Annotated in this window: 59 protein-coding genes and 1 tRNA gene (1 of these 60 running past the window's edge); 28 read left to right on the top strand and 32 right to left on the bottom strand. The window is 39.9% G+C overall.

The genetic code is table 11. The features are described from left to right. The 5 genes from H6G73_RS17805 to H6G73_RS17785 form a co-directional block, all read right to left on the bottom strand. A protein-coding gene (locus H6G73_RS17805; protein WP_190606910.1) for a CoB--CoM heterodisulfide reductase iron-sulfur subunit B family protein crosses the window boundary here: on the bottom strand, positions 1-252 show its start. It extends 621 nt beyond the left edge of the window; 252 of the gene's 873 nt are visible here — the first part of the coding sequence; the start codon lies at positions 250-252; its stop codon lies beyond the left edge, outside the window. Continuing rightward, positions 249-830: a 4Fe-4S dicluster domain-containing protein gene (locus H6G73_RS17800; protein WP_190606908.1), complete on the bottom strand. Its 582-nt coding sequence runs from the start codon at positions 828-830 to the stop codon at positions 249-251. Before H6G73_RS17800 ends, H6G73_RS17805 begins: the two co-directional genes overlap by 4 nt. 124 nt (positions 831-954) lie before the next feature. Beyond that, complete coding sequence (locus H6G73_RS17795) at positions 955-1,989, bottom strand: FAD-dependent oxidoreductase (protein ID WP_190606906.1); 1,035 nt, start codon at positions 1,987-1,989, stop codon at positions 955-957. 168 nt (positions 1,990-2,157) lie between these two features. Continuing rightward, the gene (locus H6G73_RS17790; protein ID WP_190606904.1) at positions 2,158-3,204 is read right to left on the bottom strand and encodes a heterodisulfide reductase-related iron-sulfur binding cluster; all 1,047 of its coding nucleotides are present in this window, start codon (positions 3,202-3,204) and stop codon (positions 2,158-2,160) included. 154 nt (positions 3,205-3,358) lie between these two features. After that, entirely contained in the window at positions 3,359-4,009 is a 651-nt protein-coding gene (locus H6G73_RS17785) for a 4Fe-4S dicluster domain-containing protein (RefSeq protein WP_242034237.1), read from the bottom strand. Between the two features lie 423 nt (positions 4,010-4,432). Between H6G73_RS17785 and H6G73_RS17780 the strand changes: the two genes are divergently transcribed. The 3 genes from H6G73_RS17780 to H6G73_RS17770 are packed head-to-tail and all read left to right on the top strand — an operon-like array spanning position 4,433 to position 6,573. After that, positions 4,433-5,122 (top strand): MBL fold metallo-hydrolase, encoded by a 690-nt coding sequence (locus H6G73_RS17780; RefSeq protein WP_190606898.1) that lies wholly within the window; start codon positions 4,433-4,435, stop codon positions 5,120-5,122. A 54-nt stretch (positions 5,123-5,176) separates the two neighbouring features. Beyond that, positions 5,177-5,722 (top strand): rhodanese-like domain-containing protein, encoded by a 546-nt coding sequence (locus H6G73_RS17775; RefSeq protein WP_190606896.1) that lies wholly within the window; start codon positions 5,177-5,179, stop codon positions 5,720-5,722. Beyond that, a complete protein-coding gene (locus H6G73_RS17770) occupies positions 5,719-6,573 on the top strand; it encodes a sulfite exporter TauE/SafE family protein (RefSeq protein WP_190606894.1) in 855 nt (284 codons plus the stop codon). The genes H6G73_RS17775 and H6G73_RS17770 overlap by 4 nt, the downstream gene beginning before the upstream one ends. An 85-nt stretch (positions 6,574-6,658) precedes the next feature. Here the strand turns inward: H6G73_RS17770 and H6G73_RS17765 are convergent, their stop codons facing one another. From H6G73_RS17765 to H6G73_RS17750, 4 genes are all read right to left on the bottom strand, one after another. Then, entirely contained in the window at positions 6,659-6,958 is a 300-nt protein-coding gene (locus H6G73_RS17765) for a Txe/YoeB family addiction module toxin (RefSeq protein ID WP_190606892.1), read from the bottom strand. Then, complete coding sequence (locus H6G73_RS17760; RefSeq protein ID WP_190606890.1) at positions 6,939-7,229, bottom strand: type II toxin-antitoxin system Phd/YefM family antitoxin; 291 nt, start codon at positions 7,227-7,229, stop codon at positions 6,939-6,941. The genes H6G73_RS17765 and H6G73_RS17760 overlap by 20 nt, the downstream gene beginning before the upstream one ends. 119 nt (positions 7,230-7,348) lie before the next feature. Beyond that, positions 7,349-8,098: a DUF5677 domain-containing protein gene (locus H6G73_RS17755; protein ID WP_190606888.1), complete on the bottom strand. Its 750-nt coding sequence runs from the start codon at positions 8,096-8,098 to the stop codon at positions 7,349-7,351. Between the two features lie 462 nt (positions 8,099-8,560). Beyond that, the gene (locus H6G73_RS17750; RefSeq protein ID WP_190606887.1) at positions 8,561-8,926 is read right to left on the bottom strand and encodes a colicin E3/pyocin S6 family cytotoxin; all 366 of its coding nucleotides are present in this window, start codon (positions 8,924-8,926) and stop codon (positions 8,561-8,563) included. A gap of 1,021 nt (positions 8,927-9,947) precedes the next feature. Here H6G73_RS17750 and H6G73_RS17745 point away from each other — a divergent pair. The 3 genes from H6G73_RS17745 to H6G73_RS17735 all read left to right on the top strand — a co-directional run bounded on the left by H6G73_RS17745 (position 9,948) and on the right by H6G73_RS17735 (position 13,541). Beyond that, a complete protein-coding gene (locus H6G73_RS17745) occupies positions 9,948-11,252 on the top strand; it encodes an SPFH domain-containing protein (protein WP_190606885.1) in 1,305 nt (434 codons plus the stop codon). A gap of 174 nt (positions 11,253-11,426) precedes the next feature. Continuing rightward, a complete protein-coding gene (locus tag H6G73_RS17740) occupies positions 11,427-12,542 on the top strand; it encodes a hypothetical protein (RefSeq protein ID WP_190606883.1) in 1,116 nt (371 codons plus the stop codon). A gap of 333 nt (positions 12,543-12,875) precedes the next feature. Next, positions 12,876-13,541, top strand: a complete 666-nt coding sequence (locus H6G73_RS17735; protein ID WP_190606881.1) for a Crp/Fnr family transcriptional regulator — start codon at positions 12,876-12,878, stop codon at positions 13,539-13,541. 92 nt (positions 13,542-13,633) lie between these two features. Here H6G73_RS17735 and petJ read toward each other — a convergent pair whose 3' ends face one another. Both petJ and pdxH read right to left on the bottom strand, forming a co-directional pair. After that, positions 13,634-13,966 (bottom strand): cytochrome c6 PetJ, encoded by a 333-nt coding sequence (gene petJ, locus H6G73_RS17730; protein WP_190606879.1) that lies wholly within the window; start codon positions 13,964-13,966, stop codon positions 13,634-13,636. 252 nt (positions 13,967-14,218) lie between these two features. Next, entirely contained in the window at positions 14,219-14,863 is a 645-nt protein-coding gene (gene pdxH, locus H6G73_RS17725; protein WP_190606877.1) for a pyridoxamine 5'-phosphate oxidase, read from the bottom strand. A 223-nt stretch (positions 14,864-15,086) separates the two neighbouring features. On the opposite strand from pdxH, the gene H6G73_RS17720 reads away from it, so the two are divergent. The 5 genes from H6G73_RS17720 to H6G73_RS17700 all read left to right on the top strand — a co-directional run bounded on the left by H6G73_RS17720 (position 15,087) and on the right by H6G73_RS17700 (position 20,716). Continuing rightward, positions 15,087-16,196: an AI-2E family transporter gene (locus H6G73_RS17720; RefSeq protein ID WP_190606875.1), complete on the top strand. Its 1,110-nt coding sequence runs from the start codon at positions 15,087-15,089 to the stop codon at positions 16,194-16,196. Positions 16,197-16,208: 12 nt separating this feature from the next. Further along, entirely contained in the window at positions 16,209-17,030 is an 822-nt protein-coding gene (locus H6G73_RS17715) for a segregation/condensation protein A (protein ID WP_190606873.1), read from the top strand. A gap of 290 nt (positions 17,031-17,320) precedes the next feature. Further along, positions 17,321-18,487 carry a sugar phosphate nucleotidyltransferase gene (locus H6G73_RS17710; protein ID WP_190606870.1) on the top strand — a complete coding sequence of 389 codons (1,167 nt, stop codon included), beginning with the start codon at positions 17,321-17,323 and terminating at the stop codon, positions 18,485-18,487. Positions 18,488-18,592: 105 nt separating this feature from the next. Next, positions 18,593-19,948 carry a UDP-N-acetylmuramoyl-tripeptide--D-alanyl-D-alanine ligase gene (locus H6G73_RS17705; RefSeq protein WP_190606868.1) on the top strand — a complete coding sequence of 452 codons (1,356 nt, stop codon included), beginning with the start codon at positions 18,593-18,595 and terminating at the stop codon, positions 19,946-19,948. Positions 19,949-20,491: 543 nt separating this feature from the next. Continuing rightward, on the top strand, positions 20,492-20,716 hold the full coding sequence (locus H6G73_RS17700) for a hypothetical protein (protein ID WP_190606866.1): 225 nt from the start codon (positions 20,492-20,494) through the stop codon (positions 20,714-20,716). 111 nt (positions 20,717-20,827) lie between these two features. Here the strand turns inward: H6G73_RS17700 and H6G73_RS17695 are convergent, their stop codons facing one another. Continuing rightward, entirely contained in the window at positions 20,828-21,169 is a 342-nt protein-coding gene (locus H6G73_RS17695; protein ID WP_190606864.1) for a hypothetical protein, read from the bottom strand. A gap of 162 nt (positions 21,170-21,331) precedes the next feature. Beyond that, the gene (locus H6G73_RS17690) at positions 21,332-21,733 is read right to left on the bottom strand and encodes a fasciclin domain-containing protein (RefSeq protein ID WP_190606861.1); all 402 of its coding nucleotides are present in this window, start codon (positions 21,731-21,733) and stop codon (positions 21,332-21,334) included. Positions 21,734-21,853: 120 nt separating this feature from the next. On the opposite strand from H6G73_RS17690, the gene H6G73_RS17685 reads away from it, so the two are divergent. Further along, a complete protein-coding gene (locus tag H6G73_RS17685) occupies positions 21,854-22,801 on the top strand; it encodes a putative 2-dehydropantoate 2-reductase (protein ID WP_190606860.1) in 948 nt (315 codons plus the stop codon). Here H6G73_RS17685 and H6G73_RS17680 read toward each other — a convergent pair. Beyond that, positions 22,792-24,330 carry an FAD-dependent oxidoreductase gene (locus tag H6G73_RS17680; protein ID WP_190606858.1) on the bottom strand — a complete coding sequence of 513 codons (1,539 nt, stop codon included), beginning with the start codon at positions 24,328-24,330 and terminating at the stop codon, positions 22,792-22,794. The two genes, H6G73_RS17685 and H6G73_RS17680, sit on opposite strands and share 10 nt — an antisense overlap. Before the next feature lie 113 nt (positions 24,331-24,443). Here H6G73_RS17680 and H6G73_RS17675 point away from each other — a divergent pair, with 113 nt between their 5' ends. After that, on the top strand, positions 24,444-24,638 hold the full coding sequence (locus tag H6G73_RS17675) for a hypothetical protein (protein WP_190606856.1): 195 nt from the start codon (positions 24,444-24,446) through the stop codon (positions 24,636-24,638). A 133-nt stretch (positions 24,639-24,771) separates the two neighbouring features. Here H6G73_RS17675 and H6G73_RS25160 read toward each other — a convergent pair whose 3' ends face one another. The 6 genes from H6G73_RS25160 to pdhA all read right to left on the bottom strand — a co-directional run bounded on the left by H6G73_RS25160 (position 24,772) and on the right by pdhA (position 29,442). Further along, entirely contained in the window at positions 24,772-24,936 is a 165-nt protein-coding gene (locus tag H6G73_RS25160) for a transposase family protein (RefSeq protein ID WP_390840380.1), read from the bottom strand. A gap of 226 nt (positions 24,937-25,162) precedes the next feature. Beyond that, positions 25,163-25,963, bottom strand: coding sequence for an alpha/beta fold hydrolase (locus H6G73_RS17665; RefSeq protein WP_190606852.1), 801 nt, complete (start codon positions 25,961-25,963; stop codon positions 25,163-25,165). Between the two features lie 19 nt (positions 25,964-25,982). Beyond that, positions 25,983-27,158, bottom strand: a complete 1,176-nt coding sequence (locus H6G73_RS17660) for an MFS transporter (RefSeq protein ID WP_190606850.1) — start codon at positions 27,156-27,158, stop codon at positions 25,983-25,985. A 148-nt stretch (positions 27,159-27,306) separates the two neighbouring features. Then, positions 27,307-27,378: transfer RNA gene (locus H6G73_RS17655), tRNA-Lys, on the bottom strand. 60 nt (positions 27,379-27,438) lie between these two features. Then, on the bottom strand, positions 27,439-28,308 hold the full coding sequence (locus H6G73_RS17650) for an aldose epimerase family protein (protein ID WP_190606848.1): 870 nt from the start codon (positions 28,306-28,308) through the stop codon (positions 27,439-27,441). Between the two features lie 96 nt (positions 28,309-28,404). After that, positions 28,405-29,442, bottom strand: a complete 1,038-nt coding sequence (gene pdhA / locus H6G73_RS17645; RefSeq protein ID WP_190606846.1) for a pyruvate dehydrogenase (acetyl-transferring) E1 component subunit alpha — start codon at positions 29,440-29,442, stop codon at positions 28,405-28,407. A gap of 665 nt (positions 29,443-30,107) precedes the next feature. Here pdhA and H6G73_RS17640 point away from each other — a divergent pair. Both H6G73_RS17640 and H6G73_RS17635 read left to right on the top strand, forming a co-directional pair. Next, positions 30,108-30,653: a DUF4126 domain-containing protein gene (locus tag H6G73_RS17640; RefSeq protein WP_190606844.1), complete on the top strand. Its 546-nt coding sequence runs from the start codon at positions 30,108-30,110 to the stop codon at positions 30,651-30,653. Between the two features lie 140 nt (positions 30,654-30,793). Then, positions 30,794-31,369 carry a TIGR04376 family protein gene (locus H6G73_RS17635; RefSeq protein ID WP_190606842.1) on the top strand — a complete coding sequence of 192 codons (576 nt, stop codon included), beginning with the start codon at positions 30,794-30,796 and terminating at the stop codon, positions 31,367-31,369. 448 nt (positions 31,370-31,817) lie between these two features. On the opposite strand, the gene ylqF is transcribed toward H6G73_RS17635, so the two are convergent. Then, positions 31,818-32,705, bottom strand: a complete 888-nt coding sequence (ylqF, locus tag H6G73_RS17630; protein ID WP_190606840.1) for a ribosome biogenesis GTPase YlqF — start codon at positions 32,703-32,705, stop codon at positions 31,818-31,820. A 3-nt stretch (positions 32,706-32,708) separates the two neighbouring features. After that, positions 32,709-33,074: a VOC family protein gene (locus H6G73_RS17625; protein ID WP_190606838.1), complete on the bottom strand. Its 366-nt coding sequence runs from the start codon at positions 33,072-33,074 to the stop codon at positions 32,709-32,711. Between the two features lie 353 nt (positions 33,075-33,427). On the opposite strand from H6G73_RS17625, the gene H6G73_RS17620 reads away from it, so the two are divergent. From H6G73_RS17620 to H6G73_RS17610, 3 genes are all read left to right on the top strand, one after another. Beyond that, entirely contained in the window at positions 33,428-33,748 is a 321-nt protein-coding gene (locus tag H6G73_RS17620) for a hypothetical protein (protein WP_190606836.1), read from the top strand. Positions 33,749-33,984: 236 nt separating this feature from the next. Then, on the top strand, positions 33,985-34,206 hold the full coding sequence (locus tag H6G73_RS17615) for a hypothetical protein (protein ID WP_190606834.1): 222 nt from the start codon (positions 33,985-33,987) through the stop codon (positions 34,204-34,206). Between the two features lie 202 nt (positions 34,207-34,408). After that, the gene (locus H6G73_RS17610) at positions 34,409-35,260 is read left to right on the top strand and encodes a lysophospholipid acyltransferase family protein (RefSeq protein WP_190606832.1); all 852 of its coding nucleotides are present in this window, start codon (positions 34,409-34,411) and stop codon (positions 35,258-35,260) included. A gap of 173 nt (positions 35,261-35,433) precedes the next feature. Here the strand turns inward: H6G73_RS17610 and H6G73_RS17605 are convergent, their stop codons facing one another. The 4 genes from H6G73_RS17605 to H6G73_RS17590 form a co-directional block, all read right to left on the bottom strand. Next, complete coding sequence (locus tag H6G73_RS17605; protein WP_190606830.1) at positions 35,434-36,522, bottom strand: aromatic ring-hydroxylating dioxygenase subunit alpha; 1,089 nt, start codon at positions 36,520-36,522, stop codon at positions 35,434-35,436. A gap of 317 nt (positions 36,523-36,839) precedes the next feature. Continuing rightward, complete coding sequence (locus tag H6G73_RS17600) at positions 36,840-37,034, bottom strand: heavy-metal-associated domain-containing protein (RefSeq protein WP_190606828.1); 195 nt, start codon at positions 37,032-37,034, stop codon at positions 36,840-36,842. A gap of 342 nt (positions 37,035-37,376) precedes the next feature. Then, a complete protein-coding gene (locus tag H6G73_RS17595) occupies positions 37,377-38,186 on the bottom strand; it encodes a pentapeptide repeat-containing protein (protein ID WP_190606826.1) in 810 nt (269 codons plus the stop codon). A gap of 10 nt (positions 38,187-38,196) precedes the next feature. Beyond that, positions 38,197-38,838, bottom strand: coding sequence for a hypothetical protein (locus tag H6G73_RS17590; RefSeq protein ID WP_190606824.1), 642 nt, complete (start codon positions 38,836-38,838; stop codon positions 38,197-38,199). Between the two features lie 440 nt (positions 38,839-39,278). Between H6G73_RS17590 and H6G73_RS17585 the strand changes: the two genes are divergently transcribed. The 3 genes from H6G73_RS17585 (at position 39,279) to H6G73_RS17575 (ending at position 42,280) form a co-directional block, all read left to right on the top strand. Next, a complete protein-coding gene (locus H6G73_RS17585; protein ID WP_190606822.1) occupies positions 39,279-40,568 on the top strand; it encodes a glucose-1-phosphate adenylyltransferase in 1,290 nt (429 codons plus the stop codon). Positions 40,569-40,654: 86 nt separating this feature from the next. Beyond that, positions 40,655-41,164, top strand: a complete 510-nt coding sequence (locus tag H6G73_RS17580; RefSeq protein WP_190606820.1) for an AAA family ATPase — start codon at positions 40,655-40,657, stop codon at positions 41,162-41,164. A 120-nt stretch (positions 41,165-41,284) separates the two neighbouring features. Beyond that, complete coding sequence (locus H6G73_RS17575) at positions 41,285-42,280, top strand: DnaJ C-terminal domain-containing protein (RefSeq protein ID WP_190606819.1); 996 nt, start codon at positions 41,285-41,287, stop codon at positions 42,278-42,280. Positions 42,281-42,374: 94 nt separating this feature from the next. Here H6G73_RS17575 and H6G73_RS17570 read toward each other — a convergent pair whose 3' ends face one another. Both H6G73_RS17570 and H6G73_RS17565 read right to left on the bottom strand, forming a co-directional pair. Then, positions 42,375-42,911, bottom strand: a complete 537-nt coding sequence (locus H6G73_RS17570; RefSeq protein ID WP_190606817.1) for a peroxiredoxin family protein — start codon at positions 42,909-42,911, stop codon at positions 42,375-42,377. 174 nt (positions 42,912-43,085) lie between these two features. Beyond that, entirely contained in the window at positions 43,086-43,697 is a 612-nt protein-coding gene (locus H6G73_RS17565) for a peroxiredoxin (protein ID WP_190606815.1), read from the bottom strand. A gap of 204 nt (positions 43,698-43,901) precedes the next feature. Between H6G73_RS17565 and H6G73_RS17560 the strand changes: the two genes are divergently transcribed. Next, on the top strand, positions 43,902-45,908 hold the full coding sequence (locus tag H6G73_RS17560; protein WP_190606813.1) for an amylo-alpha-1,6-glucosidase: 2,007 nt from the start codon (positions 43,902-43,904) through the stop codon (positions 45,906-45,908). On the opposite strand, the gene H6G73_RS17555 is transcribed toward H6G73_RS17560, so the two are convergent. Further along, positions 45,909-46,841 carry an ion channel gene (locus H6G73_RS17555; protein WP_190606812.1) on the bottom strand — a complete coding sequence of 311 codons (933 nt, stop codon included), beginning with the start codon at positions 46,839-46,841 and terminating at the stop codon, positions 45,909-45,911. A gap of 164 nt (positions 46,842-47,005) precedes the next feature. Between H6G73_RS17555 and H6G73_RS17550 the strand changes: the two genes are divergently transcribed. Continuing rightward, on the top strand, positions 47,006-48,193 hold the full coding sequence (locus tag H6G73_RS17550) for an MFS transporter (protein ID WP_190606810.1): 1,188 nt from the start codon (positions 47,006-47,008) through the stop codon (positions 48,191-48,193). A 192-nt stretch (positions 48,194-48,385) separates the two neighbouring features. Here the strand turns inward: H6G73_RS17550 and H6G73_RS17545 are convergent, their stop codons facing one another. Both H6G73_RS17545 and H6G73_RS17540 read right to left on the bottom strand, forming a co-directional pair. After that, positions 48,386-48,901 (bottom strand): DUF2382 domain-containing protein, encoded by a 516-nt coding sequence (locus tag H6G73_RS17545; RefSeq protein WP_190606808.1) that lies wholly within the window; start codon positions 48,899-48,901, stop codon positions 48,386-48,388. Positions 48,902-49,044: 143 nt separating this feature from the next. Then, positions 49,045-49,932, bottom strand: coding sequence for a DUF2382 domain-containing protein (locus H6G73_RS17540; RefSeq protein WP_190606805.1), 888 nt, complete (start codon positions 49,930-49,932; stop codon positions 49,045-49,047). A 365-nt stretch (positions 49,933-50,297) separates the two neighbouring features. Between H6G73_RS17540 and H6G73_RS17535 the strand changes: the two genes are divergently transcribed. The 5 genes from H6G73_RS17535 to H6G73_RS17520 all read left to right on the top strand — a co-directional run bounded on the left by H6G73_RS17535 (position 50,298) and on the right by H6G73_RS17520 (position 55,989). Beyond that, positions 50,298-51,056, top strand: coding sequence for a HEAT repeat domain-containing protein (locus H6G73_RS17535; protein WP_190606802.1), 759 nt, complete (start codon positions 50,298-50,300; stop codon positions 51,054-51,056). Between the two features lie 520 nt (positions 51,057-51,576). Further along, complete coding sequence (locus tag H6G73_RS24885) at positions 51,577-51,705, top strand: hypothetical protein (protein ID WP_256443821.1); 129 nt, start codon at positions 51,577-51,579, stop codon at positions 51,703-51,705. A 617-nt stretch (positions 51,706-52,322) separates the two neighbouring features. Beyond that, entirely contained in the window at positions 52,323-53,027 is a 705-nt protein-coding gene (locus H6G73_RS17530) for an acyltransferase (protein WP_190606800.1), read from the top strand. 174 nt (positions 53,028-53,201) lie between these two features. After that, positions 53,202-53,318: a photosystem II reaction center protein I gene (locus tag H6G73_RS17525; RefSeq protein WP_015114068.1), complete on the top strand. Its 117-nt coding sequence runs from the start codon at positions 53,202-53,204 to the stop codon at positions 53,316-53,318. A gap of 202 nt (positions 53,319-53,520) precedes the next feature. After that, on the top strand, positions 53,521-55,989 hold the full coding sequence (locus H6G73_RS17520; RefSeq protein WP_190606798.1) for a DUF3769 domain-containing protein: 2,469 nt from the start codon (positions 53,521-53,523) through the stop codon (positions 55,987-55,989). On the opposite strand, the gene H6G73_RS17515 is transcribed toward H6G73_RS17520, so the two are convergent. After that, positions 55,986-57,494: a hybrid sensor histidine kinase/response regulator gene (locus H6G73_RS17515; protein ID WP_190606796.1), complete on the bottom strand. Its 1,509-nt coding sequence runs from the start codon at positions 57,492-57,494 to the stop codon at positions 55,986-55,988. The genes H6G73_RS17520 and H6G73_RS17515 overlap by 4 nt on opposite strands. Between the last annotated feature and the right edge of the window lie 177 nt (positions 57,495-57,671).

Here is a 57,671-nt window from a genome sequence, read left to right as displayed (position 1 = left end):
TGATTTGTTATAACAACCAGAACAAGCTGCTAACAAATCCTGATTTTGTTGTTGTGCTAAAACGACATTTCTGGCAGCTAACGCCATACCTACATCATGAGAAACACCACCTGCGACAGAACCACCACAACAAGACCAGTCCTGAAGTTCTTGCAGTTCAAATCCCAATTCTTGCATTACCACTTTGGTGGATACATCAAACTCTTTTGCAGTGCTATGCAGACTACATCCGGGATAGTAAGAATATTTCATTTTTGCTCTGCCTTTGTTAATGCTTGATTAAACTTTTCTGGTTCTTGGACTTTTGCTGGTAAGGGGGATAATTTACCTTTGAAGGCTAATTTCATACCTAATTTTACCTGTGCTAACATGGCTTCAATACCGCCATATTTCTGCATCAGTTCTGGTTCAAAGAGGATGCCTCTTTTCTTGATTAACTCCACAAATATTTGATTAAACCGGGTAGAATCATTATTGATACCTTGACGAATAGCGATCGCTTTCACAGCCTCAATCACATCCGCAGGTTGCACACCACGGGGACAACGAGAAGTACAAATTTGGCAAGAAGTACATAACCACAGACTATTACTGTTTAACACCTTCTCCCATTCCCCCCGTTGCACCATCAACACCAAACTTCTCGGCAAAAGATCCATCAAATCTGCATTAGTACAACCGCCGCTACAAGTGCCACACTGCATACAAGCAGCAATAGCCGCATTTTCCCCACCCTCCGCCAAAACCTGATCCAAAAACAGACGGTTCATCTTATCCCCATCAACCTGACGGTCTGTTTTAATGCCAAAAAAACATTTTTTTGCTGCCATTTCCTTACCCTCACTGAAATGATGCGAAAACCCCTCATTCCTCTTATTAATCTCAGGACTCACGCAAGAACCCTCTCAAACTCTCTTTTCTGTGCGTTCTCTGCGCCTCTGCGGTTCGTTTTCTTCAATTAATAGCGCAAGCATAAACACAGTTAGCACTACCAACAAAAGCAGCAACTTCCGCCGCAGCAGACCTACCATCAGTGATAGATTCAACAATAGCCTTCGGACCAGTAGCTGTACCCGCCAGAAAAATTCCCGATCTAGGAGAAGCATTATTAGAGTATTGTTGATGAGCAGTAGTGTAAAAGCGATCGCATCCCACTTTTAGCCCCGCAACTTCTGATAAATCCGAATTTCCCTCCATCCCCACCATTAACACCAACATATCCACCGTCAACCGCATCGGTTTACCGATTAAAGTATCTTCCACCCGCAACAATAAACTACTATCCGGCTTCTCATTCGCTTCTGACAACCGACCGCGAATAAACTGCACTCCATACTTTTCTTGAGAGGTGCGGTACAGTTCCTCATAACCGCGACCAAATACCCGAATATCCATATAAAGACAATAAATTTCACAATCGGGAATTTGTTGTTTAATTTCTATGGCTACTTTGATGGCATTAGTACAACAAACTCTGGAACAGTAATTATTATTTACCTTTTGATCCCGTGACCCGACACAGTGGACAATAGCTAACTTTTTAGGAATTTTACCTGCGGCGGTTTTTACAGTTTGATACTTGAGCATGGCATCTAGTTCTACGGAAGTGATAGAGTTATCGTAGATGCCATATCCATATTCTTCTTTAAAGGCAGCATCAAAATGTCTAAATCCTGTGGCGACCAAAATTGCTGCTGCATCCAATTTTTCACCGCTAGATGTTGTTACCTGAAAGTCGGGTGCTGAACCTTCAATTTTAGTCACGGTTGTATTTTTTAAGATTCTAATTCCATGTAGTTCACCTTTCAACTGGGCAATTATTTCTGAAGCATCGGTAAAATCAGGAAATACCTTATACCAGTTTTTGACGTGACCGCCTAGTTCTGATTCTTTTTCAATGAGAACTACATCATGACCTAAGTCTCTGAGTTTACCAGCAGCAGCCATCCCTGCAACACCGCCACCTATTACTACTACACTTTTATTCATAGTTTTTATCCTTACTTACGTTGTTGAGCAAAAATATTCAATTAATTCTTGTGGGGTAGGCATCTTGCCTGCCCTTAAACTCGGACGGGCTAGAGAGCCACTCCCACAAGATTGGATAATTTACTTGTTGGAAGTCTGTTAGAAGGAGTTTCCCTGCCTCCTACTTTCTTAAAATGGCCGTCTCCGTTCTTCCGCAGTTTTGGATTTGTCGTAGGGAATGCCAATCATATCTAGCAACGGTTCTATAGCTACGGCTTTGGCGTTCAAACCACAATCCTTGAAGGGGTCATAACCTAACAGCAACCCTGTCAGTTGGGCGTAGTCAAGGATACTGACGTTAAACTCTTCTTCCAAGACATCCTTGATTGTTCCTTGTTCAGCATCGAGGAATACTGTACATCCGGGACAGTTGGTAAGAATGAGTTTGCAGTCAGGATGGCTTTCTGTTAAACTCTTTAATTTTTTATAGACAGAACCGGCGGTGTAGTCTCGATTTTCTGGGAAAGCACATTGTCTAAAACCCATTCCACAGCAATGTCTTCTTTCGGGATAATCAACAATCTCTGCACCAAAGGCTTCTAGCATCCCCACTAATACCTGGGGAAACTCAGCCCCTCCCATTGCTTCTTCGGGGAAAATTTTGGCATAGTGACAACCAACGTGGTCTGTGGCTTTAATACCTTTGAGGCTATACTTTGCTTTGGCAGCTAGTTTATGACGATTGGCAAAAAAGACATCGGACGCATGAACTACAGAAGGTCTACCACCAGAAACGTGAGGTATCCACAAATCCCTTCCCGTGGTTGCTTTTAAGGTTTTTTCTGTGTATTCTCTTAATTCTGGTTCTTCTTCCCACAGTTTGATCATTTCTGTGTAGTTGGCAAAGGAAGTGACACAAAAGGAGAAGAGATTATCTACACCTAAATCATGATGAGCAACAGAAAAGTTTCTCGCTGCCATCACCATTTGGGTTTCTAAGTTGGAAACATCGCCATGATAACCGATCGCTCCACAGGAAGTATGTCCTGGTGCTTCTCGTAACTCCATCCCCAGGTCGTTTTTGAGGATTTTATAAGCGATACCTTCTGTGTAAGGAGCAGCACTTTGCAGAAAACAACTACGGAAACATCCCCACACTTTTCCGCCTGGTTCATCTACTGTTGGTACGGCTTTTTGATGTCTTTCCCAAGCTTTGGCTTTTCCTGCTAATTTCATTACTGGTTTACTCCTTTCATGTTGTAATATTGCGTCTGGCTTATACAGCAACTTGCGGGTAAATAAACCACATTTTTTTCTCACGCAGAGACGCAGAGGCGCAGAGAGGAGTCAAGAGTGTGGTTTAAATAAATCGTGTAAAAGTTGGGAAATCTCAATTGGGAACGGTATAATTTCTGCTATCTCCGGTTTCTAGCCAGGTTTGCCAGTATTTCTCTACTTCGGCTTTACTTCCCAGTTTCTTTTCCATACCTTTTTCCACTGCATCCATTAAAGAAACGGCACCGGTGGTTTGATAAATTGCTCGCACTTCTTCTAAATCTTTTTCGGGAATCATCCGGTGGGAACCAGGGCTATTTTCCTTATTCATTGGTACGTCCCACCATTGGCGCATTTCGGCCATGTGTTCATAATAGTATTCCCAGTTTTCACCGAGTTCGGGAAAGTGTGAGGGTGTAATATTTTCTCCCAGCAAGGTATAACCACGTTTTAAGACGTTTTCCCCAAATACCCGTTTGGCGATTAATTGCTGTCTGCCTTTTTCTGATTCTGCAAAGTAACCGTGACGAATGGAAAGACGACGCAAAGCAAGTATAACAGCGGCTGTACTATTACCCCGTGGACATCTGGTTTTACAGGAAAAACATTGTCCGCAATACCAAATTTTGTCGGATTTCAATAATTCTTCAATCAGTTCATCATCTTCTGACTGCACCAGATTCATCACTTCTCTAGGGGAATATTCATTAAACTCTGCGGCTGGACAAACGGCAGTGCAAACCCCACAATTTAAGCAGGCATTCATGCCATGCTGGTACAGAATATCTCTTTTAAGCTCGTTAAATAATTGCCCCATAAATAAAACCCTATAGACAAAGTAATTGGTAATTGATAATGCGTAATCATGACCCCTTGTCTAAAGGTAGGGGCAATGAGATAGATGGAAAGAACGCAGATATTCTCCCCAAAATCCAAAATGGTATACGCGGTGACTGATATCTAGCTTGGAACCTGGAAACTGATATTAACCAGCATTTAAATCGACTTGTTTTTAATATAACCATATGGTTATATATTAGTCAATATACTTTGAGTGGTTTTTGTAATTTTTTAGGCAGGTTTATTTTTGGATTTTTTCTGTCTCTCCACTAGACATTACAAGATTATTACCATATAGTTATACTATAAACAAAAAGATAAGAAGATAATCTATCAGGAGGCAGGCATTATGTTATTTCGCCAATTATTTGATGCAGAAACAAGTACATATACTTATTTAATTGCTGACAGGGTGACGAAAGAAGCGATTTTAGTTGACCCAGTATTAGAACAAGTAGAACGGGATATTAAGTTACTTAAAGAACTAGGACTAACGCTGAAATATTGCTTAGAAACCCACATCCACGCTGACCATATCACTGGAACGGGTAAATTACGGGAAATGACAGGTTGTTTGGGAGTTGTACCAGAAAACGCCCATGCTGCTTGTGCAGACAGGTTTATTAAGGATGGGGAAGTATTGGAATTAGGAAGTATGAGAGTAGAGGCTATTCAAACTCACGGTCATACTGACAGCCATAATGCCTATCTGGTGAATGGTACTCATCTATTCACAGGAGATGCGCTGTTGATTCGTGGTTGTGGCAGAACAGACTTCCAAAGCGGGAATGCAGGTGCGATGTACGATGCGATTACCCAAAAACTGTTTACTTTACCTGATGAAACTTTAGTTTATCCTGGTCACGACTATAAAGGTTTGACTGTTTCCACTATTGGGGAAGAAAAGCAGTTTAATCCCCGGTTGGTAGGACGCACCCGTGATGAGTTTATTGCATTAATGGCGAATCTGAATTTGCCGAATCCGAAAAAGATTATGGAAGCAGTACCAGCTAATCAGCGTTGTGGTAATGCTGCTTAATTTTAGCTCACGCAGAGACGCAGAGAGAAACAAGAGAATTGAGGAGAGAATTTCATGGCTACTTCCGGGTTGAAAACTTTGCAAACTATTGATGCTCAAACTCTCAAACAGTTACTTGAGCAAGATATTGTGACGCTAATTGATGTACGAGAACCTGGTGAGTATGCAGGAGAGCATATTCCTGGTGCAAGATTGGTTTCTCTTTCTCAGTTTGACCCGCATAAGGTTCCTCAAGATGAAGATACAACGGTGGTTCTTTACTGTCGTTCTGGGAATCGCTCAAAAATGGCTGCTCAAAAGCTATTTGATGCGGGTTTTAACGCTGTTACTCATTTAGATTCGGGATTGGGTGCATGGAAAGCTGCTGGTTATGCTACGAAAATTAACCGTAATGCACCGATTAGTTTAATGCGTCAGGTGCAAATTGTCGCAGGGTCTTTGGTGTTTACAGGGACGGTACTGGGTGCTTTTGTTTCTCCCTGGTTTTTGATTCTCAGTGGTTTTGTGGGTGCGGGTTTAATGTTTGCAGGTATTACAGATACCTGTATGTTGGCTATGTTGTTAGCGAAGCTACCTTATAATCAACGGAGCAGTGTATGACGTGGGTGATTGGTCATTTACTGGCTGCCTGTATTGGGTTAAGCTTGGGTTTGATCGGTGGTGGTGGGTCGGTGTTAGCGTTGCCGATTTTGGTTTATGTGATGGGTGTACCACCAAAATCTGCGATCGCTATGACTCTGGTAATTGTCGGTACTGTGAGTATACTCGGCTTGATACCCCACTGGCGAGCTAAAAATGTCCGCTTTAAGACTGCTTTGATTTTCGGTTCTACAACGATGGTGGGGGCATTTCTGGGGGCTAAAATTGCTACCCTGCCAATTATTACCGACGCTGTGCAAATGACCTTGTTTGCCGTGACAATGTTTTTGGCAGCAGTGTTTATGATTCGTCGTAGTTCTCAGTCTGTGATGACAGAGGAAGATTTGGCAGGTTATCCCCAACCAGTCTGCAAGTATTGTTGGTTGTGGTTAATGACGGAAGGTTTAGGTGTGGGGGTGTTAACTGGGTTAGTTGGTGTGGGTGGTGGGTTTGCGATCGTTCCGGCTTTGGTATTGTTAGGAAAAGTACCTATGAAAAAGGCAATTGGAACATCGTTACTCATTATTATCTTCAATTCAATTACAGGCTTTTTAGGTTATCTGGGAAATGTTTCCCTTGATTGGAATTTGATGTTTTCCTTTATTATTGCTGCTAGTTTGGGAACAGTTCCCGGTGCGTATTTTGCTCAATATGTGCCAGCGCAAAAACTTCAGAAAACCTTTGGTTATTTTCTGTTAGCAGTTGCGGCTGTAGTGTTGGTACAAAATCGTCATACACCTCAATCTTCTAAGGTGTCAAATCATAATTCTGCCAAGATGGTAGCCCGGAGTTTTCGGACTAAGGTGTATTGAGGTGTTCTAGCCGAGTTAACCATTTCCCCAGTTTTCAGGGAGATATTTAACCCAAAAAATAGGTACAGAAATTACATCTAAAGTTTCAATAATGAAATCTAGCTTGTAAGAAATCAATTCTGTCATCACTAATTAGATAAACAATTCGATGTTCTTGAGTAAGTCTTCGTGACCACGCATCTGAATCTAAATATTTCAGAGGTTCTGGTTTACCAACACCAGTAAAAGGATCTCGCATAATTGCTTCAATTAAATCAAAAGCACGGAGCGCAGTTTTACGGTTTGTCTCCACCCAATAAACAAGGTCTTCCCTAAATTCTGGATGAAAGACAGCATCCCGAACTTTAATTTCTTGGGGTTTGGGTTCATTCTTCTTCTGTGTCAATTCCCAACTCCTGACGTAGTTCGTTGATACTTTGGGGATTTAAAGTTCTAGTTTTTGCTCTTTCTAAAGCTGTTAAAAGACGCGCTGCATTGTTTGGTGAGCGTAGTAAATGAGTGGTTTCTAATAAACTTTCTAATTCGTCAGCAGCAATTAAGGCGACATTTTCACCTTCTGGTCGGGTAATAATCATTATTTCTCTATCTGCAACTACTTGAGCGCAGATGTCAGCTAGGTTATTACGAGCATCGGTTAAGTTTGTTTGGTTGGACATGGTGGAGTTTTTCCTCATGCTGTAGCTGATATTTTTTAATTTTATCAGTTTGCTTTCTAACCCTTCTGGGAATGAATTCCCAGGCTCATAGCGGAAGTCCGTTTTAACGGACTCAAAGATTAGTTTATAATATCACATTTTAACCATTTAATAAATTCTTCTAATCCTTTAAAAATATTAGAGTAATTTTTTGTAACTTGTAACCGTTCTTCCAATTCTGGAAAATCATTTAATATGTCTTCATTTGCAATATTCAAATAAAATATAATAGGAAGAAAAATTTTTTTGAACTCATCTATAGAAATATGATGATGAGGTTGATCTAGAGAGAAGGGACTTACATGAACAAAATTAGATAGATACTTGTACAAAAACTCATATCTTGCCTCAATTTTTTGTTTGTACTGTTCATATCCATTATTTAACTCTATAAATCTTTTTAAAAGTATTTTTTTATGGCTTATAAAACATCCATTTGTATCAATAACAGCTTCTTTAAATCTTTCAGAAAATAACTGTTTATCTTGAATTTTTTTATATCGTTTATTTTTTTCATTCTCAATTTTTATTTGTTGGTAAAATTCATTATTTATAATATCTTCTTTTAATTCATCTAATTCTTCCTCTAGCACTTGGAAATCTCTCATTATATCTATGTTTTCTGCTTTTAATTTTTTAATCATGTCTTGTTTTTCAAAATTTCCATAAGATTTAAATATGAGATATCTAAATTCAAACTCACTGTCACTAATACCAGCTTCAGATGTTAAATAATAAAAGTTCCTATAAGATTCAAATATACCTCTTGTAAGAATTGCTACTGATGGAAAATCAACATTCTGTGGATCTTCACGACTTTGATTTAACATTTTAAAGATAGTTGTACTAGTAGATTTCATGTTGTACAAAATCTTATACCTTAATTTATTTTTATCATCTAATCTTTCGTATTTTGTGTATAAAAAATTAAAAACTTCATTTGTTAGACAGAGAGATGATTGGAAAATATCTAATAGTTCTGAGTATAGTGCCGAGTAATTCATAACTTGTTATTTTTGAAGGGTTACTGTGAAAATTTAGATCCATGATTAACTAAAAAAATGGGAATACTTGCCAAGAGGATGCTTTCTCAATGCCGTTCAAACATCAATAAGTCTAATCCTAACCCTAACTTTTCCTGCTTAATAAGTCTAAGTATAGATATTTATTTTTGCAATTATCCTGTTTGATTTTGTCTCATAAACATAGCTTGGTTAATCACTAATTTGTAATTAAAAATAATCGAGAATTAATAATAAAAATGCTGATTTTGTGTAAATTTTGAAAAATAATTAGTCTTTTAATTTTCTTTTTCGATTTGGAGGCTTAGTTTGCTCACCTGTCATTGGGTCGAATTCTCCTATATGTTTTTTATCGCTTTTTCTATATTTTTCAACATTGCCTGTTTCCGTATCCTCTTCATATATAAAAGATTTACATTCCCATCTTTTTCTTTTCCCACCACCTCCTTGAACAAAAGTTTTTGGTTTAGTAGAAACAGCATTAGGAAATGCTGGCAGTTTTTTTGTACTAATTCTAGTAAAAGTTTTGTCTGAGTCAGGAGGACTGTTTTTTGTAGGTGGACTGTTACTTGCAGGTGTGGTGTTACCTGGGTTGGTATTACAACTTTGCCGATGCCTTTGTCGCTTTTTGCTCATTGTGCCTTCTAGACAAAAAAGTTGCTAGTGGCACTGAAAAAGGCAAGCTCTATCCTTCCCGCACAGTCCTTGGGTTAGAGTGCTGGCAAGTATTCCATATTGAAAGTCTTACCAGATACCCTCTGCCAGATCGGGAATCCCTAGAGGTAAGACTCATTTTCAAGGTTCGGATTAGACCTATGTAGTTCAGTATAATACAAGAGGTTAAGATGTGCAATTTGAAATTATAAAATTATTACCCATAAGTAGATGATGGATGTAAGTAAATATTCCCAAAAACTCTAGTATGTATATTTTGCTTACTGCAACAGAAACATAAAACAAACGGTATCCATATGAAATTATTGGTTATAACGATTTTGCTATTCCCGAATAATATTTATTGACGTTCCGCTATCAAAACCTTAAAGATATTGTAGATAACCATGAATGTAAAACTTGTTGAGTCATTTGTAGAAATTGTTTCCAAATTAACTCCCCAATAACAACAACTGTTTCAATAAAAGCTGATTACTCAGCATTTAAACTTACAAAATAAAAAACTCTTAACGCCTAAAGAAAGATTAAAAATTTGGCAATGGTGGATAGAAAAATTTCCCGAAAGCTCTGTTAATCTTACTGATGAAGCACTCCGTCGAGAAAATATTTATGATAATTGAGGAAGATGAGAAATTACTTATTATATTCCCATATTCTGCTACTTTTAAATACTGTTAACCACCCATTTTATTTAAACAAATACCAATTAGATAGCCATATAATGGCTTTCCATTCGTTAATCATAATTGTGAACTTTCGTAAAGTTTGCTATCAAATAATTTAACCTATTAAATAACCTGCTAAGAGTCTATAAGCTAGTCATTGCAGCAATTTCGGTACGTTCTTGGTGTTGTGAAAAAATCCTATATCGCCACCACATATAAATATTTTCTGGAGGAATTCCGTATATCTCACTATTGGAAGTGATTATATATATGGACTATATCTGTTTTTATACGTTCCCATTGTAGGAGCTACGGTAATGGGTTTATTTGAGAAATTACGTGGTGAATTTGTAGACATTATCGAGTGGCTAGATTCAACTAACGATACTATTGTTTACCGTTTTGAGCGGCATAACAACCAAATCAAAATGGGTGCAAAACTTACGGTTAGACCAGGACAACTGGCTGTTTTTGTCAATGAAGGACAAGTGGGGGATGTATTTCAACCTGGGATGCATACACTCTCTACACAAAACCTGCCTCTACTCAGTACCCTGATGGGTTGGCAGTATGGTTTTGATTCTCCTTTCAAAGCAGAAGTTTATTTTTTTAGTACCAAAATATTTACTAATCTCAAATGGGGAACTTCTAACCCCCTAACTATTCGTGACCCAGAACTAGGCCCTGTGCGGTTGCGAGCTTATGGTAATTATAGTATTCGGGTGATTGAACCCAAGAAGCTCTTACAGGAGTTTGTTAGCACTGATGGTTTGTTTCAAGTAGATGAAATCAGTGAGCATCTCCGCAATGTCATTCTCACTTCCTTTGCTAGTTGGGTGGGAAGCGATCGCACTCCTCTGTTAGATTTTACGTCTCAGTATCGTAATATGGGGAATAAAGTGCGCGATGGCATCCAAGCTGAAATCCAAAATTATGGCATTGAGTTAACACAACTACTAATCGAAAATATTTCCCTACCACCAGAAGTAGAAGCAGCATTGGATAAACGAGCTTCCATCGGGCTATTAGGAAATATGCAGCAATACACTCAATACCAAGCTGCCAATGCCATAGAACAGTCAGCCCAAAATCCTGGTGGTGGAAATGCAGGTTTAGATTTTGGTGTGGGAATGGCCATGGCACAGCAATTAGCCAATACAATGCAGCCCTCTTTTCAAGCTCCTGCACCACCCCCAGCACAAAACCAAATGCAAGCTCCCCCTCCACCACCTGCACCACCCCCAGTCCAAACCCAGTGGTACCTATCTAGCAATGGTCAACGGTTGGGGCCTTTTACCACTGAACAACTTTTACAACAGGGTTTAACCGGCCAGACTTCTGTATGGCGTGCAGGAATGCAAGACTGGCAACAAGCATCTACATTACCAGAATTATCTTCTGTTTTGGCTGCACCTCCACCACCACCCCCAGTCCAAACCCAGTGGTATATATCTAGCAATGGTCAACGGTTGGGGCCATTTACCACTGAGCAACTGGTACAACAAGGTTTAACTGCTCAAACCTTCGTTTGGAAGAATGGTATGCAAGATTGGCAAGCAGCTACCCAAGTCTCAGAATTAGCTGCTCTCTTGGCATCTGCACCACCACCACCACCCTTGTAATCTCAAATTTAGATGAAGCTGCATAGAATAAAATACCAAAAATAATTGACCGCAAATCAAGATAGTATCAATGATTTTAGGTTTCTTTGCAGCTTCACATACAATCAGCATCAGCTAATTACTTGATTTATCGTCCTTCACTCTTCGCTACTTCCTGCTGTTTGAATCCTAATTATGAATAATCCTGCTTCTATCAATAAATACACATGCTCTAACTGTGGTGCAGATTTGGCTTTTAATCCTATTCAAGGGGTGCTCAAATGTGATTACTGTGGTCATGAAGAAGTAATTAGCCAAACTAAAGAACAACCACAAGAAAGGTCTTATGAAGCACATATTAATAATAGTAAAGTTCGCTTAGAAAAATTATCTGCAACCGCTGTAGAAGTCAATTGTGCTGATTGCGGTGCAAATATTACTTTTGAACCACCAAAAGTAGCTGGTTCATGCCCTTTTTGTGCTGCTAAAATTGTCGCACAACCAAAACTTGCTGACCCAACCATAGCACCAGAAGGAATTGTCCCTTTTTCTCTTGGTCGTCAAGATGCTAGGAAGAATTTGCAAAAATGGATGAAGGATCTTTGGTTTGCTCCTAATGATTTGAAGCAGTTAGCACAACCAGAAAAGATTCAAGGGGTATATTTGCCTTTTTGGACTTACGATACTCAAACTCTCAGTTCTTATTCTGGACAAAGGGGAGATTATTATTATGTGACGGAAAATTATACAGAAAAAAATGACAATGGGGAGGAGGTGACAAAAACTCGACAAGTTAAACATACCCGCTGGACTTCAGTATCTGGTATGGTGAATCGCAGTTTTGATGATGTGCTAGTACCAGCTACCAAATTAGTTGATGTTGGTAATCTCAAAGCTTTGGAACCTTGGAATTTAAAGGAATCATTGCGAGCTTACGAACCATCCTATTTAGCAGGTTTTGAAGCACAGCGATCGCAAGTTACTCTCGAAGAAGGGTTGACAGAGGCAAAAAAGACCATTGACAATGAAATTAATTACTCTGTGAAGCGAGATATCGGTGGTGATGAACAAGAGGTTTATAATATTTCCACTGATTATCAAAAAATCTCTTTTAAACATATTTTATTACCAGTTTGGCTAGCTTCTTATCGTTACAAACAACGCCAATTTCAAGTGCTGATTAACGCTCAGACTGGAGAGGTACAAGGTGAAAGACCCTACAGTACCATGAAGATTTTATTAGCTGTTTTAGGTGGGGCTTTTGTCACTGGAATTATCATCCTGATTATCCTTTGGCTAAGTAATAGATAAGCAGTGAATTTGTTAGTTAATCTTCACCAAATTTTAGAGGGTTTGTTGTCGAGTAACGCAACACAGCATCAATAATTTAACAATAATTCTAAATACAGCAGATTGCAAATCAATGAGGCAAAAACTGAAACCCAAAACTCAAACAGCAACCATGTTTTGTCTCCTGCTTTCTGCTGTATGTTAGACTAGGGAATAACATACCTAAAAAATTACTTATATTTCGTCATATACATTAACATCTTATCTATGACTGATTTAGTAAAAATCATTAAAATAAAATTATTGCCATAGCTCTTGTAAGTATACCCCTTAATCTTTTATATCATCAGAATTATGACTGTTACTGAACGGGTTTTAGAAGTTAAACATTTTCTCCAGAAAACACCAATATTTCAAAATATCCTAGACGAACAATTGCAAGCAGTTGCAAATATCGCTATTCCTCAAACCTATAAAAAAGGTGAAAATTTATTTTGGGAAGGAGAAGCAGCTACAGGTTTTTTCATAGTCAAATCTGGGAGAATTAAGGTTTTTAAAGTCGCAAATACTGGGAAAGAACAAATCCTCCATATATTCGGTACCGATGAATATTTTGCAGAAGTACCCGCTTTTGATGGGGGAAACTTTCCTGCATCAGCAGCAGCAATGGAAAATGCAGAAGTCATATTCATACCCAGAACAGCATTTTTCATGGTTTTGCAGCAACATCCTACATTAGGAATCGCTATGCTAGGAACCTTTGCCCGCCATTTACGACAATTAACTCACCTAGTTGATACCCTTTCTTTTCAAGAAGTACCAGAAAGACTGGTAAATTATTTATTAAAGTTGAGTCAGCGTTATGGTAATGCTGATATTGTCGAATTAGATTTACCAAAAGGACAGCTAGCTGCACTTTTAGGCACTGTTCCCGAAACTTTATCCCGTGCTTTTTATAAATTAAGTCAAGAAGGCAAGATTGAAATCACCGGGACAAAAATTAAATTGCTAATTTTGTGATTAAAATCTAGAAAAATATCAATAAAAAATAGGGATTTAGCATTGCTAAATCCCTATATAAATCACATCAAACTATGATAGATGTAAATTGACTACCAGCCTTTATCAGCTTTGTCGAGAACGTAGGCAGCTACATCTTCAATTTGGTCGGGTTTTAAGCGACCTTTAAAGGCGGGCATGGCATTTTTACCATTAGTTACTTGGGCAATAATGGCTTCTGCTGAATACATGCCATACTTTTCCAAGGTCTCTTTTTTCAGGTTCTTTGCAGCGTTAACTAAGTTCTTGCCACCTGCATGACAAGCAGCGCAATTAGCGCTAAATATTTGCGCTCCCTTTGCAGCATCTGCTGCTAAGGCTGGACTACTGAAGGCAAAGGTGAAGATAGTTATGCCTAACAGTAAAATGGAAATAATCTTTTTCATCTTGTGTTCTCTGTGCAACAAAGGATCATTCGGTGCAATATCCACCCCAATTGTCATGAAGATCATTTACTGCCGTCAAAAGACAAGCTGTCAAACTTCTCGAAAATGGTTGTAGATCAGGGATGGAAATATTAGTCTGTGTGGGGTTTTGGGGACAATGTAAACTTATATAAATGAAAGCTGTAACAGTGGTGTGTATGGATGGCTAACACTGAATTCACTGCTTAGAAAATTAAGGTAAAATGCAGATTTTCAAGGTGAAAGTCTCTCGATTTTCCAAGAGCCGTTATCTAGGCGAGTATAGAGTAAGCGATCATGTAAACGGCTAGGTCTACCTTGCCAAAATTCGATTTCCTGGGGAATGACACGAAAACCACCCCAATGGGGTGGACGATGGACTTCTTGATTGGCAAATTTTGATTGGAATTCCACTAATTGTTGTTCTAATACTTCTCGACTGGCAATGACTTCACTTTGATTAGAAGCCCATGCACCTAAACGGTTATTAGGCGGACGCATGGCAAAATAGCGATCAGATTCTTCCGAGGATACCTTTTCTACTGTTCCTGTAATTCTGACTTGACGTTCTAATTCTGCCCACCAAAATACTAATGCTGCATAGGGATGGGCAATGAGTTCTTGTCCTTTACGACTGTTGTAATTAGTAAAGAAAGTAAAGCCACCTTCATCTGCATCCTTGAGCAATACCATACGCGCAGAGGGCTTACCATCGGGGGTACAACTAGCAATAGTCATGGCGTTAGGTTCTGGCAACTGGGCGCTTACAGCCTGAGTAAACCAAGCCTGAAATTGAATTACAGGGTCAGGATTAACGTCGTTTTCGTTTAAGTCTTGCAGCGTGTAGTCTTTGCGAAGGTCAGCGATATTTTTATCCATTGGTAGGTTTTACCTTGATTTAATTCCCATCAGATAAGCTTATACAAGTCTTGGGGAAAAATATCTATGATGAAAAGAGCATCCTGCTAGTGGCGTTCATTACCTGTTACTGAATTTGAGATTTTAGATTAAATTATGAGGAGGAAAAAAGCCTCGATTTTCCATAATGGAAACAGGTTTAATCTGGTTGTAGTCATGCCTTCTGTCCATAGTATTGAATCAGATGCGCCGTTCAGCCTCTATCCAAACTTTGTTAATTTATGGTCTGAGTGGCCCGATTATCGCTCTTAATGTGTGGCTGCTGTCTTTGCTGTTTCGTTATTTTCAGCACCCAATTACTATTTTGAGTATTGCGGCGATTTTAGCTTTTTTGCTGAATTATCCGGTCAAGTTTTTTGAACGCGCTCGGATTACACGTACTCAGTCAGTGATTCTAGTTTTATTGATTACTTTAACTGTGGTGAGTGTGCTTGGTGTCACCTTGGTGCCAATGGTGATTGATCAAAGCATTCAGCTGTTAAATAAAATTCCTGATTGGTTAGCTGCTAGCCAAGCTAATCTGGAGCATTGGGAAAATTTGGCGAAGCAGAGACGCTTACCTATAGATTTGCGGATTCTTAGTAATCAAATCAACGCTAGTATTCAAAATTTACTGCAACAAATCGCTTCTGGGGCGGTGGGAGTGGCAGGAATTTTGCTGTCAGGACTCCTGAATATGGTGTTGGTGGTGGTACTAGCATTTTATATGTTGGTGTATGGCGATCGCGTGTGGCTGGGTTTGGTCAATCTTTTACCTACACCGATTCGGGGCCCTTTAACTAAGTCCTTACAACTCAATTTCCAGAATTTTTTCCTCAGTCAACTGTTGCTGGGGCTGTTTATGGTCGTTACTCTCACACCAATTTTCCTATTTTTAGGAGTACCCTTTGCCTTACTATTTGCGATCGTCATTGGTATTTCTGAACTCATACCTTTTATTGGGGCAACTTTAGGCATTGGGTTAGTGGTATCTTTGGTATTTCTACAAAATTGGTGGTTAGCATTGCCAGTAGCGGCTGCGGCTATTATCATGCAGCAAATTAAAGATAATCTCTTGGCTCCCAAATTACTAGGTGATTTTATTGGTCTCAATCCCATTTGGATTTTTGTGTCCATTTTGATGGGATTTGAAATTGCTGGTTTACTAGGTACTCTGGTGGCCGTACCTATTGCTGGTACTATCAAAGGCACCTTTGATGCCATGAAAAATATTAACCATAGAGAATTTAGTCAAAATTTCCATATTTACGAACCAAGGGGAAATCAGGGGTGGGATCAGGAAACTGGCGAATAGGATATAGGCAATATGGATGCTGCTGAACTGTTAGAAACGATTACACGCTTAATTGACCAAGCTGAACGAGGAGATATTGACCCTTGGGATGTGCAGGTCATTGAGGTAATTGACCGTTACTTAGAATTAATGGAACCCAAGGCCAATCCCAAGGGTTATGAAAACGACTTGTCCCGTTCTGGACAAGCTTTTTTATCAGCATCTATGTTGGTTTTGTTTAAAGCCAATACCTTAATGCAGTTATCAGCAGCGGAGGTAATTGAAGGTGATGAATTGGATGAACCACTTTTAGATGGTGAAGGTGGATTATTCTATCCTGTCCAGCGTCTCCAATTGGAGAAGCATTTGCGTCGTCGTTTAGCGGCTATGCCACCACCAAAACGCCGTGTCACTCTGCCAGAGTTAATTGAACAATTGCAGATTATGGCGAAGCAGTTAAAGTTGGTGGAAAAAGCCAATAAGCCTAAGCGAATTAAGCGCCAGCCTAGTTTACAAACTATGCGTGAGGCCTTAGAGTTGGCCCACCAGGAAAATTTAACAGAAGTCGCTTTGGAATTGGAACAGGTATTGCTGCTGTCTGCCCAAAATTTGCATGGGGAAGAAAATTATTGGAGTTTAGAAGAATTGGTGCAGATGTGGACAAATAGCAAACCTCCAGCACTGAATGACTCTCACTCTCATTCAGAACATAGCGATAAAGTGGGTGTTTTTTGGGCTTTACTACTACTTTCCGCACAATCTAAGGTGGAGCTATTTCAAGAGGAGTTTTATCAAGAGATTAAAATTCGGTTGTTGCAGCCAAATACGGCAATTAGTAGTTCTGGACGGAACTGAACACAGGTATATGGGAACAAAGCCTTGAAAGAACGGCCCTCTGACCTTAGAGATAATTTACCTAACTTTTGCATCCACCCAACCCAAAATCCGAGAAAATTGATCAAGGAGTAGGGATTGTCTATGATTGGGCGATCGCTATCAGCAGCATGGAAATTTATATCTATGCTTGTATATAGAGTAGATTGGAGTGATTTTCTACAAATTCTTGGGTTAGATCAAAATAAAAACAGATGCTTAAATATCACTCAATAAAAGTAAACTGGCTGGTGGTTGAGGAATAAAAATTTATGAAAGCGATGATTCTCGCAGCAGGTAAGGGTACTCGTGTACGTCCGATTACTTTTACAATTCCCAAACCAATGATTCCTATCCTGCAAAAGCCAGTGATGGAATTTTTGCTGGAGTTGTTACGCAAGCATGGATTTGACCAAATTATGGTCAATGTGAGCCATTTAGCGGAGGAAATAGAAAGTTATTTCCGGGATGGTCAACGGTTTGGTGTGCAAATTGCCTATTCTTTTGAAGGGAGTATTGTTGACGGAAAACTGGTAGGGGAAGCGATTGGTTCTGCTGGGGGAATGCGTCGCATTCAAGATTTCTCACCCTTTTTTGATGACACCTTTGTGGTTTTGTGTGGAGATGCTTTGATTGACTTAGATTTAACTGAGGCAGTCAAGTGGCACAGGTCAAAGGGGTCAATCGCTACGATTATTACTAAATCTGTACCCTTGGAAGAAGTGTCTAGTTATGGGGTGGTGGTGACAGATGAAAATAATCGCGTCAAAGCTTTCCAAGAAAAACCTTCCACTGACGAGGCTTTGAGTACCAATATCAACACTGGTATTTATATTTTTGAGCCTGAGGTATTAGATTACATTCCATCGGGCATTGAGTATGACATTGGGAGTCAGTTGTTCCCCAAATTAGTAGCTAATCATGCTCCTTTTTATGCCATTCCCATGGATTTTGAATGGGTAGATATTGGTAAAGTACCAGATTATTGGCGGGCCATTCGTGGTGTGTTGCTAGGAGAAATTAAAAATGTGCAAATTCCTGGCCATGAGGTAGCACCTGGTATCTACACTGGCTTGAATGTGGCAGTGAATTGGGACAAGGTGGATATTACAGGCCCAGTTTACATTGGGGGTATGACCAGAATTGAAGATGGTGCGAAAATTGTCGGGCCAGCCATGATTGGCCCTAACTGCTGGATTTGCAGTGGTGCAACAGTTGATAATAGCGTGATTTTTGAATGGTCACGCTTAGGCCCTGGTATTCGTCTAGTAGATAAGTTGGTGTTTGGACGTTACTGTGTGGATAAGACAGGGGCCACTATCGATGTACAAGCTGCGGCCTTAGATTGGTTAATTACAGATGCAAGGCAAACTCTACCTTCTCAGCCTCCTGTAGAACACCAAGCGATCGCGGAATTGTTGGGAACCAATGTCAATTAATGGCTAGTCTCAGTGGTTGTGGAGTCACCTATTTTGGATTGACTCCACCCCTACTGACTCCTGACTTCTGCTATAGTGCGTTACAAAACCAGAGCTTGTATCAGTATGTCAGTTTCTACCACTCTTTCCCAACTGGTTGATGTGCTTGGGGCCCAACCTGTCAATTTATCTGCATCTGCTTTAGTTCAAGTCGGGACAGGGATACAAACCGATACTCGGATGTTGCAACCGGGTGAGGTATTTTTGGCTTTGCGGGGTGAAAAGTTTGATGGCCACGATTTTGTGGAAACGGCTATTGCCAAGGGAGCGATCGCTGCTATTGTCGATTTTGACTATGAAAATCCTGGCTTTCCTGTGTTACAAGTTCCTCATACTCTCAAAGCCTATCAACAAATTGCTCGCTGGTGGCGCGATCGCTTAACAATTCCTGTGATTGGGGTGACAGGTTCCGTAGGCAAAACCACAACCAAAGAACTGATTGCCGCAGTTTTAGGAACCAAGGGACAAGTTCACAAAACCTATGGCAATTTCAACAATGAAATTGGTGTACCCAAAACTCTCCTGGAACTCAATACCAATCACGACTATGCAGTGATTGAAATGGCTATGCGGGGAAGGGGACAAATTGCTGAACTGACAGAAATTGCTAGACCCACAATAGGCGTAATTACTAATGTAGGAACAGCCCACATTGAGTTACTCGGTTCTGAACAAGCCATAGCAGAAGCCAAGTGCGAGTTATTGGCAGAAATGCCTAGTGATAGTATTGCTATCCTCAACCATGACAACCCTTTATTAATGGCCACAGCAGCGCGAGTTTGGTCAGGGAAAGTAATCACCTATGGTTTTTCTGGTGGCGATATTCACGGGCATTTAATCGATAATGACAATGTAGAAGTGGCAGGAATGCACCTACCTTTACCATTACCAGGCCGTCATAATGCTACTAACTTTTTAGCCGCTTTAGCAGTAGCCAAGGTATTAGAAATTGATTGGTCATCTCTGCAAGCAGGGGTGATGCTAAATATGCCCACAGGTAGATGTCAACGCTTCACTTTACCTAACGATGTCTTGATTTTAGATGAAACCTATAATGCTGCCCCAGAAGCCATGTTAGCGGCTTTGCAATTATTAGCAGACACACCAGGAAAGCGCAAAATTGCTGTTTTGGGAGCAATGAAAGAATTAGGAGAAAGATCCCAACAATTACACCAACGAGTTGGGGAAATGGTGAAAAATCTCAATTTAGATGGTTTATTGGTATTAGTAGACGGACAAGATGCGGAAGCGATCGCTAGAAGTGCTAATGGTATTCCTTCGGAATGCTTTGCTACCCACGCTGATTTGGTCGAGAGGTTAAAGACATTTGTTCAAGCAGGCGATCGCTTATTATTTAAAGCAGCCCATTCTGTCGGCTTAGATCGGGTCGTTAATCAATTGCGGACAGAATTCTCTGCTTAACTATTTTCAGATATATAATTAATGCTAATGGCTAAGGTTTCCATTGTTATAGCCTTTCATCAATATCGTGATACATCTATATTCCTTCTTGTAAGGGTTGAGTAATTCTCAACCCTTACCCAAGTTTTTGTTTGTATCATCATGAAGGTGAAACTGTATTAGCCATTAGCTACTATCTATACCAGAAAATATTAAGCTGCATCCAATCAAATTCAATCATGATTAAACGTAGACAAACACAGATAAAATCAGTATTAGAGCAATAGATTAGACAAAATTTCTGTTATTTAGTCTGTATTAATGACATTTAATTCATAGAAAAAGCACTTTTCGTATATCAATTAATATAAATAATATTGGGAAAAATTACATATTTTTTTGGTAATTTTTAATGAATATCAAATTTCTTTCAGACACAAATATCAACTTTTTGTCCCATTGAGTCACCCCTTCAGGTTGTTATCTTCTCTTGATTTTGAAACAATCAAAAATAAGACGAGGTGAAATAAATCTCTCCTCTCTGTTTATAAAGGAGGAATACTCATGGCTAATATTCAAATAGCTCAGTTACTACCTGCTGGTTATGATTTATTTAACGACACTACCAGCTTTGTCAATGACCTAGCAAATCAAGATTTACAAACCATCGTTGGTGGTGGACACCATTCTTGCTGGGATCGTAGCCATTATGAGCGCTCTCACTCTCACCATTATTCTCACAAAGACTATAGCTATGATTGGGGAAAAAAGGGTAAATACTGGTATTAATCAATTATCCAAGTAGAGATATTTTTGGTCAATCATCTACTCAAAATAACTGACTAGATGTTAGATAGGGATGGGTATTTAGCCCATCCTCATCATTGTCTCTATAACAAATTAACCGTTATTTCTACTCCAAAGAGAAAATAATTGTAGGGAATTACTCCGCCAAACTAAAACCATTACATTAATTAATAAACAGGTTACAGCTAAGGAGAGCAAGATATAGGTTGGTAACATTACCACACCAACCATAAACCATGTATAAACATGCAAAATCATCACACAGGCAAATATACTAGCAATCCCTGTAGATAACCATAATTGCACAGGAGGACGATGGAAAATTAACAGAATAATAGTGAATAATGTTGCTAATAAATTTGCAGGGACAAGAAAAGCACAAATAGCAGTGCAGTTGTTACGGGATATCTCAGCTAAGGTGTAGAAATCGAGCATCAATTTATGGTGATAGTCTTATTCTTATTATATTCAAGTTAATATTTATTTAGTTAACTAGAAAAACATTAGCTTAAAAGTGATTACTCACATTCATACCTTTACATTATTTAAAGAATTTTCTAGACATAATTATGGTGGGTATAACCCACCTGGAGTAGATTAACCCATCAAAATTACAGTATCAATCACATGAATTACACCATTATCAGCTTCAATATCAGCAGCTAAGACAGTGGCATTTTTCACTTCAAAACCATCGTCGCAATTAATTTTGATCGGAGAACCTTCCACAGAAGTCACAGTACCAAGTTTCGCTAAATCAGCTTTGGTCAGTTTGCCAGGGACGACATGATACTTTAAAATTCTGGTTAACTGGGGAATATTCTGTACAAGAGTGGTAATAGTTCCCGGTGGTAGTTTTGCAAAAGCATCATCAGTGGGTGCAAACACTGTAAAAGGCCCAGGACTTTTGAGGGTGTCCACCAAACCCGCAGCTTGCACCGCAGTCACCAAAGTTTTAAAACTATCATTACTAACCGCAATATCCACAATATCAGCCATTGAATTTACCTCATCGCTGCCAGAGATTCTAAAGCATAGTAAATCATGTTTAACTTTTATTAATGAAAATATTGCTAAAATATCCCCTTATGATTTTCCTAAGATTTATCTATAGATGACATGGGTTGCACATACGCAATACTGGGAACTGGTGCTTTAGGAGGGTTTTACGGTGCTAAACTCCAAAAAGCGGGTTATACAGTTCACTTTTTACTCCGTAGTGATTACCAGCAAGTTAGTCACAATGGTTTAATTGTTGAATCTAAAGACGGTGACTTTACCCTACCTCAAGTTAACGCTTATCAAAATGTTGAAGAAATGCCACGCTGTGATGTAGTGGTATTAAGCTTGAAAACAACCCAAAACCATCTCTTACCCCAGTTGCTACCATCCGTAGTCAAAGATAATGGAGTAGTTTTAGTATTGCAGAATGGACTGGGTATAGAAGCGGAAGTCGCAAAAATTGTTAGTCATGTTCAGGTTATCGGTGGATTATGCTTTCTTTGTGCCAACAAAATTGCACCTGGACATATTCACCATGTTGATTATGGAAGAATTATTTTAGGTGAGTATAGTTCTAACTATCAGATTACAGGTATTGGTGACAAAATACGGCAAATTGCCCTAGATTTTGAAAATGCGGGTATTGAAATAGAACTGACAACAGATTTATTGCTAGCACGCTGGAAAAAGCTAGTTTGGAATATTCCCTACAATGGCTTATCTGTCATTCTTAATGCCAGAACCGATGAATTAATGGCAGATGAATATACATATAAACTTGTGGAAAATTTAATGTATGAAGTGGTTGCAGGGGCAAAAAGTACAGGACGGAATATTCCCGACAACTTTATCCCTACCATGTTGGATTACACAAATAAAATGACACCATATCGCACCAGTATGAAAATTGATTATGATGAACGTCGTCCCTTAGAAATAGAGGCGATTTTTGGTAATCCTCTCAGAACAGCACAATCTTTAGGTGTCAATTTACCGCAAATCACCTGTTTATATCAACAGTTGAAATTTTTAGATTGGAAAAATAGAAATATCAGTTATTCGTAATCACTTCCAGAACCAAATTTCCAAGCATCTAGCCATCGATGCCAATAATATTGCTGTGTTGGTGACAAACTCTTAATGAAGGGTTCTAAAATTGGGCTGAGAGAAAATAAAGCAGCATAAATTCCTAAATTACTATAATGTAATAACCAATCAAATAGGTTAAATAATCCTACTTGGGGAAGAATATTAGCAACTACAAGAGGATGAGACAGACCAGTTTTTAATAAAGTTTGAGTTAAAGCAGGAAACTGGACGATATCTTGTAAAAAAGGTTTGAGAACAGGAGTACCTAGTTTTTCCATTTGGGCAAAAACTACGGAAAGTAAGTGATTAATTTGGGTGGGTGGAATTGTTTGATTTAATTTCACACTCATAGCTTTTTGAAACAACCAGGTTACACTTAAGCTAGGTTGATAAGGTTGAAGTAAAGCCAAAGCTTGGGCAGATAGTTGTTGAGTTTGCAAAGCCTCTGTAATACCAATGGTTAAGCGTCGTAAATGTCGTATCATTGCCCCAAACCCACCAAAGCTTAAAGGTGACTGACTACCGCTACTATCTCCAATGGGTAAAATGCGATTCCAAGGTGTTTGTAAAGGACTTTGACGATAGGTAGGAAAAAAACCAAATAATGCTCGTTGAAATTTTAACTGGTTGATTTTGATATCTTGATATTCTGGTAAAAGTCGCAAATATTCATCAAATAAATTTTCTAAAGTTAATCTTTGAGGTTCTGCATCTAAGTAGGTAAATAAATAAGTTGTTCTCCCATCTTTGGCAGGAAATGCTTCCCAAAAATATTGACATTGATTTTGCAAATTTGTAAAAGATAATAATAAATCACCAGTTGTATTCTCAGAAAAGCCTTGAGCACAACTACCAACGACTAAACACAGGGCATCCGGTTTTTTACCTTGACGGGCTTGTTGAGTAATGGGTGAAAAATGGCCCATGGCATCTAGTAATAATCTAGCGGTGAATTGCTGATTTATTTTCACACCATTAGGATGTACAATTACATCAATAAAAGGTGTATTTTCAAATAAATTGCCTCCAAGTTTCAGAAATTTTTGTTTTAATGTTTCTAACAAATAACCTGGATCTACACCAATATTTAAAACATCTTCCACCCAAACTTCTGTACCACCTTGAAAGCTGACTCGTGCAGGATTATATTCTGTAACTATGGATGTGGCTAATTCTTCGTCTGTAAGTAAATCTAATTCTCTCAATACAGCTAATTCTTTACGGGAAATATTCCACTCCTGTTCCCTACCTCGTAAAATTCCTCTTTCTAGTAAGGCAACCTTGAACCCTTGCACTGCTAAGGCACAACCAATTAAAATACCCAAGGTTCCACCACAGATAATGACATCCCATTCCACAGCATCTAAATGATTTTGATTTTCTGTCACTACTTGAGGTACAGGTGTGTTACCATTCCTCAATGATGCGAGTATACTGTCAGCACGACGTAAACCCTCTAAAACATTGCCTGGTAGTTGGGAAAGCACTTCTTCGGTCAGAGACATAGGTTAGCTTTGGTGAGTCAGGAAAATTATAGAAAGACTGATGCTAAATTTATGGCAAATTTCAGTTTATTCTAAAATAAAGAACACCATCAATTCTTTTCTAGGCAATAGTTATGAATCGTTCTAAAATAGTGGCAATTATTACAGGGGCAATTTCTATATTGCTGGCTATAGCTTACTTGATTATTGTGCAAATTCTTGATTATCGAGATATGCAACCAGCACCCATTAGTCAAGTTAACTCACAAGCTGTGGAAATTGCTATAGTTAATCTCGAACAGCAATGTCACAACATTCAATTTATATGAAAAAATAAATTATTTCGTAGTCTATGCTGGAGGCTACGCATTGGCAATTTTTGGCGGTGCGTTGCGCTACGCGACAACACTACATAGAAATTGCTAAATTTAGATATTGACTATAGGCTTACATTTTTTGTGATTAGTCAATTGACATTTTGCATATTTTTTGTTTCACGCTATGAAAATATGTGCGATATTCCCGCCAATATTCCAATGCCATTAATAACTGGTCTTCTATCCTCAGTTTCCCAGGCCGCCCTGTTTTCACCTTTGTTTTTGAACGCGCTCGCACTACCTCCGTCATCTGACTAAAAGTCTCCGGATGCACACCACATAAGCGTTTGAATTCTTCCGGTCTTAGCTTCTTTACCTTTTCGTAGCTCATAGATGTCAACACAGTTCTCACCTACTTTTCCCACGCTCCGGTGACTTTTGCAAGATGTCTAATGTCAAGCAAGACTTTTACAAGCGCAGAGTTTGAATATTGATAATTACATTTCCAGGTTGTTGAATTGTATTAAAAATATATGCTACTTCTCCAGCGAATTGAGAAATTTACTAATAGTAGAGGCTAATATTTCTGGTGATTCAATTACTATTCCATGACCACATTTTTCTAAAATTACTAGTTCCCCATTGGCGATATTCTGACTCAATTCATAGGCAAACTTCACAGGAGTGAGAATATCTTCTTGTCCAACTATAATCTGAGTGGGACAATCTATATATTTGAGGCGGTCGAAGGTATTACTGGCTATAATAGCTTGGCTATGATGCCATATAGTTTGTGGTAGTGGTGGAAAATTATAATTGACTGCCATATTAATGAGCATATCAATCATATCGGGAATATTATAGAATTCTTCGGTATAAATCCAAGGTAAAATGGTTTTTTGATAAAGTGCTAAATCTATTTTTCCAGCTAATTCACTCCAGGTGGAAATAATGCTACATAAGCGGAAATCAGGTTTTGCCCATGTGGAAATCAGGATTAATTTTTCTACTATTTCTGGATATGCTAATGCTAGTTCTTGAGCAATTTGTCCACCCATGGAATGACCAATAATCTGGGCTTGATTGATGCCTAGTTTTCTTAGTAAGGCAGCAATATCATCAGCCATGTGTAAGATATTGTATGGCTTATCTATAGCGGAACTACGACCCATACCACGATTATCCACACGAATGACTTGGTAATTTTTGGTCAGATGTGACATGAGTATTGACCAATAGGTGTGGTCACAAAGAAAACCGGAAATTAAAACTAAGGGTTTCCCTGTACCTTTAATGTCGTAAAAAAGGTCAATATCATTGATTTGTACATGGGGCATAGAGTTGTGAAGATTTTGCTCAGGATGATATGTTTCTACCTGTTTGCACTAGCCAAATTGCTAAAAAAGCGATCGCTATACCTGTAATCATAAACCCAGGAACGTAGCTAAAGTTATCTACTACCCTACCTAAAAAGGCTGCACCTATCCCTTGACCAATAAATAAATTAAAGGCAAAGAGGGATACCGCAGTCCCCCGTGACTCTGGTGCTAGTTCTGTGGCCCGGGTTTGCAGTGTACTATGCATCATATAAAATCCCAATCCCATGAGGATATTCATGGGGACAAATAGCTGCCAGTGATGGGATAATGCGATCGCTATATAAGCCACAGACATCAAACATCCACCCACAGCAATTAAGCCATTCTCACCAAATCTCCGCACCAACCACTTCACCGCGCGACTATAAATCAAACCACCCACACCAAAGCTACTGAGCATAAAACCAATGGCAACATAGGGTAAACTAAAGCGATCGCGCAAGAAAGCACCAGTATAGGCAAAAGCCCCAAATAGCCAAAAACCTTCGATAAATACCCCAATCATGACCGTCCTAGCTTGCGGTTGGGTAAGAAGTTGGTAATAGGGTTTAAACTTTAGCCAGCCTGTATTTTGCTGTGGTTGATTAACGGAGATACCATGAATTTTACGCCAAAAAAATCCAGCAATAATTAAAGAAGCAATACCAAACAACAGAAATATTTGTCGCCAACTAACATATTCACCAAAAATACCACCTAAACTACCACCGAGAATTTGACCCAGCACCATTGCACTCAAATATTTACCAATGGCAGCTTGACGTTCAGAATAGGGGAAATTATCGCCAATATATGCCAAGGTAATGGGGATAATACCCGCCGCAAACATCCCCGTCAAAAACCTGAGAATAGTTAATAAGACTAAATCAGAAACAAATGCACAGGCAGCAGTGCCTACAGCAAAAGCTGTGAGGGCAATAGTAATGACCTTTAATTTGCCGATGCGATCGCCCAATGGCCCATAAAATAATTGAAATAGTCCATAGGGAATGGTGTAAGCAGAAACAATCACGGCTGCACTTCCAACACCAACCCCAAACTCCTTGGCAATAATATGTAATAAAGGGTCAATCACGCGGACATCGGCAATTACCATAAAGGTAGCCGCACCTAACAACCCCAAAGATACACGCCTGTCGCCTGTTTTTTCCATGACAAAACTTTCAATAAAGTCAGATTTCGCAAAAACTAAAAAACACCTGTAAATAAGGTGCATTGAACTGGCTTTGATTAATTCACTTTTGCCTTTGCCTAGCAGCAGCCAAGATATCCTCTTTAATTGGCAGCTTATCCGGTTTTTATGGGTCGCCCGGGATTCGAACCCGGAACTAATCGGTTAAAAGCCGAGTACTCTACCGTTGAGTTAGCGACCCTTTTGCGTTTCGCAACTTTCCTATTATAGCACTAACATCCAGGGATTTGTAAAGGGGTTTCTAGAAAAAATTTGCCACTAATTTCACAGAAGCAGTTTTGCTAGCCCCAGGTGCTAAAACTGTCAGGTTTTCACCAGAGTTTAAGGCGTTGCGTCCGGCCGTCCAAGGTTCTAGGCAGTAGAAATCCTTGCCCTTGAGCGTCCAGAAAACAAGCATAGCATAGATATCATCATAATCAAGGGTCAGTTTTAGCTTGCGGTCATGATCTGTCACAGCCGCTGACTGACTCCGCAAATGCCCAAAGGCAAAATCGATTTCTTCCCGGCTAAAATCAAATTGACCGTTAAAGGCGTGAATTTCCTTGGTTTTTTGGTCTAGATATTGGCCAGAGGGAATGGCAAACTCTAGCTGAGATTTATCACCACATTGAAAATAGGGATGAAACCCAGCCGAAAATGGTAGGGGTGTAGACGACAGATTTTGATAATGCTGGTTAATGACCAGGGAATTGCCTTGGAGGATATAAGTAAAAGTCAGCTTAAACTCGAAGGGATAAACAGCCCTGGTTATGTCGTTACTTTGTAAGACTACTGTAATACTAGCTTGATTCTGGGTTACTTGCTCAGTTACTTGCCAAGGTAAATCACGACCAAAACCATGTTGTTTGAGGGTATATTCTTTACAGTTGTGGGTATAAACATTATCTGGCAAGTTACCGCAGATGGGAAATAAAATTGGCACTCCCCCTCTAATGCTTAAATCTGGGTGAGCGAAGCGTTCAGTATCTAAATACAGAATTTCTTGCCCTTGGATACGCCAACGGGTAATAATACCGCCCCTTTCTGGTACAACTTCTATTTGGGAATTAGCTTCCGTATCGGTGAGGATATAAGTCTGGTATTGTTGTGCTGCTAGGGCGATAGTAAACATAAGTAAGTTAGTAAGTAATGATTGGTGTTTGGTAATTGGTAATTGGCAATTGGAAGTTAATCTAGTTACCCATTACCCATTACCTAATTACCGAATTTATTCGTCTTCCGCAAAGATGAAGCGATATAACTCACTGGAGTCGGGTTCAGGGCTGCTTTCGGCAAATTTCACAGCGTCTTCAACGACTCCTTGAATTTTCTTCTCAATAGCTTTAAGTTCAGCTTCTGTTGCCAGGTCATGTTCCAGCAAATAAGCTGCTAACTTCTTAATTGGGTCACGGGCAAACCAGAAGTCTTTTTCATCCTTGCTACGCAGTTCATCTGGGTCTGCGAGGGAGTGGCCCCGGAAACGATAAGTTAGGGCTTCTATCAGGGTTGGCCCTTCTCCTGCACGGGCACGGGCTACCGCTGCTTGTGCTACTTCCCGTACAGCTAATACATCCATGCCATCTACTTCTACGCCAACCATGTTAAACACACTGGCTTTTTTGTAGATTTCTGGTTGGGAAGTAGCTCTTTCATGGGCCATACCAATCGCCCACTTATTGTTTTCTACCACAAAAATAATCGGCAGTTTCCAGAGGGCTGCCATATTTAAGGTCTCGAAAAATTGACCGTTGTTAGCTGCACCATCACCAAAGAAACAAGCGGTTACTTGGTCAGCACTTTCATCTCCTAATACTTCTCGGCGATATTTGCTTTGGAAAGCTGCACCAGAAGCCACAGGAATACCTTCAGCCACAAAGGCATAGCCACCGAGTAAGCGATGTTCAGCAGAAAACATGTGCATTGAACCACCGCGTCCTTTGCTGCAACCTGTGGCTTTACCAAATAATTCTGCCATTACCTCTCTAGCTGGCACACCTGCACTCAAAGCATGAACGTGGTCACGGTAGGTGCTGGAAACATAGTCTTCACCAGGTCGCATTGCCCCTTGAATGATACCGGTGGAAACAGCTTCCTGACCGTTGTAAAGGTGAACGAAGCCAAACATTTTTCCTCTATAATACATTTCGGCGCATTTATCTTCAAAAAAACGCCCTAATGTCATATCTTCATATAACCGCAACCCTTCTTCTTTGGTAATCTTGACGGTGGCCGCATTAAATGTGGGTAATGTGCGTTCTTGAACCATTATTTTGAAGTATCCCTGTTGTACTTAAAGTTACGGTCTTTAATCTTAAGTTGGGCTTAGTTAACGTCAGCCATTTTAGCTAGCGTTGGCAAAAGCTAACAGTCAAATTTTATCAAGATAGACGAGAGGTGAAACACTCCTGTTTGTATGGTCGTCTGAGTTAACCATACATAGTGAACTCACTACGCTAAAACTCTCCTGACTTCCACAAGAGTGTTAATTATCCACTAAAAGAGGTAAGGGGGGAACGGGTAGACTATAATTTCCTTTTTTCTCAGAGTTGGATTTATCTGTCCTCATAAATTACCAATCTGAGCAAGTTTGGTTCTGCATAGCCATTAACAATTTAGGCAGTTAGCAAATATTCAAGTGAAAATATGATGTTTTGGCTGTTTGTGTGCGACTGATGACCAAAGTGGGTATCCTATCATGGGAGTAATACATTCTTTAATCGGCACTTTTATAACCATTTAGTAATAAATTACGTGTGTTACACCTACCCAAATACGTGGCTTATGGTTTAAAACTGTGTATATATCAGAATAGATACCTAAAATTGACTATGGATTCAGCGTTGCATTTACATTTTTGTGAGCAGCCATTCTCACATAAAAATGCCTTTGACCAAGTTTGTTTATTCATCTAGTCATTCCTGAGATATTTTCATGATTGAAATCCTCGCCACACTTTCTGCCAGTGCCGCAGCGGGAATGAGAGTCGGTGTACCCTTGCTGATTATTGGAATTATGCAGGGGCAACAACTGTGGTCACAGGTGCCGATTTTATCACATATTTCTCCCCATGTTTTAATCGGTTTACTGACAAGTTGGTCATTATTTGAGTTATTTGCGTCCAAAAAGCTCCTTGGACAAAGAATAGTACAGCAAGTTGAATTATTTTTATCACCATTAGCTGGGGCAATTATGGGGTTAGCTGTGGCTACAGCAACGGCAACACCAGCCTGGCTAATTGCTTTTATTGGTGGTTTATTGGCATTGGTACTTCAGTTAGTCCTGGTAGGCTGGTTTTATCGCCTCCGGGGGTTGCCTCTGTGGGCAGTATTATTACAAGATATCCTTTGCATTGCTTTGGTATTTTTTGCCGTTGATGCCCCTCGTCAAGGGGGACTGATTGCTTTATGCTTGCTGTGGTTTGCTGTCCGCAGTGCGAAACAGTGGTACGAGTGGTACTGGCAAAATCGTCGCAACTGAATACACTTGTTTGATCATGAATCAGGTGGTGTTCTGTGGCTATGCCTCAACAATGGTTGAAAACTACGAAGATTTAATTTTCTGACTGGTCGAATGATTACAATAAAATTGTCACATACCCAACTTTTGGAGTTTTGGCAGTGGGCTTATTTGATGATTTTAGTCGCTTTTTAGAAAATCGCTTAGAAGAATTTCTCCGGAACAATCCTCATTTAGAGTTAGAAATGCTGCTGGAGCAATTACGGGAACAGGAAGAGGATACCATAAAGCTGATTGCAGATTTAAAATTACAGGAGAAGCGATCGCAAGAAGAAATTCTCGATACTGCCCAAGAAATTCAACGTTGGCATATCCGCATCCAAAAAGCCCAAGCTGCTGGTAGAGAAGATTTGGTTGTGCCAGCCCAACAACGGGAAGCAGCCTTACTCCGAGAAGGAAGTCAAAAATGGGGGCATATGCAGGGCTTAAAGGAACGCATTACCCAATCAGAAGAATTATTGCGGAAAATTCAAGAACGTCGTCAAGAAGTCCAAGCCAAAGCCACCGCAGCCCAAACAGCACGAACCCAGTCCCAAAGTCAGCAGCGTTTAGAAACCAATGCTTGGCGAAATCCTGTCAATAGTTACTCTAGTAAGGGTGATGATTTAGAAGAGAAGTTTCGCCGTTGGGAAACAGAAGATGAACTAGAACAAATGAAGCGTAATTTAGGTAAGTAAAACCAATTTAAGGTTCAAGATGAACCATGACAAATAAGGCGTATAAATTACGCAATGTTGGTTTATCTGACAATTTCTATTTGTAGATTCAACCTCTTGCAAAAGTCCTTTTTTTGGCTTCTTCTTTGTCTTTGCACTGCATTCACTTCTCCTATCGGAGACGGCGAACAAGTCGGGAAACCTGCCCAACGCGCTGCCTTGCCTTTGCGTGAGACAAAAAATTATTTATGCAAGAGGTCTAGTGTGTTGCTGGTATTATTAATTAGGGGCGACTGCCCCAAGACAAAAACATGGAGATGTCTAATATTTTGGCTCGAAACTTTTCAATCCAGACTAAAATTCCTGCTATATAGCTATAGACAAGGGAGTTAGAACATTCCCAACAGATAAAACGTAGACAATAAAAGCCTTTTAGCACTGTCACCTGTCCCCTGTCACCTGTCACCTGCTATACATGCGCTGGGGGCAACTCTAAAGGTATCGTTCCTAATAAACCTTTGCGAAAATCTGTAATCAGTTGTCTAGCAGTCCTTTCTACATCTCCTTTGTAACGGTGTTCTGCTAGTAGATGTAAATATGCTTCCCCGGTATGAATAATAGAGTCCAGGTCATAGCGAGATAGTAAGGGGTTGCCTGGTAAAGCATGGGGGTTAATTTCTTGCAATTCATTCAATATATCTACGAATGCCCCTGCTATCAGTTGATTATCATAGGAAGCTTCACCAATATCATCACAAATAGCTAATTTGACTGCCGCAGCTTGATTGTCTAGTCTGGAAGGGATAACACCAGGCGCGTCTAGTAATTCTAATTGGTCAGAAATTCTCACCCAGCGTAGTTGACGAGTGACACCGGGACGGGCTGCACTTTCGACTACTCGTCGCCCCAACAGACGGTTAATTAGGGCTGACTTACCAACATTAGGAAAACCAATCACTACAGCGCGTACCGGACGGGGTAACATTCCTCGTTCTTTTCTGCGTTGGTTGAGTTCTACCCCTGCGGCTTGGGCGGCTTTGGCGATGGCTGTGATACCTTGACCTTGTTGGGCGTTGGTAAAGTAGGGGACTTCTCCTTGGGCTTGAAAATATTCTGTCCAGAGCGATCGCACTTGAGGCAAAATCATATCAACTCTGTTTAATACCAGTACCCTAGCTTTATTACCCACCCATTCTTTCATTTGGGGATGATGGGTAGATAGGGGAATACGTGCATCCCGCACTTCCAAAATCACATCTACCCGTTTGAGTTGTTCCTTCAGATTTTTTTCTGCTTTGGCAATGTGACCTGGGTACCACTGGATTAAATTTAATTTGTAGTTCTGTGTAATTCCCATTGTTTAGTTTGATTGATGTAAAATTAATCTGTTACCGTCTGGGTCGTAGGCATAAATTTCTTGACCATGGGAGGCGTGGCTGATTTCTCCCGGTGGTGGATAGCCTAAAGACTGAAGATGAGCGATCGCATCCTGTAAATTACTCACTTCTAAACACAAACTTAGCGGACTTCGGTCATTAACTGCAAATTCTGATTCATATCTAGCTTTGGGTTTAAAAATTCCTAATCTGAGATTCACAATTTCAAACTCAGCGTATACACCCGCAATTAAATTAATTGGTGGTTTTTCTAAAATTTGAGTATAAAAATATACTAATTTATCAAAATTCACTGTACCAATAGTGAGAAGTGCATGTTCATATTCCATCTGAGGAAAAATAGCCGTTATTGAGAATTTGTGAGTAATTTACCACAGGATAGCTATAGCATTTTAAGCTGTTACGCAGCTAAATTTGCTCATTCTTATATAGTTAAGTCTTGTCGTACTGTCATCTTGCTCATTGGACTTAGATAAATTAAATGCACAATAGTTTATAACTGATAGCAAACCAATTTATAACTAAAGATAGTAGCTATAAAATTACCACTACCATTTTTCTCTAAATAGTCTGAAAAAATCTCTGATTTACCCCACCAGATAATTACCTCTCTAGATTCATACTGGAATGAATTTATTTCCTGTATTCTGACAATGGTAATCATCAAAATAATTCGCTAATAATGTCCAATTTTTCCAACAACATAGAAGATTTATTCATTGAACTCAATAATCAAACTGCTGCTCATATATTGGGTGGTTCAACAGATGTTTCAGAACCTATCGCTGTAAATATTATTGATAATACTCAACCCCAATTAACCAGCAATAGCCTACCACTACCAGGAAATTATCAGGCTTATGGAATGACTCCTTTTGCTCCCACTTTACCTGCTACTAAACTACCTCGCTTAAACCCGATTGAACCATCTCCAAGAACAAAACCAAACGTTAAAAATGCTATCAATATTACTATTCCCCTACCACTACCAGTTTATAGTTAATTTCCTCTGATTATGAAAATTGACAATTAATAAAATAGTAAAATAAGCAAAAAGGTCATTTATCTTAGCAATATTTCTTTATATTATATAAGCCAAACCGTCCCTGAGCAAAAGTTAAAAAAACCAAAACAAGAACTAATAACCAGATTTTATATCTACAGATGTATAGCTCAATAATAGACAAAATCTAAAATAGATTACTGAATTAGCAAACAACCCCAGAGAAGATATTTATTATGCACGAAAAAAATGTTAAACCCCAGATATTAAGAGATTTATCCATAGCCGAACAAGATATTTTTCAAGGCGGACAAACATCATTCAGTTTAGGTCAAATGGCTGATGTATTGGGTCAAGGCTTTCCCAATGTACAGCCATCAAATCCATTTGGTGCAGGTGTTCAAGGTAATGAAGTTGTAAAAGCTTATAGTAATAATAGTGGTACAATTTTATATTAGGTAGGAACTTTACATCACTGTAATCCTGACTTCATCATTTAGCCCATCATCAAACTTGTTGGGCAAAAATGCCACTAAAACGCAAAATTCACCGAAAAAGTCCTAATTCCATTTATTGATAGGACTGGTTAGCTAATTTATTGACATAAAACTGCAAACAACCGGATTGTTTCATACTGATCAATCCTGATAAAATGCCTCGATGTTAACAACTCAACATCCCCAAAACAAAAAACTAGGATGGACTTTAGACCGACGAGATCCAAAGTTCATTTCAGCTATGATGCCTATTTTAGGCTTTATCTATAACTTCTATTTTCGTGTTCACACTAGCGGTTGGGAAAATATCCCCGACGAAAAAGTTCTATTTGTTGGGTCTCACAATGGTGGGTTAGCTTCTCCAGATACATCAATGATGCTATACGACTGGATACGTCGTTTTGGCCCAGAAAAACCCATTTATGGTTTGATGCACCCAAAAGTCTGGGAAGTTCTCCCCCAAGCGGCAGAATTAGCCATGAAAGGAGGTGCTGTTATAGCCCATCCGAAAATGGCTCATGCGGCTTTTAAAGCTGGCGCTAGTGTGTTAGTTTATCCAGGTGGTGCAGAAGATGTTTTTCGTCCCTACGCGATGCGGGACAAAATCTATTTTGCCCACAGACAAGGATTTATCAAACTAGCCTTGCGGGAAAATGTGCCTATTGTCCCGGCGATTTCTTGGGGAGCGCACGATACACTAATTATCCTGGCCGACTTATACAAAATTGTTCAACAACTGCACAAATGGGGGATGCCTTGGTTATTTGGAGTAGACCCTTTAGTCTTTCCAATTTATCTCGGACTACCTTGGGGCTTAGGTATTGGCCCTTTGCCTAATATCCCTTTGCCAGTACCCATGTACACCAGAGTTTGTCCACCTATTGTCTTTGAACGGTATGGACGGGAAGCAGCAAGCGATCGCTCCTATGTTAACGAATGCTATAAGTTAGTCCAGGCAAAAATGCAGCAAGAATTAGACAATTTAATTACAGAAATTTCTCAAACCCCAACTTAAAAACCGCAGTTCTACATCTACTCACTCTCAATGATTAGGAAAACATTTGTTCTGAAAAATTAGTGTAAATTTATACTATTTTTAATTTTCTTAGTCGTTATACTCATTCTTAAGGTTCTACCTGGGAATTGATGAAGTGGCCAAGCCACTTCATTTTTATTGCTTTTTGACAATTAATCATTCACCGACTCATCACGGCGCTTCTCACGATTATCTCTCATTTCTGTTTCTAGCGATCGCGCCAAATTCCAACTCTGCCACTTAATTGGTTTTTGTCTTTCTAGATGATTAATAAATTGCACAATAGATTGATCAGCTTGAATGGGAGTTTTCACTTCAAAACTCACCTTTGGTAACATTGTCTGGCTGTGACTGACGAAATAATAACTTACTTTCTTTAATAAGCACAATAAAACTTTATTTCCTATCCATCCCAGTATTCCATTGTGCTTCCTAACCATAAATAAAATTCTGCCTTCTGTTCTCCCCTCAGACAGCATCCGCGTCACAAACATCAAATGGAAATGGATAAAATTAGTTCCCAGGGAAACGATACTATTAGCACCAAACCAATAACAAATACTATAGATAATTGGACTTTTATAAAAACGTTGAATCAATCTTCCCCAACTGGAGATTTCCCAAATTTGTGTAATATTCTGAAAAATTATGGCATTGTAATTTAACTCTTGCTTCTCAAACAAAATTTTTAAAGGTAATTTCCGTACTGTATTCCAATGTTGAGTATCGATAGCGTTAATTAATAAACCATGGGGATGACAATTGCTCACAAATTTATTACCAATACTCACCTCATAATCTCGATTTTCCCATTCAGGAATAAACGGTAAAGGTTGTTGTGGACTCTCCCCAGTCCAAACCCAAATCAGGCCATATTGTTCAGCACTCGGCCAAGTTTTGGTTTTTAAAGCTGGTGGTTCCTCCGCGCAAGGAACATCAACACATATTCCTTCCTGATCAAATTTCCAGTGATGAAAAAAACAGCGTAATTCATTTCCTTCTACTCTGCCCTCAGCAAAATGAGCGCCCATATGGGGACAGTAAGCATCAAAAATCACTGCTCTTTTATCTTCACCACGATAAACAACTAGTTCTCTCCCCATAATTGTCACAGGTTTCACTTCACCAACCCGCAAATCTTGAGAAGGTATTACCCAATACCATCCTTCCACAAAACGCTCTGGATTATGAAAATTTTTGGGTTTACGATTCGAGTTAAAATTATCTGAGTTGACCTTCATTTGTAGGGTTTCACTAGTAGTGAATCGGCTGATCTAGACCTATCATGAACAACCCAGAAAAACAGTCATTTTCAGTACGAGAATCAGAAATATTCAATTTATAGCTATAGACAAGTCAATTAGCACATTCGCTAACACTAAAATCTAGACACAGGAAGGCTTTCTGTACTGTTACTTTTTATATCTGTAGAGACAAAGTATTTACTATGTTAAAAAATATAGTTTCTATGTAAATTGATTAAATTTTAGATGTAATTGCAGGGTGCGTTATAGCAACAACTAACGCACCAATCACAGGTTATTTAGAGCAGCATAATTTACACAGGTGGATAACCAGCCGCAACCAAAGCTTCCTTAATTGCTGTTTCTGAAACTTGAGTATCGATATTCACCAATTTGGTTTTTGGGTCAGCTTCCACATGAGCATTAGCATCCAAACTTTTCACTGCATTAGTAATATTGTTGGCGCAAGTAGAACAGGCCATACCGGGAACAGTAAGTTGAATAGTCATAGTTTTAACAAGCGGATGAACAACAAATTCAGATAAAACCTGAAACTATCTCTCCATTGCTGGAAATTCAGGAGATAGCCATTTGATAATAGCTGCAAGCTCAATACTTAGTTGTAGGTTAATAGCACTATTGACAAATTTTTCTGCCATCATGGCAGATTTTTACAAAATCATCCAAAATAATGCTGCTCTAGAATTAATAAGTATTGTTTTTATCAAGTGGTCGAAACTCCTTTGATATTCATCCTATAATCTCCATTTGAATGGAGAGTTACTTCCAATCTACAAAACTTTACAATAATTCCTTGCTAGCGATGAGAGTTGTATAAAGAGATAAATCTCTCATTCATCAACTCTTGAGCCATCGGGCATAATTGCACCTGTAAGATTTGCTCCATTGAGGTTTGCACCGTGAAGATTTGTCCCTCTGAGGTTAGCTCCACCTAAATTAGCCCCACCTAAATTAGCGCCTCGTAAATTAGTCCAACTTAAATCAGCTTCTATCAAGTTAGCTTCAGTCAAATTAGCCCTGAAAAGATATGCACCACCTAAATGAGCCTTTGCTAGATTTGCCTTATGCAAATTAGCTTTGTATAAATGAGCCTTCATCATTTCGGCTTCATATAAATTAGCTTCACTTAAATCAGCTCCGATGAAATTTGTTTCGATCAAGTTTGCAAAACTCAAGTTACTGCGAATGAGTTGGGCCGCTCCCAAGTCGGCATATTTTAAATATGCATCTCGTAAATCAGTACCAATTAAATTAGCATCCGTAATTACAGCACCCTGTAAATTACTCTCGCTCAAATCAGCACCAATTAAATTCGCTTTGCTCAAATCTGCATTGCTTAGGACTGCATGACTCAATTTAGCAAGACTGAAATTAACTCTACTTAAATTTGCCTCAATTAATTTAGTGTGGGAAAGGTTGGCACTGCTGAGATTTGCGTCCATCAAATTAGTTCGCACCAGCAAAGCATAACTTAAATCTACCTTGCTTAAATTTACCCCTTGGAGATTTGCCCCGCGGAGATTTTCCCCTTGCAGGTTAGCAGTGCTGAGGTCTAGTTCTACTTGGGGATTTTGCTTTCTCCATTCCACCCAAGTCACTGCACCTGCTTTGAGTAAAGCTAGATGGTCTAAGTTAGCCATTTCCTCTCCTTTATTCCTGACGCTTATTTTGGGGGTTTTCCCGACCAGGGACATTTTCAATAGCAGTTAAAGCCCCCGCTGCACCCGCCAAAATATCTCGTTCTTGCCCACCCAAATACAACCTGCCAAAACTACCTACAGCTTGTACTTCCAAGATATTAATTGCTGCGGCTTTTTCTGCTTCATTAGCAGCGAGTGCAGCGTAAGCAGCAGGTTCCACTTCCAAGACATACAGGGTTTGTCCTGCTAGTAATAACTGTCCTCTCCTAGTCCGGTTAATCAGTTGGGTCTGATAAGCATCAATATTGCGGATAATTTGGCTAGAAACCACACGAGGTTTAATACATTCCTCTTTTCTCACGCCTAATGTGGCTAAAATTGCTTGTCCAGCTGCTCTTGTCTCACCTTGAGAGCTAGAATGTACCTCTAATAGACCATAAAGTCGCTCAACTATTTGCACCCCAGGACGAACTGAAGCTGATTTTAAAGCCACATCGGTAATTCGATTAATTTCTATACCTGGAGAAATTTCAATCCATAGGGAAGTGTCCCCTGGTAATGGTAAGAAACCTTGGGCTACTGTTCCCATATACGCGGCGTGTTGAGGCTGTAGGTTGTCTAGAAATACGAAACTGCGTAGTTCTATGCCCAAGGTTGTGTTCTCCAGTCCTGACGGTAAAGTTTATATATCGCAATATATGAGTTTACCGTTAAATGTCACGTTAGGTTGATTTTGCTGGGGAGGAGAAGGGAAAGGTAAATAAGAATAAAAGGGCTTGGCTGAACCAAGCCTCTAGGTATCTTGGTGCTGAAGTAGACATCCCCGTTTAATCTATAGGAATGCGATCGCTATTTCATCTATCCATAGGCTGGAGTTACAACTTTAGAAGTATAAATAAACCAAGTTGGAGAAGCTTATTCAAAAGCATGGCCTATCAGTTACTCATCTATAATTAATACATATGTTCTGAATGAGCCGCTTCACCTGCTACGATAAAAATCCTCCGTAAGAATTTCCTCTCCCCCCTTATCAGCTGCCACTCATAGTCCTAAACTGAAGGTGAGAGTTGATGGCAGTCGGGAGACTATTTTGTGAAAAAAGTTTTAGCAATTATTTTGGGTGGTGGCGCAGGAACGCGCCTTTATCCGTTAACTAAACTCCGAGCAAAACCTGCTGTACCTGTAGCGGGTAAATACCGTTTAATTGATATCCCTGTCAGCAATTGTATTAATTCAGAAATCTTTAAAATCTACGTTCTCACACAGTTTAACTCTGCCTCTCTGAACCGTCATATTGCCCGTACCTACAATTTCAGTGGCTTTAGTGAAGGGTTTGTAGAAGTGCTAGCGGCACAGCAAACTCCTGAAAACCCCAACTGGTTCCAAGGCACGGCTGATGCGGTACGTCAGTATATATGGCTATTGGAAGAATGGGATGTAGATGAATTTCTAATTCTCTCAGGTGATCACCTGTATCGTATGGACTACCGGTTGTTTGTCCAACGTCACAGAGAAACTAATGCGGATATTACCCTGTCTGTAATTCCCATAGACGATCGCCGGGCCTCAGATTTTGGTTTAATGAAAATCGACGACTCAGGGCGAGTTGTAGCTTTTAGCGAAAAGCCCAAAGGCGAAGCTCTGCAACAAATGCGCGTTGATACTACTGTGTTGGGTTTGACGAAAGAACAAGCTCAATTACAGCCCTACATCGCCTCCATGGGGATTTATGTCTTTAAAAAAGATGTTTTGATCAAATTGTTGAAAGAATCTTTAGAACGCACTGATTTTGGAAAAGAAATTATCCCCGATGCCGCTAATAAATACAATGTTCAAGCCTACTTATTCGATGACTATTGGGAAGATATCGGTACCATCGAAGCCTTTTATGAAGCTAATTTAGCTCTGACTCAGCAACCACGTCCACCCTTTAGCTTCTATCACGAAGAAGCGCCTATTTATACCCGCCCTCGTTATTTACCACCATCCAAACTGTTGGACTGCCAAATCACAGAATCAATTATTGGCGAAGGCTGTATCCTGAAAAACTGCCGAATTCAACATTCTGTGTTGGGAGTGCGATCGCGGATTGAATCTGGCTGCATCATAGAAGAATCCCTACTCATGGGTGCAGATTTCTACCAAGCTGCCCTAGAATCCAAATCCAACGTTGATAAAGATGATATTCCCGTCGGCATTGGTTCTGACACCATTATTCGTCGTGCCATCATTGATAAAAATGCCCGCATTGGTCACGATGTGAAAATTATCAACAAAGATAATGTCCAAGAAGCAGAACGGGAAAATCAAGGCTTCTACATCCGTAGCGGTATCGTTGTCGTACTCAAAAACGCCGTTATCCCTGATGGCACAATCATCTAGTCGTTGGTAATTAGTAATTGGTAATTGGTGATTGGTAAAAACTATTAACTGTCACCTGTCACCTGTCACCTGTCACCTAATTCCTAATGACTAAACTACTTTTGCTAATTGGTCTTCCTGGTAGCGGTAAGTCAACATTGGCAAAACAATTACAAGCAACATGCCCCCAGATGCAACTCATTTCTACCGATGCCATCCGGGGGCAACTGTTTGGGTCGGAAGCCATACAGGGGCCGTGGCTGTTGATTTGGCAAGAAATACAGCGACAATTTCAACAAGCCATAGCCTCTAACCATAACGTCATTTTCGATGCTACCAACGCTCAACGTCAAAACCGCCGGGAGGTGATCACCTTAGTTAGAGATTGCGGTTTTCAGGAAATTACAGGCATCTGGGTGAGAACTCCTGTTTGGCTATGTTTAGCACGGAATAAACAGCGTAGTCGTCAAGTTCCAGAAGAGATTATTTTACGTATGTATCGCCAGTTGCGAGATGCTCCCCCCAGCTTACAAGAGGGACTAGACCAGCTGATTCACTTTCCCCATTTACGAGAGTTCGGGAATTGCGCTTTTGGCTTAAGCAAGAACCCCACTTGATTTTCTTGATAGTTTGTTAATTTAAATTCAGAATCTCTTGGCCTGGATCTATACCAGGTAAACCATAAATCTCATATCTTAGAAAAAAAGATCACGGAAATTTCTACAGGAGGCTGGTAGATGGCTGCAACAGACTTTAAAGACTATTATGCAATTTTAGGAATAAGCAAAACTGCCAGTCCAGAAGATATTAAACAAGCCTTCCGTAAACTAGCACGTAAGTATCATCCTGATGTTAACCCAGGCAACAAGCAAGCGGAAGCAAAATTTAAAGAAGTTAATGAAGCTTACGAAGTTTTGTCAGACCCAGACAAGCGCAAAAAATATGACCAGTTCGGTCAATATTGGAAACAAGTAGGAGAAGGCTTCCCTGGTGGTGCTGGCGTTGACATGGGTGGCTTTGACTTTAGTCAATACGGCAGTTTTGATGATTTTGTCAATGAATTATTAGGTCGTTTTGGTGGTGGTGCGCCTCGTGGTGGAAGACAGGGGTACTCCTATCGCACTTCCACTGGTAAACCTCCTGGTGGTTTTGGTGGATTTAATGATTATGGGTTTCAAGATTCTAGCAGTGTTGCAGGTCAAGATACAGAAGCTACTATCACCTTAACTTTTGCTGAGGCTTTTGCTGGGGTACAAAAACGCTTTAGTTTAGGTAACGAAACTCTAGATGTCCGCATTCCAGCAGGGTCAAAAACTGGTACTCGTTTACGGGTTCGGGGTAAAGGTCAATTTAATCCTATGACTCAACAACGAGGTGATTTGTATTTAAAAGTAGAACTACAACCCCATTCTTTCTTCCAAATCGAAGGTGATAACTTAGTCTGTGAAGTGCCCATCACACCCGATGAAGCCGCTTTAGGTGCTTCCATTGATGTACCTACCCCTGATGGCAGTGTGAATGTCAAATTACCTGCGGGAGTTCGTTCTGGTCAATCTCTGCGCTTGCGTGGTAAGGGTTGGCCTGTAGCTAAAGGTGGACGTGGAGACCAATTTGTAAAGGTGGCAATTGTCCCACCCAAAGACCTTAGTCAACAAGAACGGGAATATTATGAAAAACTCCGGGCTATCCGCACTTACAACCCCCGCAGTCATTTGCAACAAATTCGTTTTTAATCCTGTGTTATTAAAAATTTTGGAGTTAATTAGTAGTGAGTCGTTGGCAATTGCAAAATATTGATTATTCCTACTAATTAACTCTGATATGAAATTAGTTAAATTGAGCTAATAAAGTTTCTACACTAGCGTTATGGTCGAAAAAAGAAAATAAGTGACGATAGAGAAGCCGACCATTTTTATCTAAAGCAAATTGAGCAGGTAAAGGTGCTCCTAGAGATTGTCCTACTTGATATGTACGGAAGACTCGACAACTAGGATCGCTGAGTAATGGCATTTTTAAGCCTAAATCACTGACAACTTTTTGACTTTGTTGTTGGTCAGTGCTGGTAATTAGTAAAATTTCTATTCCCTGCTTGGTAAATTCTTCGTAATTTTCGTTGACAGCTTTGATGTGGGGATAGCAAAAAGGACAATAATGTTTTTCTGTAAAGATGCGTGTGAAGGCAAGTAAAACAGGTTGTTTGCCTCGATAATCTGAGAGTTTGAGGGTTTTGTTATTAGTAATATCTGGTAATTGAAAATCTGGTGTACCTACTCCTAATCTAAATTTATCTAGGGCAGGAATGGGTAAGAAATTACGGAAGAATCGCTCGTTAAATAAGTCAGAAAATTCTGTTGCAGTTAGCATAATCAATTAAACATTTAAAATGATTTACATAAAGGTAGGCAAGGGAACTGACTTACAGAATTTATCATAACAAGTTTATATATTTATAGCTATTGGTGCGTTATAGCCAAGCTCAACGCACCCTAAAATTGAAGTTATTGGTAATAGAATGACCCATTACCAATAACTTATTAATTACACGGCTGCGAAGTAAACTTTGGACTTCACAGGGTCGGGAACCATTGTCTTTTCTCCGGGTTGCCAACCTGCGGGGCAAACTTCGTCTGGGTGAGATTGGACGTATTGGATTGCTTGTAATGTCCGCAGGGTTTCATCAACGCTGCGACCGAAAGCGAGGTTGTTAATGGTAGCGTGTTGGATTACACCGTCTTTGTCAATGATGAACAAGCCACGCAAAGCGATGCCTGCGGCTGGGTCAAGAACGTTGTAAGCTGCGCTAATTTCTTTTTTGATGTCGGAAACGAGGGGATAGTTTAAGTCACCTACGCCACCAGATTTGCGGTCTGTTTGAATCCAAGCTAGGTGAGAGAATTCGCTGTCAACGGATACACCAAGCACTTCGGTGTTCAGTTTCTTGAATTCTTCGTAGCGATCGCTAAATGCTGTGATTTCTGTGGGACAAACGAATGTAAAGTCTAGGGGGTAGAAAAACAGTACAACGTACTTACCACGATAGTCAGAAAGCTTAATTGTCTTAAATTCCTGATCCACTACTGCTGTGGCTGTAAAATCGGGAGCCTGTTGACCAACGCGGAGGCTTCCTTCTGTTCCGTAAGTGACGGTCATTTACTTATGTCTCCTTTTATATCTACCTTTTAGCGTTGAATTTTGGGTTAGCTATAGACTTACCCATCCACGCTGTCACAGTTTGATTACGATCTGTTAACACTATATCATAGTCATAACGATTTTGACTAAATGATAAATTAATAATTAATTTCCATGGGCACTGGGTAAAATACTCTTGGCATCAGGGTGTGGTTGAAGTTAATGCAGACAATTGATACAAGAGAATGGCTACTAACTAATGGGTTAGGTTGTTTCGCTAGTGGTACAGTTGCTGATGTCCGTACCAGGACTTATCATGGTTGGTTTTTTGCGGCGACAAATCCACCATTAGGAAGGAAACTACTGCTTTCCCACTTAGAAGCAAGTTTAGAGTTGCCAGAAAAAGCGATCGCTTTAGGGACAAATATCTGGGGTAGTGGTCAAATTGAACCGACAGGTTATCAATATTTACAATCTTTTGAAAATGAGCCAGTTCCCAAATGGCTGTGGGGAGAAGATGATTGGCATTTAACTCGCCAATTGATCATGCCCTATGGTTGGCATCAGGTAGAGGGGGAAAACAACACTGATGCTCAAAGGTTATTAATTCAATATCGTTACGAAGGTCAAGAGTCAGCAATTTTAAGGCTGAGAATCCTCATAGGCGATCGCGATTTTCACCACCAACAACAAGGTAGTCTGAAATTACAGTTTTCCCAATTACTAGACCAGCAATATGTATGTTTCCAAAGCATTAATTCTGGTCAGTTTGGCACACCTTGGCATTTGCGGTGGACGCAGGGAGAATATCAAGCTGACCCTGTATGGTATTGGAATTATGGCTTACCAGAGGAAAGCAAACGGGGAGTAGGTGATCGGGAAGACCTTTATAGTCCTGGTTTTTTAACTGTGCATCTCCAACCAGGGGATACAGTAGTGCTAGAAGCGCAAGTAGGGTTACCAAACTCACATCACCAAAGTCTTACCCAGGAAAGTTTTGCACAAGCAGTTGTGACTGAACAAGAAAGACTAATTCACACTTTTAATCAAGAAGAAAACCACGAAGCAGCAAAATCTTCCATTTGGTATCAACTCCTCAAAGCAGGTGATCAATTTATTGTTTATCGTCCCTCCATTGGTGGGCCGACGGTAATTGCTGGCTATCACTGGTTTAATGATTGGGGTAGAGATACCTTGATTGCCTTACCAGGATTAGCCTTAGTCACTAAACGTTTTGACATTGCTAAAGGATTATTACGCACCTTTGGTCGTTACTGTCAGCATGGATTAATACCTAATGCCTTTCCTGATTTGGGTGGTGAACCTTTCTATAACAGCATTGATGCTGCTTTGTGGTGGATTGAAACTTTAGGTCTTTATTTAGAAGCTACTCAAGATTGGCAATTTTTAGCTGAACAATTTCCCACGGTGCAAAAGATTCATAAAGCTTTTGTAGGTGGAACCCGTTACCATATCCATGTTGATGCTATCGATGGATTAGTGACTTGGGATGCCCCTAGTGTGGCCTTGACTTGGATGGATGCAGTGATTAACGGCACACCTATTACACCCCGTCGTGGCAAGCCTGTGGAAATTAATGCCCTTTGGTATTCAGCTTTATGTTGGTTGAGTCAATGGGCAGAACGTTTAAGCCATCGGGATGGAGATAATTCTTCACGCTTTGCTAATCAAGCCCAACGCTATAGCCAGCAAGCCGAAAGGGTAAAGGCATCTTTGCAAAAGTTCTGGAATCCCCAATTGGGTTATTTATATGACTTAATTCAATTAGACGATCGCCGTGATGCCCAAATTCGTCCCAATGCAGTTTTGGCTTTATCTCTGCATCACTGCGCTTTTTCCCAACACCAAGGTCGGCAAGTTTTGGATTTAGCAACTACTGATTTACTTACTCCTTACGGTTTGCGTAGTCTTTCCCCCAAGGATGCCGAGTATGTGGGCATTTATGAAGGCAGTCCCCTGAAACGCGATCGCGCCTATCATCAAGGAACGGTGTGGAGTTGGTTAATTGGCCCCTATATACGTGCCTGGCAGAGATTTTATCCGGAAACACCATTACCTTTTGATTGGCAACCAATGTTAGACCATTTTCAACATAGTGCTGGTCTGGGTTCCATTTCTGAAATTTTTGATGGAGACCCACCCCATACAGCCAGAGGTGCGATCGCTCAAGCTTGGTCTGTTGCCGAGGTAATTCGACACATTCGCTAACTATGAGGACTCCTGTAAATCATTAACACTAAAAACATCATGAAAATGCTGATAATCTATGTAGCGATGTCCATCTGGCGTATGGTGAATAATATCTACAAATTGTTGGTTCCATAAAATATCATGAGGGCCATAACTGTAACGAGCATGAACCACTTGGGACACAGTTTCATCAATTCCACTCAAAGAAATGATTAATAAAGAATTAGTTTTAATTAAAGATTCTGTAGACATCCCATATAAAGGGCTAGATTCATCAATTACATGCCTAACTAGCCAAGTTAACATAAACTCAGGAGTTTGGGGACGAAGCAGACGTAAGTCGTAAATGCGGCGAAAAAAATTCCCTTCCACAGTCACTTCATCCCTAATCAAATAGGCCTTGATTTGCGCCTCTAAGATACTGTTGCGGCGTTGGTTAGCAGTACGAAACATCAATGTTTTCTTACCATCGTAGTTAGTCACTACGGCCACATTACTAAACATCACACGGGCTGTAGGACGGGAAAATCTAGCAAAAGCTAATCCTGTCATTAAAGCAATTCCCATCACACCAATCATGGCTTCAATGGTGACAATAATATGAGCATAAAAACTTTTTGGATACATCGCACCATAGCCAATTGATGCTAATGTTTGCACACTAAAGAAAAAGGCATCAAAAAAAGAACCTGGTGTAGCATTAGCAATACAATCTCCGCCTAGAACATAAGCCAAAGCAAAAACAGCATTAATAGCTAAATAACATAAACAAATCAGCAAAATAAAACCACTCCAAGAAACAGTCAGCAATAGATGATAGGGATCTCGCCAATAGGAATGCCATACACCCTGATTTGATATCTGCAACTTGCCATTGTCGATGTTGATTTGAATCTTGGGAATTAATAGTTTTTTTGTGTGGCGAGAAAGTCTCAGCAATCGAAATTTCATATAGGTGATCCAAAAAGGCAGCAAATGGTAGGATGAATAACGTTATACCATTTTGTATTTTCTCTTGGGAAATATTGAGCGAATTAGCTGTGAGTAATGCCATAGGTCTCAGCCTTGTGCATTGAAAACAAATATTGAATCAAAATCGGGGTTATTTGTTAATAATGAATCGTAATTTTTGGATTACAGCGTTAATTGCTTTTATTAACTCTCTCAGCGTGACAATTTTAATTCCCATTATTTATTTATATGGTAAAAAATTTGGGCTGAGTGACTTGCAAACCAGTTTATTATTTTCTATGTATGCCATCGCTCAGTTTTTTGCCACACCAGTTATTGGTAAATTATCTGATAGATTTGGACGCAAGCCGTTATTAATTATCAGTCTAGCGGGTACTGTAATCGCTAATTTGATTGCTGGTACGGCAACAACAGCTAGTTTGGTATTCTTGGGCAGATTTCTTGATGGTATCACTGGTGGAAATTTATCTGTGGCCCAGGCAATTATTTCTGATATTACTGGGCCTAAAGACCGCGCTCAAGCCTTTGGGATTTTTGGTGCGGCTATGGGTTTAGGGTTTGTGCTAGGCCCTGTAACCAGTTTATTAGCACAAAAAGTTTCCTTAGGTACTGCCTTTTTGGTTTCTGCTGCTGTAGCCTTAATCGCCCTAATTTTAACAGTTGTATTTTTACCGGAAACCTTACCCACTCCAGTTGCCCAAACAGGTAATATTTTTGATTTGGGTTTAGAAAATTTAGTTAAAGGCTTAACCAAACCAGGGGTAGGAATCTTATTATTAATCAACTTCTGTACAGGTACAACTTTTACAATGTTTACCTATGCGTTTCAACCTTACTTTATCAATGTTTTGCAGCAAAGTAGCGAATCCTTAACGCTACTATTTTTGGGATTTGGCACAATGGCAGTAATTATGCAAACCTGGGGTGTGTCTGTATTAAAAACCAAAATAAGTGTAGTAAAAATTATGTTTCTAGGGCTATTTTTCCGTAGCCTATCATTTGTGTTAATGCCGGTGATTCCCAATATTAGTTATTTTGTCATCATCAGTATATTGTTTTCTATCTTTAATTCCCTAGTCCAACCCATGATTAGTACATTACTATCATTAAATGCCCAACCTCAAGAACAGGGTATGGTCATGGGGTTAAATGCTTCTTATTTAAGTATTTCTAATGGTATTGGCCCTGTGATTGCTGGTGTTATAGTTCAACAATCTCATCCCATTACCTATGGCTATCCCTTATATTTAGCGGGAATTTTGACGTTTGCAGTTTTGTTTTGGGCTGTCAAAGCGCGGAATAATTATACACCTGAAGTTAAGTCCGTTTAATAGTTACATAACTCTTGACTAGTGGAGACAACTAATCTTGTTGCATCTCTCCACTAGTTTTACACAAATGTTTTGTAGCTTATATATAACCCTATGGACTCGGCTAGTTTATGAAAAAATCCCCACAAGTGCTTGCCACTAGGGGATATTTTCATATGGACAGATAAATATGCTGTTGCCAATGCTTCCACCTTAGCTGTGAGAACAACGATTAAACCATTCTTGATACCTTTGCCGTTGAGATTCGTTCTCCACAGCGATTATTACCTGAACTTGCTGACAGCCATGGTCTTGTTCGAGGGCGATCGCATTTAAAATTAAACTAGCAACCTTGGGAGAAATGAACTGACCACACACCAGTAAACCTTGGTGCAAATGCCCATTGTCTGGCAATTCTTTACTAATCAGCTGAATATCTTCTCTATCTCCAGTTTTTAAATCGATTTCTGCCAATTGTCTATGGGTAGGACTAATTTGTTCGACAATTAACCTTTCCCTTCGCACAGGAATCTCTATCATCTGGGTTGTAATTTGCTTACGAACAATTACCTCCCCGATTCTTTGCTTGGTATGATTAACAATTAATTTTTCCTCTAATAAAGGAATTATCTCTTCCTCTACCAATTCAGTGAACTTATTTCCCCCAGCTAAACCATCATCGATGAAAGGTAGATTTATTGCTGATTCTTGATGTATAGATTCTGACATGTTTTGCTTTAATTTATTTTTTAATAAAAAAATTTGCTATTTTTCTTCCTCTTGTATTGTCTCCCCCGAAGGGGGGACAGGAAGAGAATAAATGCTTGAAGAAATCAAAAAACAAGTACGATTCATGAAAAAACTACAATTCTTTATCTTTCATCCACTGGTAACCCAGACGCATCGACATCTAACTCTTCCCGTCGCACAGTTTCTTGTCTTTCCACTGTGTCTTTTTCAACTACTTTTTTAACTCTTACTTCTTCCCGAATAAACGCTTCTTTTCTCACCTCCGGCGTTTCTTCGTAGATTTCCATCCGTGCTACTTCTCCTTCTTGGAAGTTCGCTTCCCCAGGAGTCACAGTTCTGCCGGCATCAGTTGGTGTCATCCTTTCAATCACCACATGTTCCCTTTCCACTGGAACCGCTACCCTTGCAGTTTCACTTTCCACATGTTTACCAACTCCTACTTCCCCAACTTTCTGACGACGCTTATTCGCAATTAATCTTTCCTCATACAATCTCAAGGTTGGATTGTCTTGGTCATGTAAGCCAAACAAACCTGGTTCCTTGTCATAGGTATAGGTATCGCGGGTGTAGGTAGGTTGTGTAGAGGTAGTTCCTAGTGATGTTGATGATTCTAGGGGTGTTGCCGATTCTAAAGGTGCAGTTGTTTCTACAGGTCTATTGCGATAAACACCACGGACTCGCTCTTCATAGTCGTAATCTAGGGCTAAACGCTCGTTAAACTCAGGTAACTCCTCTGCTTGTTGTCTCGTTAAACCAATCACAGTCACGCGATCGCGATTATAATCAATCCGTGCGCGACCTATGGGTAATAATACTTTTTTCCCAAAAATCCAAAACCCCAAATCAACTACTAAATAACGAAAATGTCCATCATCATCAACCAAAACATCATGGACATTACCGATTTTTTCGTCAGTTCCTTCTGTATAAACTCCCAGACCCTTAATTTCTTGTCCATCAAAAGTGTCGCGGTATTGAGGATCAAAATCTGCTAGTTTGTAAAGTGACATAAGTTCTTATATTTTTCCAATAACTATTCACCACAACGGTAAGAAATATTTATGAATTTTTCCTCTCGCTGATGACCTAAATCAATAGATATAAGCTCTATTACTTAGGCAGTTTTTAACATAAAAATTTCCCCTAACTCTCCATCAGGAAGAACAAACACAGACTGCTTGTAAACTGCTGATAGGGCAGCGTGGTATTAGCCCTACTCCTGTTAGCGCAACGCAGCGTCAGCCCTACTCCTAACCTTCCCCACCCTGATAAGTGTTCATGGTGTACAATTATGTAACTTATCTCTAACAAGGTTTTGCTTGTTGCTATAGGGGGTTGCAAGTTGATCCCTAGCAGGGATTCAAGTTAAATCACTATGTACGACGAAGACGATCTCAGCCTACTTGATACCGAAGAGGAGCTAGAAAGCCCCCTAGATCAAATAGAGCCATTTTCTGCTGAATCAGAAATGGCCAAACCTGATCCAGAATTAATGCTGGAACTCTTGGAAAACCCTCAGCCCCAGCAACGGATGTTAGCTGCGCGTGCTTTCTGTGATATTGAAGATGAGCGGGCAGTACCCCATCTCATTCACCTTTTAACTGATAATTGTCCTTTAGTCAGAGTTAGTGCAGCTTACGCTATAGGCAGAAACCCCAGCCCAAAAGCAGTTGAGCCGTTAATTACTCAGTTGAACAAAGATTTCAATGGTTATGTACGAAAAGGTGTAGTTTGGGCCTTAGGAAACTGTCGCGATCGCCGTTCATTAGTTCCTTTAGCAGATGCCCTCAGAACAGATATTCCTGCTGTTCGTCTCTGGGCAGCTAGTGGTCTAGCACAGATGGCAGAAGTGGGCTACGAATCCGTGGTTGCAGCTATTCCACCCCTAATCGAGTCTTTGGTTCAAGATCCTATCGCTGCTGTGCGAAGTAATTGCGCTTGGGCAATAGGGCAACTCTGCAAAGAACTACCTTCTAATGTAGTTTATGCCACAGCCATTGATGCTCTGATTCAGGCTTTTGCAGAAGACAAAGATTTAGGTGTGAGAGAAGATGCAAAAGCATCATTATTGGGCGTAGGTGATCCCCGTGGTTTGCAACTCATTGAAACCCTGGAACTAGAAGGTTGGTTTTAATTTCGGCATTCAGCTATCAGCATTGGGCAACTCTGCTTACTGACGGCTGAGTGCTTATTTTTCTTCAACAACGGAATACCGCCTACCAACATCAAGATTAAATTAAAAAGATTCATTAAAAATTAACCATGATGATTTACGGTATTTTTAATTTTTAATCTCTGGTATTGCTGCCTATAAATATTTAAAGATTTTTATTTAAAAATCTTCCAGTTCATTTATTAACTAATATCATATCCGGGAAATTAGTTATGTTGACCACAGGCGTTACACACCTCCCTGCAAGGGTTGAGGGGATACAAAGTGCGGCTTTGGCGGAGTGGGGTGATTCCGGTTGAATGATAAGTAGCAAAAAAATAAAATAACTGTATTACTAAATACCTTTTTTTTCAGCAAAACAAAAAATTTATTTTGTCCTCATCAAAAAAAATGTGTTATCGTGGGAGGAAATTATCTATAAACAACAATTCATGTAATTTGTCGTGTGATTTTGTCAGTCAGTCAATCATTGGTGTGCAACATGATTAGAGCAAAATACTCTAGAAATACGTTGCAAGAAAGCCGTCATAACAGTCGGGGAAGCGCTTACCTGTTTGCACCGATGGTTAACTTCAATGTGATGGCAGAAGTTGGTGATACTCCACCTTAACTAAGCTTTTAATTATTCAATTAAATAAAGATTCAGCAAAGATTACATAGTGATGCTAGAGGTTAAGAATATTAGTGGTGATAAACAGCCTCAGCAATATATGTAATCTAGGTTTAGATATACCTGTTTGATAGATGATATTAGTTGTCAGCGACAAAGCTGATAAAAATTGAATTTGCATATTCATTAATTTCACATGTTTGAGGATCAGCATGTTTATCTTGGGTATGCAGTCAAAAATTAGATGCGCTACAACAAAAAGACAACTAATATCTATAAACTGACTATTGCCAATTCTTATCTTCAAAAAATATGACACTTGGTTAATGTGAAGTGGGCATATTTTTTATCAATGGTTGTAGTCAAAGAGTAACTATCAACAAAATATTCTGAATTGATTAACAATTTACTCCAGAAAATTGGCCGATGATTTCTATTGCATATTGATTATGCAAATAAATGCCAATGTTTTAGCCTGGTTCATCAACCATTTAGCTAATTAGTTGCTATGCAAACGGGGATGATTGAGTGAATTTATCCCCAACAAAACCAACCTGCAACACGCTCTATGAATTAGTTTGAGCAAAACAATCGATGCACTTAGAGAGTTAGATAGTATGTCCCATCAAAAGTATCAGCAGAAATTAAAGCGTTTGCAAGAATTGGTAATTACTACTTTCTTAGGAGATATTCCCACAATTGCCCTGGGGCCTAGATTACGAAGATTCATATATCGATACATTTTTAATCGGATTGGTCAGCAAGTTTATATCCAACATGGAGTGGAATTTATTGGCACTTCCTGTATTGAGTTAGATGATGGGGTAAACATCTTTAAACATGTCCGTTTGGATGGCAAGGGACATCCTCAAAATCGCATTTATATAGGTAAAAAGGTAGCTATAGAAAGACATGTAGATATTGGTTGTTTAGAAAATACGCAAGTATACATTGATGAAGAAACCTTTATTGGACCAAATGTTTCTCTTGCTGGACCAGGCAATATTTTTATTGGTAAACACTGTATGATTGCAGCAAATTCGGGTATATTTGCTAATAATCATCAGTTTAGTGATCATTTATCACTTATTAAAGACCAAGGAATTACTCGTCAGGGAATAGTCATCGAAGATAACTGTTGGTTGGGTCATGGCGTTACCGTTTTAGATGGTGTCACAATTGGCAAAGGTAGCGTCATTGGCGCAGGTGCAGTTGTTAGTAAAGATATACCTCCCTTTTCTGTGGCTGTAGGTGTACCAGCACGAGTGATTAAGCATCGACTTCCTCTAGAACAGATGGTCAAACCTAAGCCATCTTTATAGTCAGATGGTGAGTTTTTGGCGGGTATAAGGTCAGGTTGGGAACTCAGTTCCACTGAATGTAGTCCTCCAAAAAGGCACGAGATGTGGGTAAGATAAAGGAGCTATCTTTTTTGCGTAGCAAATACATCAGAGAAAAGCCTCTGTTTATTTATCTAACCCCTTGGAGTCCTTTCTATGCTGACTTTAAAAATCGCTGTTTATATAGTTGTTGCGTTCTTCGTTACCATTTTTGTGTTTGGGTTCTTGTCTAACGACCCTGCTCGTAACCCTGGTCGTCGGGATTTAGAGTAATCAGACAAATTATCCCCAACATCTGGAAGGCGGAAAACACAAAACGCCACGGACACAACCGTAAATATGATGATGCGGTGTCCTCCTCTTGGCGGTTTGCTAGAGGTAAGCAAAAGGCGAAAGTCGGAAGGCTATGTGTCATTCATCCTTCCGGCTAGTATTTTATGATCTGCCTGTTGATTAGCTTGATTGTGTTTGAGATATGCTCCATCCAGTTGCCCCTGCTGATCTACCTCCTATTGTTCAATCTGTAGAAGCTGTTGATGTGATGGCTTCTGCATCGCCGATTGATGTTGTGGCTGCACAAGTCCACCCTGTCAAGACAACAGCAGAGGTTGATAATCAGGGACGATTATCTCGTCTTCAGACCCATCAAAACCATGTAGAAGTTGCCCAACCGGAAGCATTTAGCCCAGAATTTTCACCTCTGAGTGTGGCTGAAGAAAAAGTAGGGATGATAGAAAAAACTGGGGTGGTAGACCAGGAACCATCAGTAAATAATCCAGTTGCTCCAGCTACACCTGAGCAAGTTACTCAAATTCAGCATTCATTATTAAAGTCACAAACTTTAGTTGAAAAATTAAAACAGTCAAAACAGCAAGATGCTGTGACTATGGAAAAGGTAGAAGGAAAAATTAATATTGTTAGTTCTAGTGGTGAGACTCCACAGGATTCTTTACCAGTTCAAAATATTATTGAATTTAAACCCCGTAGTCTTGATCAAAAATCTGCACCAGCAACGAATTTATTAGAATTTGCTCCGGCTCCAGCGATCGCTCCCAGCACTCCAGATTCTAGACCAAAACCAGGGGTAAGGGCCAGAATTGTGGAAGTAATTGCTGATCGCCAGGAATATGATGAACAAAGACGTATTGTCACTGCCCAAGGAAATGTGGTGGTACGGTTTGATGGGGCGGTAGTTGATGCTGACAGCTTGCAGGTTAATTTAGATAACTTAATTGCTGTGGGTGAAGGTAATGTTGCAGTCACCAGGGGTAATCAGGTACTGCGAGGACAACGTTTTACCTACAATTTCATCCAAGATAGTGGTGATTTGGTAAATGGTCGTGGGGAAATTTATATCCCTAGCAGTCAACAGGATTTTGCCTTTTTACCGACCGATGTCACAGCCGGTGGTGTTCCTAGTCGTCCCCCAAGCGATCGCATTCTTGCCAATCAACCCCTCACCAATGTTAGCAGTGGAGATGGAGTGGAGTTTACCATTGGTGGCCGTGCAGATGCTAGGAATATTCCCCCACCAAAAGATGGTGGAACAGTCAAGCGTCTCAGATTTGAAGCTCAAACAGTGGAGTTTTATCCACGGGGTTGGCAAGCTAAAGATGTACGCATTACCAATGACCCCTTTTCCCCACCAGAACTAGAATTAAGAGCCTCCCAAGTCACATTACAGCGCCAAGCACCGTTAATTGACAAAGTAACAACATCAGGTCAAAGGTTAGTCTTAGACCAAAGTACCTCTATCCCCATTCCCGTTGGTCAGCAGACTATTGACCGTCGAGAACGCCAAGTCGATCCAGCTATTGTCTCCTTTGGCTTTGATAACAGTAAACGTGGTGGTGTGTACCTAGAACGCAGTTTTGATGTCATTAACACTGAAGATGCTCGTTGGCAAATCATTCCCCAATTTTTGGTTCAGAAAATTGTGGAAGGGACAAACGATAGCACCGAAGATTTATTTGGCGTGAAAACTAAATTAAATGCTGTTCTTAGTTCTAAAAGTACAATCCAAGGAACAGGAGAGTTAACCAGCTTTAATTTAAATAAAGTAGAGGAGAATTTGCGGGCAAGTTTGCGGTTACGTCAAACTTTAGGAGAGGTTAATCCTCACACCTTAAATTTAGAATATAGTTATCGCGATCGCCTCTACAATGGCACCCTCGGTTTTCAAACAGTCCAAAGCAGTATAGGTGGTATCATCACTTCCCCGGTGATTCCCTTGGGAAACAGTGGAGTTAACCTGAGTTATCAAGGTGGTGCTCAATACATTGATGCTAATACCGACCGTCCCGACCTACTGGAGCCAAACCGTAAAAATGACCGGATTTCCCTTGGTCGTTTCCAAGGTAGTGTGGCCTTGAGTAGCGGCTTCACTTTATGGCAAGGTCAATCTTTACCAGCTACAGCTACGGAGGGTTTACGCTACACACCTAATCCTGTGATTCCCTACTTACAAGCGATCGCTGGTGTGACTGGTACTAGTAGTTATTACAGCAATGGGGATAATCAAAGTACCTTAATTGGCACTATCGGGTTAGTAGGGCAACTGGGAAATTTTTCTCGTTCCTATTTAGACTATACCGCCTTTAATATCACTTACTCCCAAGGCTTTAATAGTGGATTATCACCATTCTTATTTGACCGCTTTGTCGATAACAAAGTCCTGAGTGCTGGTCTTTCCCAACAGGTTTATGGCCCATTACGGTTGGGATTTCAAACTTCAATTAACCTCGATACCGGACAACAAAGTAGCACTGATTATATTGTCGAATATAGTCGCCGTACCTACGGTATCACCTTACGATATAACCCCATTCTCGAATTGGGTGGTTTTACAATCAGAATTAGTGACTTTAACTGGACAGGTGGCACAGATCCATTTTCCGATGGAGAAGTTAAGCCAGTGGTTGGTGGAGTGCGTCAGGAAAATTAATTGGGTTCAGAGGGTAAATATAATGGCAACTTGACTGTAAACGTAGTGCCTACACCTTCTTGACTCATCATCTCAATCACTCCACGATGGGCTTCCACACAGCGTTTGACAATCACTAATCCTAGCCCGTTGCCTTGAATTGATTTAACATTTGAGCCTCGATAAAACGAGTCAAATACTTGTGCCTGTTCTGTTTCTGGGATACCAATACCTTGGTCTTTTACTTGAAAAGTAACAAAACCTTCTGCTAAGTCACAGGAGAGATTAAATTCAATTCTGCCACCATGAGGAGAATATTTCAGAGCATTATTCAACAAGTTTCTTAACAGATAATGTAAAAGCCGCTCATCAACCGGAGCATCTGTCTGTTGACAATTAGAAGTAAAGATGATTTCGTGATGATGATGGTTGAGGGTTCTAAATTCTTCCACCAGTTCCCGGCAGAATTGCTCTAAATTGATGAACACAGGATTAAACATCAATTTACCTGCTTCTGCTCGACCCATAAACAACACATCTTCCAACAGCTTTTCCATGTACTGAACAGCACCGTAAATGCGCTTGAGATAAGTATTTCTTCTAGTGACTGTTAACTTAGTACCTTGAATATCTATTAGTTCTACGGCTGTTTGAATAACAGTTAAAGGATTACGAAATTCATGGGAAACGGTGGAAATAAATAGAGACTTGAGACGGTTGAGTTCTTGTTCCTTGTGTAAAGCTTCCTCTAAAAATTCTCTGTGTCGGCGTTCGCTGATATCCCAGAAGACAATCACCGCACCAATTAACTCATAACTTCCGCGCTTCAAGGGTGCGAAGTTATGGCCAATGGGGATTTTGCGACCACTTTTGTGAATTAGGGAAGTGAATTCTCCCAATTCTGGTGCTTCTTCTTGTTTAATCAGTTTAGTAAAGGGATTTTCGATATCTGTTTGTGTCACATCATCAAAAAGACGCAAAATGTCTGACACATTTTGCTCCAGTGCTTCTTCCTCTTGCCAACCTGTGAGTCTTTGGGCAGATGGATTGATAAAAGTAATCAATCCACGCTCATTGGTGGCAATGACTCCATCACTCATGGAATTTAAGACCGTGGCCAACTGGTTACGACTGTCCCGTAAAGCCCTCTCTAGTTTGTGTCTGGATAAAGCGATTTCAATAGCTATGCGTAAATCTTTAATTGTAAATGGTTTAATAATATACCCAAATGGTTGAGTCACTTGGGCCCGTTCTAAAGTATGATCATCACCATAAGCAGTAATAAAAATCACTGGAATATCCAACTGCTCACGAATGTAACCAGCGGCAGTAATGCCATCCATATCTCCTTTGAGGATGATATCCATTAGGACTAATTCTGGATGGGTTTCCAAGGCTTTAGCGATCGCTACTTCTCCAGACGAAGCCGTACCAGTCACCATATAACCTAATTGGCTGAGTTGACGAGTAATAGTTCTCGCCACAATCACTTCATCTTCTACTACTAAAATTTTATCTTGCCCCATTGGATGTTTATTGATACCCAGTTAATTGCGGAAATTGAATATTAAATATTGTTCCTTGATCCCGTTCTATTAGACATCTCCGAAAACAAGGAAACCCTTACCATGACTGCTTTGAAGAGGGGTAAAGGCTAAGTGCAAAGATACTCAAATTATACGCTAAAATCAGTGTTTGCAATG

It is taken from the genome of Richelia sinica FACHB-800, assembly GCF_014698825.1.
In the GTDB taxonomy this organism is placed as follows: domain Bacteria; phylum Cyanobacteriota; class Cyanobacteriia; order Cyanobacteriales; family Nostocaceae; genus FACHB-800.
The sequence above is the reverse complement of the archived record's forward strand: the minus strand, read 5'-3'. Positions and strand labels throughout refer to the sequence as shown.

Coding starts and splice junctions, on each gene's coding strand:
- H6G73_RS17535 (WP_190606802.1), top strand. CDS start 50,298: ATGTACGACGAAGACGATCTCAGCCTACTTGATACCGAAGAGGAGCTA.
- H6G73_RS17545 (WP_190606808.1), bottom strand. CDS start 48,901: ATGTCAGAATCTATACATCAAGAATCAGCAATAAATCTACCTTTCATC.
- H6G73_RS25160 (WP_390840380.1), bottom strand. CDS start 24,936: ATGACGGAGGTAGTGCGAGCGCGTTCAAAAACAAAGGTGAAAACAGGG.
- H6G73_RS17515 (WP_190606796.1), bottom strand. CDS start 57,494: ATGGGGCAAGATAAAATTTTAGTAGTAGAAGATGAAGTGATTGTGGCG.
- H6G73_RS17570 (WP_190606817.1), bottom strand. CDS start 42,911: ATGCTAACTGCAACAGAATTTTCTGACTTATTTAACGAGCGATTCTTC.
- H6G73_RS17790 (WP_190606904.1), bottom strand. CDS start 3,204: ATGAAATTAGCAGGAAAAGCCAAAGCTTGGGAAAGACATCAAAAAGCC.
- H6G73_RS17685 (WP_190606860.1), top strand. CDS start 21,854: ATGGGTTGCACATACGCAATACTGGGAACTGGTGCTTTAGGAGGGTTT.
- H6G73_RS17710 (WP_190606870.1), top strand. CDS start 17,321: ATGAAAGCGATGATTCTCGCAGCAGGTAAGGGTACTCGTGTACGTCCG.
- H6G73_RS17715 (WP_190606873.1), top strand. CDS start 16,209: ATGGATGCTGCTGAACTGTTAGAAACGATTACACGCTTAATTGACCAA.
- H6G73_RS17750 (WP_190606887.1), bottom strand. CDS start 8,926: ATGAGCAAAAAGCGACAAAGGCATCGGCAAAGTTGTAATACCAACCCA.
- H6G73_RS17565 (WP_190606815.1), bottom strand. CDS start 43,697: ATGACCGTCACTTACGGAACAGAAGGAAGCCTCCGCGTTGGTCAACAG.
- H6G73_RS17540 (WP_190606805.1), bottom strand. CDS start 49,932: ATGTCACTTTACAAACTAGCAGATTTTGATCCTCAATACCGCGACACT.
- H6G73_RS17695 (WP_190606864.1), bottom strand. CDS start 21,169: ATGCTCGATTTCTACACCTTAGCTGAGATATCCCGTAACAACTGCACT.
- H6G73_RS17755 (WP_190606888.1), bottom strand. CDS start 8,098: ATGTTAAATCAAAGTCGTGAAGATCCACAGAATGTTGATTTTCCATCA.
- H6G73_RS17555 (WP_190606812.1), bottom strand. CDS start 46,841: ATGAAATTTCGATTGCTGAGACTTTCTCGCCACACAAAAAAACTATTA.
- H6G73_RS17675 (WP_190606856.1), top strand. CDS start 24,444: ATGAATCGTTCTAAAATAGTGGCAATTATTACAGGGGCAATTTCTATA.
- H6G73_RS17560 (WP_190606813.1), top strand. CDS start 43,902: ATGCAGACAATTGATACAAGAGAATGGCTACTAACTAATGGGTTAGGT.
- H6G73_RS17775 (WP_190606896.1), top strand. CDS start 5,177: ATGGCTACTTCCGGGTTGAAAACTTTGCAAACTATTGATGCTCAAACT.
- H6G73_RS17605 (WP_190606830.1), bottom strand. CDS start 36,522: ATGAAGGTCAACTCAGATAATTTTAACTCGAATCGTAAACCCAAAAAT.
- pdhA (WP_190606846.1), bottom strand. CDS start 29,442: ATGGTTCAAGAACGCACATTACCCACATTTAATGCGGCCACCGTCAAG.
- H6G73_RS17690 (WP_190606861.1), bottom strand. CDS start 21,733: ATGGCTGATATTGTGGATATTGCGGTTAGTAATGATAGTTTTAAAACT.
- ylqF (WP_190606840.1), bottom strand. CDS start 32,705: ATGGGAATTACACAGAACTACAAATTAAATTTAATCCAGTGGTACCCA.
- H6G73_RS17740 (WP_190606883.1), top strand. CDS start 11,427: ATGAATAATCCTGCTTCTATCAATAAATACACATGCTCTAACTGTGGT.
- H6G73_RS17795 (WP_190606906.1), bottom strand. CDS start 1,989: ATGAATAAAAGTGTAGTAGTAATAGGTGGCGGTGTTGCAGGGATGGCT.
- H6G73_RS17680 (WP_190606858.1), bottom strand. CDS start 24,330: ATGTCTCTGACCGAAGAAGTGCTTTCCCAACTACCAGGCAATGTTTTA.
- H6G73_RS17625 (WP_190606838.1), bottom strand. CDS start 33,074: ATGGAATATGAACATGCACTTCTCACTATTGGTACAGTGAATTTTGAT.
- H6G73_RS17660 (WP_190606850.1), bottom strand. CDS start 27,158: ATGGAAAAAACAGGCGACAGGCGTGTATCTTTGGGGTTGTTAGGTGCG.
- H6G73_RS17735 (WP_190606881.1), top strand. CDS start 12,876: ATGACTGTTACTGAACGGGTTTTAGAAGTTAAACATTTTCTCCAGAAA.
- H6G73_RS17705 (WP_190606868.1), top strand. CDS start 18,593: ATGTCAGTTTCTACCACTCTTTCCCAACTGGTTGATGTGCTTGGGGCC.
- H6G73_RS17615 (WP_190606834.1), top strand. CDS start 33,985: ATGCACGAAAAAAATGTTAAACCCCAGATATTAAGAGATTTATCCATA.
- H6G73_RS17620 (WP_190606836.1), top strand. CDS start 33,428: ATGTCCAATTTTTCCAACAACATAGAAGATTTATTCATTGAACTCAAT.
- H6G73_RS17575 (WP_190606819.1), top strand. CDS start 41,285: ATGGCTGCAACAGACTTTAAAGACTATTATGCAATTTTAGGAATAAGC.
- H6G73_RS17525 (WP_015114068.1), top strand. CDS start 53,202: ATGCTGACTTTAAAAATCGCTGTTTATATAGTTGTTGCGTTCTTCGTT.
- H6G73_RS17550 (WP_190606810.1), top strand. CDS start 47,006: ATGAATCGTAATTTTTGGATTACAGCGTTAATTGCTTTTATTAACTCT.
- H6G73_RS17780 (WP_190606898.1), top strand. CDS start 4,433: ATGTTATTTCGCCAATTATTTGATGCAGAAACAAGTACATATACTTAT.
- H6G73_RS17720 (WP_190606875.1), top strand. CDS start 15,087: ATGCGCCGTTCAGCCTCTATCCAAACTTTGTTAATTTATGGTCTGAGT.
- H6G73_RS17800 (WP_190606908.1), bottom strand. CDS start 830: ATGGCAGCAAAAAAATGTTTTTTTGGCATTAAAACAGACCGTCAGGTT.
- petJ (WP_190606879.1), bottom strand. CDS start 13,966: ATGAAAAAGATTATTTCCATTTTACTGTTAGGCATAACTATCTTCACC.
- H6G73_RS17580 (WP_190606820.1), top strand. CDS start 40,655: ATGACTAAACTACTTTTGCTAATTGGTCTTCCTGGTAGCGGTAAGTCA.
- H6G73_RS17770 (WP_190606894.1), top strand. CDS start 5,719: ATGACGTGGGTGATTGGTCATTTACTGGCTGCCTGTATTGGGTTAAGC.
- H6G73_RS17595 (WP_190606826.1), bottom strand. CDS start 38,186: ATGGCTAACTTAGACCATCTAGCTTTACTCAAAGCAGGTGCAGTGACT.
- H6G73_RS17520 (WP_190606798.1), top strand. CDS start 53,521: ATGCTCCATCCAGTTGCCCCTGCTGATCTACCTCCTATTGTTCAATCT.
- pdxH (WP_190606877.1), bottom strand. CDS start 14,863: ATGGATAAAAATATCGCTGACCTTCGCAAAGACTACACGCTGCAAGAC.
- H6G73_RS17745 (WP_190606885.1), top strand. CDS start 9,948: ATGGGTTTATTTGAGAAATTACGTGGTGAATTTGTAGACATTATCGAG.
- H6G73_RS17785 (WP_242034237.1), bottom strand. CDS start 4,009: ATGAATGCCTGCTTAAATTGTGGGGTTTGCACTGCCGTTTGTCCAGCC.
- H6G73_RS17650 (WP_190606848.1), bottom strand. CDS start 28,308: ATGTTTACTATCGCCCTAGCAGCACAACAATACCAGACTTATATCCTC.
- H6G73_RS17600 (WP_190606828.1), bottom strand. CDS start 37,034: ATGACTATTCAACTTACTGTTCCCGGTATGGCCTGTTCTACTTGCGCC.
- H6G73_RS17640 (WP_190606844.1), top strand. CDS start 30,108: ATGATTGAAATCCTCGCCACACTTTCTGCCAGTGCCGCAGCGGGAATG.
- H6G73_RS17530 (WP_190606800.1), top strand. CDS start 52,323: ATGTCCCATCAAAAGTATCAGCAGAAATTAAAGCGTTTGCAAGAATTG.
- H6G73_RS17760 (WP_190606890.1), bottom strand. CDS start 7,229: ATGTCCAACCAAACAAACTTAACCGATGCTCGTAATAACCTAGCTGAC.
- H6G73_RS17700 (WP_190606866.1), top strand. CDS start 20,492: ATGGCTAATATTCAAATAGCTCAGTTACTACCTGCTGGTTATGATTTA.
- H6G73_RS17610 (WP_190606832.1), top strand. CDS start 34,409: ATGTTAACAACTCAACATCCCCAAAACAAAAAACTAGGATGGACTTTA.
- H6G73_RS17665 (WP_190606852.1), bottom strand. CDS start 25,963: ATGCCCCATGTACAAATCAATGATATTGACCTTTTTTACGACATTAAA.
- H6G73_RS24885 (WP_256443821.1), top strand. CDS start 51,577: ATGATTAGAGCAAAATACTCTAGAAATACGTTGCAAGAAAGCCGTCAT.